Annotated in this window: 42 protein-coding genes, 2 tRNA genes and 2 pseudogenes (1 of these 46 only partly in view); 30 read left to right on the top strand and 16 right to left on the bottom strand. The window is 67.9% G+C overall.

All coding sequences use genetic code 11. The features are described from left to right. The first annotated feature begins 1,022 nt into the window (after positions 1–1,022). From DVK03_RS08540 to DVK03_RS08530, 3 genes are all read left to right on the top strand, one after another. On the top strand, positions 1,023–1,505 hold the full coding sequence (locus DVK03_RS08540) for a hypothetical protein (protein WP_004041613.1): 483 nt from the start codon (positions 1,023–1,025) through the stop codon (positions 1,503–1,505). Positions 1,506–1,734: 229 nt separating this feature from the next. Beyond that, on the top strand, positions 1,735–3,822 hold the full coding sequence (locus tag DVK03_RS08535; RefSeq protein ID WP_115802703.1) for a DEAD/DEAH box helicase: 2,088 nt from the start codon (positions 1,735–1,737) through the stop codon (positions 3,820–3,822). Positions 3,823–3,895: 73 nt separating this feature from the next. Beyond that, positions 3,896–3,969 (top strand) — tRNA-Tyr (locus tag DVK03_RS08530). Positions 3,970–4,119: 150 nt separating this feature from the next. Here DVK03_RS08530 and DVK03_RS08525 read toward each other — a convergent pair. Beyond that, the gene (locus DVK03_RS08525) at positions 4,120–4,491 is read right to left on the bottom strand and encodes a 2Fe-2S iron-sulfur cluster-binding protein (RefSeq protein WP_115802702.1); all 372 of its coding nucleotides are present in this window, start codon (positions 4,489–4,491) and stop codon (positions 4,120–4,122) included. A 172-nt stretch (positions 4,492–4,663) separates the two neighbouring features. On the opposite strand from DVK03_RS08525, the gene DVK03_RS08520 reads away from it, so the two are divergent. From DVK03_RS08520 to DVK03_RS08485, 8 genes and pseudogenes are all read left to right on the top strand, one after another. Next, positions 4,664–4,942: a hypothetical protein gene (locus DVK03_RS08520; protein ID WP_008605666.1), complete on the top strand. Its 279-nt coding sequence runs from the start codon at positions 4,664–4,666 to the stop codon at positions 4,940–4,942. 117 nt (positions 4,943–5,059) lie between these two features. After that, positions 5,060–5,443 (top strand): thioesterase family protein, encoded by a 384-nt coding sequence (locus tag DVK03_RS08515; protein WP_004063118.1) that lies wholly within the window; start codon positions 5,060–5,062, stop codon positions 5,441–5,443. 115 nt (positions 5,444–5,558) lie between these two features. After that, positions 5,559–6,035, top strand: coding sequence for a 6-pyruvoyl tetrahydropterin synthase family protein (locus DVK03_RS08510; RefSeq protein ID WP_004041608.1), 477 nt, complete (start codon positions 5,559–5,561; stop codon positions 6,033–6,035). Then, positions 6,035–6,808 carry a 7-carboxy-7-deazaguanine synthase QueE gene (locus tag DVK03_RS08505; RefSeq protein ID WP_115802701.1) on the top strand — a complete coding sequence of 258 codons (774 nt, stop codon included), beginning with the start codon at positions 6,035–6,037 and terminating at the stop codon, positions 6,806–6,808. The genes DVK03_RS08510 and DVK03_RS08505 overlap by 1 nt, the downstream gene beginning before the upstream one ends. Positions 6,809–6,899: 91 nt before the next feature. Then, positions 6,900–7,634 carry a 7-cyano-7-deazaguanine synthase QueC gene (queC, locus tag DVK03_RS08500; RefSeq protein WP_004063120.1) on the top strand — a complete coding sequence of 245 codons (735 nt, stop codon included), beginning with the start codon at positions 6,900–6,902 and terminating at the stop codon, positions 7,632–7,634. A 61-nt stretch (positions 7,635–7,695) separates the two neighbouring features. Next, positions 7,696–8,082 (top strand): annotated as a pseudogene (locus DVK03_RS08495) (SAM-dependent methyltransferase); the annotation flags it as partial. 78 nt (positions 8,083–8,160) lie between these two features. Further along, the gene (locus tag DVK03_RS08490) at positions 8,161–9,042 is read left to right on the top strand and encodes a DMT family transporter (protein WP_115802700.1); all 882 of its coding nucleotides are present in this window, start codon (positions 8,161–8,163) and stop codon (positions 9,040–9,042) included. A gap of 138 nt (positions 9,043–9,180) precedes the next feature. Continuing rightward, a complete protein-coding gene (locus tag DVK03_RS08485) occupies positions 9,181–11,259 on the top strand; it encodes a response regulator (RefSeq protein ID WP_115802699.1) in 2,079 nt (692 codons plus the stop codon). Between the two features lie 46 nt (positions 11,260–11,305). Here the strand turns inward: DVK03_RS08485 and DVK03_RS08480 are convergent, their stop codons facing one another. Both DVK03_RS08480 and DVK03_RS08475 read right to left on the bottom strand, forming a co-directional pair. Then, complete coding sequence (locus DVK03_RS08480) at positions 11,306–11,791, bottom strand: SRPBCC family protein (protein WP_004041602.1); 486 nt, start codon at positions 11,789–11,791, stop codon at positions 11,306–11,308. A gap of 129 nt (positions 11,792–11,920) precedes the next feature. After that, complete coding sequence (locus tag DVK03_RS08475) at positions 11,921–16,456, bottom strand: glycoside hydrolase family 15 protein (protein WP_115802698.1); 4,536 nt, start codon at positions 16,454–16,456, stop codon at positions 11,921–11,923. A 174-nt stretch (positions 16,457–16,630) separates the two neighbouring features. On the opposite strand from DVK03_RS08475, the gene malA reads away from it, so the two are divergent. Continuing rightward, entirely contained in the window at positions 16,631–18,664 is a 2,034-nt protein-coding gene (malA, locus tag DVK03_RS08470) for an alpha-amylase MalA (RefSeq protein ID WP_275879505.1), read from the top strand. Between the two features lie 306 nt (positions 18,665–18,970). Beyond that, positions 18,971–20,269 (top strand): MFS transporter, encoded by a 1,299-nt coding sequence (locus tag DVK03_RS08465; RefSeq protein ID WP_188148667.1) that lies wholly within the window; start codon positions 18,971–18,973, stop codon positions 20,267–20,269. Positions 20,270–20,347: 78 nt separating this feature from the next. Here DVK03_RS08465 and DVK03_RS08460 read toward each other — a convergent pair whose 3' ends face one another. The 6 genes from DVK03_RS08460 to DVK03_RS08435 all read right to left on the bottom strand — a co-directional run bounded on the left by DVK03_RS08460 (position 20,348) and on the right by DVK03_RS08435 (position 30,392). Further along, positions 20,348–22,693: a glycosyltransferase family 39 protein gene (locus DVK03_RS08460; protein WP_115802695.1), complete on the bottom strand. Its 2,346-nt coding sequence runs from the start codon at positions 22,691–22,693 to the stop codon at positions 20,348–20,350. 2 nt (positions 22,694–22,695) lie between these two features. Beyond that, on the bottom strand, positions 22,696–23,868 hold the full coding sequence (locus tag DVK03_RS08455; protein ID WP_006600211.1) for an ABC transporter ATP-binding protein: 1,173 nt from the start codon (positions 23,866–23,868) through the stop codon (positions 22,696–22,698). Next, positions 23,858–25,453, bottom strand: coding sequence for an iron ABC transporter permease (locus tag DVK03_RS08450; RefSeq protein ID WP_004063129.1), 1,596 nt, complete (start codon positions 25,451–25,453; stop codon positions 23,858–23,860). The genes DVK03_RS08455 and DVK03_RS08450 overlap by 11 nt, the downstream gene beginning before the upstream one ends. Positions 25,454–25,465: 12 nt before the next feature. Next, complete coding sequence (locus tag DVK03_RS08445) at positions 25,466–26,632, bottom strand: iron ABC transporter substrate-binding protein (protein WP_004063130.1); 1,167 nt, start codon at positions 26,630–26,632, stop codon at positions 25,466–25,468. Between the two features lie 123 nt (positions 26,633–26,755). Next, positions 26,756–27,913, bottom strand: coding sequence for a hypothetical protein (locus DVK03_RS08440; protein ID WP_004063131.1), 1,158 nt, complete (start codon positions 27,911–27,913; stop codon positions 26,756–26,758). Between the two features lie 127 nt (positions 27,914–28,040). Next, complete coding sequence (locus DVK03_RS08435; RefSeq protein WP_115802694.1) at positions 28,041–30,392, bottom strand: DEAD/DEAH box helicase; 2,352 nt, start codon at positions 30,390–30,392, stop codon at positions 28,041–28,043. Positions 30,393–30,497: 105 nt separating this feature from the next. On the opposite strand from DVK03_RS08435, the gene DVK03_RS08430 reads away from it, so the two are divergent. From DVK03_RS08430 to DVK03_RS08415, 4 genes are all read left to right on the top strand, one after another. After that, complete coding sequence (locus tag DVK03_RS08430; protein WP_115802693.1) at positions 30,498–30,929, top strand: DCC1-like thiol-disulfide oxidoreductase family protein; 432 nt, start codon at positions 30,498–30,500, stop codon at positions 30,927–30,929. A gap of 22 nt (positions 30,930–30,951) precedes the next feature. After that, on the top strand, positions 30,952–31,473 hold the full coding sequence (locus DVK03_RS08425; RefSeq protein WP_006600216.1) for a DUF123 domain-containing protein: 522 nt from the start codon (positions 30,952–30,954) through the stop codon (positions 31,471–31,473). Positions 31,474–31,695: 222 nt separating this feature from the next. Next, entirely contained in the window at positions 31,696–32,499 is an 804-nt protein-coding gene (locus DVK03_RS08420; protein WP_115802692.1) for a winged helix-turn-helix domain-containing protein, read from the top strand. 70 nt (positions 32,500–32,569) lie between these two features. Next, positions 32,570–33,700, top strand: a complete 1,131-nt coding sequence (locus DVK03_RS08415; protein WP_115802691.1) for a pyridoxal phosphate-dependent aminotransferase — start codon at positions 32,570–32,572, stop codon at positions 33,698–33,700. Between the two features lie 11 nt (positions 33,701–33,711). Here DVK03_RS08415 and DVK03_RS08410 read toward each other — a convergent pair whose 3' ends face one another. The 3 genes from DVK03_RS08410 to DVK03_RS08400 form a co-directional block, all read right to left on the bottom strand. Beyond that, the gene (locus tag DVK03_RS08410; protein ID WP_004041587.1) at positions 33,712–34,500 is read right to left on the bottom strand and encodes a CBS domain-containing protein; all 789 of its coding nucleotides are present in this window, start codon (positions 34,498–34,500) and stop codon (positions 33,712–33,714) included. Positions 34,501–34,659: 159 nt separating this feature from the next. Beyond that, entirely contained in the window at positions 34,660–37,740 is a 3,081-nt protein-coding gene (locus DVK03_RS08405) for an FAD-binding and (Fe-S)-binding domain-containing protein (protein WP_115802690.1), read from the bottom strand. A 219-nt stretch (positions 37,741–37,959) separates the two neighbouring features. Beyond that, a complete protein-coding gene (locus DVK03_RS08400; RefSeq protein ID WP_115802689.1) occupies positions 37,960–39,672 on the bottom strand; it encodes an L-lactate permease in 1,713 nt (570 codons plus the stop codon). A gap of 372 nt (positions 39,673–40,044) precedes the next feature. Here DVK03_RS08400 and DVK03_RS08395 point away from each other — a divergent pair, with 372 nt between their 5' ends. From DVK03_RS08395 to DVK03_RS08375, 5 genes are all read left to right on the top strand, one after another. Further along, positions 40,045–40,692: a helix-turn-helix domain-containing protein gene (locus tag DVK03_RS08395; protein ID WP_115802688.1), complete on the top strand. Its 648-nt coding sequence runs from the start codon at positions 40,045–40,047 to the stop codon at positions 40,690–40,692. 122 nt (positions 40,693–40,814) lie between these two features. Continuing rightward, positions 40,815–42,659, top strand: a complete 1,845-nt coding sequence (locus DVK03_RS08390; RefSeq protein WP_115802687.1) for an Nramp family divalent metal transporter — start codon at positions 40,815–40,817, stop codon at positions 42,657–42,659. Between the two features lie 78 nt (positions 42,660–42,737). Next, positions 42,738–43,241 (top strand): LUD domain-containing protein, encoded by a 504-nt coding sequence (locus DVK03_RS08385; RefSeq protein WP_115802686.1) that lies wholly within the window; start codon positions 42,738–42,740, stop codon positions 43,239–43,241. Beyond that, positions 43,234–45,435, top strand: a complete 2,202-nt coding sequence (locus DVK03_RS08380; protein WP_115802685.1) for an LUD domain-containing protein — start codon at positions 43,234–43,236, stop codon at positions 45,433–45,435. The genes DVK03_RS08385 and DVK03_RS08380 overlap by 8 nt, the downstream gene beginning before the upstream one ends. Before the next feature lie 183 nt (positions 45,436–45,618). Next, entirely contained in the window at positions 45,619–45,912 is a 294-nt protein-coding gene (locus DVK03_RS08375) for a PRC-barrel domain-containing protein (protein ID WP_004041580.1), read from the top strand. Positions 45,913–45,916: 4 nt separating this feature from the next. On the opposite strand, the gene DVK03_RS08370 is transcribed toward DVK03_RS08375, so the two are convergent. After that, the gene (locus DVK03_RS08370) at positions 45,917–47,374 is read right to left on the bottom strand and encodes a DHH family phosphoesterase (protein WP_004041579.1); all 1,458 of its coding nucleotides are present in this window, start codon (positions 47,372–47,374) and stop codon (positions 45,917–45,919) included. A gap of 132 nt (positions 47,375–47,506) precedes the next feature. Here DVK03_RS08370 and DVK03_RS08365 point away from each other — a divergent pair. Both DVK03_RS08365 and DVK03_RS08360 read left to right on the top strand, forming a co-directional pair. Beyond that, positions 47,507–47,580, top strand: a tRNA-Lys gene (locus DVK03_RS08365). A gap of 116 nt (positions 47,581–47,696) precedes the next feature. Beyond that, complete coding sequence (locus DVK03_RS08360) at positions 47,697–47,927, top strand: hypothetical protein (protein WP_115802684.1); 231 nt, start codon at positions 47,697–47,699, stop codon at positions 47,925–47,927. Here the strand turns inward: DVK03_RS08360 and DVK03_RS08355 are convergent, their stop codons facing one another. Continuing rightward, positions 47,928–48,179, bottom strand: a complete 252-nt coding sequence (locus tag DVK03_RS08355; protein WP_004041577.1) for a hypothetical protein — start codon at positions 48,177–48,179, stop codon at positions 47,928–47,930. Between the two features lie 120 nt (positions 48,180–48,299). On the opposite strand from DVK03_RS08355, the pseudogene DVK03_RS08350 reads away from it, so the two are divergent. Together DVK03_RS08350 and DVK03_RS08345 are read left to right on the top strand one after the other, a co-directional pair. Further along, a pseudogene (locus DVK03_RS08350) lies at positions 48,300–49,593 on the top strand (MFS transporter). Positions 49,594–49,716: 123 nt separating this feature from the next. Beyond that, the gene (locus DVK03_RS08345; protein WP_115802683.1) at positions 49,717–51,174 is read left to right on the top strand and encodes an alpha/beta hydrolase family protein; all 1,458 of its coding nucleotides are present in this window, start codon (positions 49,717–49,719) and stop codon (positions 51,172–51,174) included. A 15-nt stretch (positions 51,175–51,189) separates the two neighbouring features. Here the strand turns inward: DVK03_RS08345 and thrS are convergent, their stop codons facing one another. Continuing rightward, the gene (gene thrS, locus DVK03_RS08340) at positions 51,190–53,121 is read right to left on the bottom strand and encodes a threonine--tRNA ligase (protein ID WP_115802682.1); all 1,932 of its coding nucleotides are present in this window, start codon (positions 53,119–53,121) and stop codon (positions 51,190–51,192) included. A 207-nt stretch (positions 53,122–53,328) separates the two neighbouring features. Between thrS and malQ the strand changes: the two genes are divergently transcribed. The 4 genes from malQ (at position 53,329) to DVK03_RS08320 (ending at position 57,373) form a co-directional block, all read left to right on the top strand. Next, positions 53,329–54,819, top strand: coding sequence for a 4-alpha-glucanotransferase (gene malQ / locus DVK03_RS08335; protein WP_115802681.1), 1,491 nt, complete (start codon positions 53,329–53,331; stop codon positions 54,817–54,819). A gap of 66 nt (positions 54,820–54,885) precedes the next feature. Beyond that, positions 54,886–55,830, top strand: a complete 945-nt coding sequence (locus DVK03_RS08330) for a mechanosensitive ion channel family protein (RefSeq protein WP_115802680.1) — start codon at positions 54,886–54,888, stop codon at positions 55,828–55,830. A gap of 126 nt (positions 55,831–55,956) precedes the next feature. Continuing rightward, on the top strand, positions 55,957–56,871 hold the full coding sequence (locus DVK03_RS08325; protein ID WP_004041571.1) for a DNA-3-methyladenine glycosylase: 915 nt from the start codon (positions 55,957–55,959) through the stop codon (positions 56,869–56,871). Positions 56,872–56,932: 61 nt separating this feature from the next. Continuing rightward, complete coding sequence (locus tag DVK03_RS08320) at positions 56,933–57,373, top strand: DUF555 domain-containing protein (protein ID WP_006600225.1); 441 nt, start codon at positions 56,933–56,935, stop codon at positions 57,371–57,373. Positions 57,374–57,554: 181 nt separating this feature from the next. On the opposite strand, the gene DVK03_RS08315 is transcribed toward DVK03_RS08320, so the two are convergent. Then, positions 57,555–57,671: the 3' portion of a UPF0058 family protein gene (locus DVK03_RS08315; protein WP_004041569.1), read on the bottom strand. Its footprint extends 120 nt past the window's final position; the window shows 117 of its 237 coding nt (coding positions 121–237); its start codon lies off the right edge, out of view; it ends in the stop codon at positions 57,555–57,557.

Below are 57,671 nucleotides of genomic sequence, written 5' to 3'. Positions count from 1 at the left end.
GGACTGTCCTGACTCGCAAACTCCGAAAAACACACGTCTAAGACGAGCGGTTCGATTCGAACAGTACTCGAGTCACGAGTACTTCTTTACTTCACGAGTGTATCAATGGTCGTTAACACGAATATACTATTTAATCATTGCTACTCGAACTACACAGGACCCCCGACGCGAGTCGAGTGAGTGCTGGACCGCACCTGATGGACTCGCCTGGCTGACTCACCGGAAACGTGGTGTCTCATCTCAGTCTCCCGTAGTGTCCCTATACCCCAGATAGAACTCTCATTGCAGGTGTTTTCACCGGAAACACGGTGTGTTCAATATAAGTGGTTCGATTCGGGTGCCCCCGAAAATGAGGGGGAAGATACGAACGCGCACACCCGTGTTTCCATGCGTTTGCCGCTGCCAGGCGCGTGGTTCGGTTCACCGGAAACGTGGTGTGCGCGTGACCTCGCTCTGGTGACTCATCGGCTGTTCGACCGCTTTCCGACCCCCGCGGGACTCGCCTGCCCTGTATCGTATTTCACCGGAAACACGGTGTCTGTCAGCGTTGCTACGTTCTCCGCCGAACCGGACGAAGCTGACGACGGAGAGCTGGCGACGGAGAGCTGACCGGTGAGCGACCGACTGTCGTTTTCCGTCCTGACGGCTCGTGGTATCCCGGCTCTGTGACCGGGTTTTCCGGTTCTCTTTCCCCTCATTCACCGGAAACGTGGTGTCTCTGCCCGTCTCACCCGGTCTCGGGATTCACCGGAAGCGAGGTGTGGGGTGTCGCGAACACGATGTGGTGAGTCGTCGACGACGACCGACCGGACCCGGCCGAGCCGTCACCTGCCGACACCGACGTCTACACCGGTCTCGGACCGAACTTAGCTCTCACTCGTTCACCGGAAACGTGGTGTGCATGCGACTCTCGTGCATCCGTGCGTAGCTTCCCGGAACGGGTCTCGAAACGTTCTCCCCCGACGGACTGTGTCGTTCCCGTGGCGTCAATGCAATTACCCAGGGGGACGAATCGGTAACGTATGCGTGCGCTCAGTCGCTTGTGGGTGCGCCTCGGCGAGGTCGTGTTTAATCGCGACGACGACGGAGCGTGGTCTCTCGAACGCTCCCGTTCGACGGAGACGCGGTGGTCGCGCCCGGGGGAGCGAGTCGATTGCTTCCGGTTCGACGACGGCTACGTGACCACCGTCCACTACGAAGACCGAGAGGTCACGTGGCAGTTGACTCCCGGTCAGGTCCCGCTCGCGAGCGCGCTCGTGATGGCGAAGCTCTACCTCGAACACGAACTGACGCCGCAGACCGACCCGGAGGGACGGCCGTTCGTCGGTCTCGCTGAACGGGGACCGGTTCAGGTCTTCGAGGAGATTCCACCCGAGCCGGTCGAGTACGTCTATCTCGACGGCGTCCGGACGCTCGAAGAGTTCCCCGAGTTCCTCACCGTCGACGACGACTTTCGGGCCGTGTTCGACCGGATGGCTCCCGCGCGGTCGAGCACGTCCCGATAGTATCGCCTCCGTCCCGATAACGTCGTTTCAACGGGGGTCCGCTTCGACGAAGCCGAGTCGCTTCTGTCTTCTCGCACTCAGCTCGTTCGCTCCTCGCTTTCTCCTCGCTCTCCCTTCGTTCCTTCCGCCTCCGCTCCCCCTGAACCCTCGCGTGCAGCGAGTTCCCTCGCTCGCGTCACGGGCCCCGGTGTCGCAAGCCGTTTCCCCGTCGCGACCGTATTCGGCTTCGATGACTGCCGAGGACGAGGACCAAAGTCCTCCCGACGGAGACGGCGACATCGACGGGGCCGGCGCGTCCCGAGACGTGCTCGACCGATTGGCCGACGTAACCGAGGTATCCGACGTGCCCGACGCGTCCACCGTCGACGCGGACCAACCGAGCGAAATTGCCGACGGCGTCTCGCTCGCAGCGTTCTACGAAGCGCTCGAATCCGAGGGCCGGCCCGTGGTGACCGCCCAGCAGGTCGCTCGCCGCCTCGGCCTCTCGCAGGCGGACGCGATGGACGGACTCGACGCGCTCGCCGGTGCGGGGCGAGTCCAGCGGGTGAACGTCGAGACCGACCCGGTCGTCTGGTATCCGACCGAGTGGGGCGACCTCGCCTCGCGCGAGCGGGTTGTCCTCTTTCCGAAACGCCGCGAAATCGTCGTCGACAACCCGACCCAGTACACCCGGGCGCGACTCTCGCAGTTTGCGCACCTCGCGGACACCACCGGCGACCGCGAGGGACGCGGCCGCGGTTACCTCTACCGCATCCGGCAGGAAGACGTGTGGCAGGCACCCTTCGACGACGTCGACTCGCTCCTCTCGATGCTTCGGTCGGTCCTCCCTGAGCGGTCGTCGCACCTCGAAGCGTGGGTCGAAGACCAGTGGAAGCGCGCCCACCAGTTCCGCCTCTACTCTCACGAGGAGGGGTACACCGTCCTCGAAGCCGCCACCGAGAGCCTCATGGGCAACGTCGCGCTCCAGAAATTCGACGACGACCACGTCTACGCTCCCATCTCGGACACCGAGGCGTGGGTCAGAGACGAGGAAATCGCGGCCATAAAGCGCATCCTCTACGACGCGGGCTACCCCGTCGAGGACGACCGAGACCTCGAAGAGGGCGAGGAACTCGACGTTACGCTCGGCGTCGACCTCCGCGACTACCAGCGAGACTGGGTCGACCGATTCGTCGACCAGCGCGCCGGCGTCCTCGTCGGGCCGCCCGGCGCGGGGAAGACCATCGCCGGCATCGGCGCGCTCGCCGCGGTCGGTGGCGAGACGCTGATTCTCGTGCCGAGTCGCGAACTCGCCCGCCAGTGGCGCGAGGAACTCCGCTCGACGACGGACCTCGACGCCGACCAAATCGGCGAGTATCACGGCGGCGCGAAAGAGATTCGCCCGGTCACAATCGCCACCTACCAGACCGCCGGGATGGACCGCCATCGCTCGCTTTTCGACTCGCGGCGTTGGGGGCTCATCATCTACGACGAGGCCCACCACATCCCGAGTCGCGTCTTCCAGCGGAGCGCCGACCTCCAGTCCAAACACCGCCTCGGGCTGTCGGCGACGCCCATCCGCGAGGACGACAAGGAAGCAGAGATCTTCACGCTCATCGGCCCGCCTATCGGCACCGACTGGGGGAAGCTCTTCGACGCCGGCTACGTTCAGGAGCCCGAAGTCGAGATTCGCTACGTGGGTTGGGGCGACGACATAGCCAGAAACGAATGGGCCTCCAGCGACGGCCGCGAGCGGCACATGCTCGCCGCGATGAACCCCGGGAAGATATTCGAGATTCGTCGGCTCCGCGCCCGTCACGCCGACTCGAAGACGCTCGTTTTCGTCGACTACCTCGACCAGGGAGAGGCGATTGCCGAGGCGCTCGACGTGCCGTTCGTCAGCGGCGAGACCCGCCATCACCGCCGCGAGGCGTACTTCGAGGCGTTCCGCGACGGCGACCTCGACACGCTCGTCATCTCCCGCATCGGCGACGAGGGCATCGACCTCCCGAACGCCGGACTCGCAATCGTCGCCTCCGGCCTCGGCGGCTCTCGCCGGCAGGGCTCCCAGCGCGCCGGCCGAACCATGCGCCCGACGGGGAGCGCGCTCGTCTACGTGCTCGCCACCCGCGGCACGAGCGAAGAGGACTTCGCCCAGCGCCAGATGCAACACCTCGCCGGGAAGGGTATCCGCGTCCGGGAGACGAGCGCCGACGACCTCGACCCCGACTCGGACGGCGGTGACACCGACGCCGACACTGACACCGAAGACGACGAGTCGGACGGCGCTGAGTCGGCGTCTGCGGACGGCGCTGAGTCAGCGACGACCGACGAGTAATCACCCGTCGTCGGGCGCTTCGCCGCCCGGAATGAGAATTCTTAAGTCTACCCGTGGATTGAGATTCTCTTGACCGCTCTTAGCTCAGCCTGGCAGAGCAGCCGACTGTAGATCGGCTTGTCCCCCGTTCAAATCGGGGAGAGCGGACTGAACTTCAACACCCGCGAGCGTAGCGAGCGGTGTTGAATGTGAAGGACTCCTCGACCCGATTTGAGCAGCGAGCAACGCGGAGCGTTGCGAGTGAGTTCAAATCGGGGAGCGCGGACCGTCTTCTCTCGTACCGGCCGGTTCACACGGTCACTCCCGACCGCCCCACACCACCTTTTCGACCAGTTCGACCGTTAGCGGCCCGTCGACGCGAAGCTGACACGAGAGCCGCGGGTAGCCGAACCGTGCCGCGAGGTCGTCGTGCCAGTGGTCGGGCGTCGGCTCGCCCGAGCGAACCCGGACGCCGCACGTCGCACAGAGGCCGCGCCCGCCGCAGTTCACTCGCTTCGTGAGCCGCGCGTACGGTGAAATACCCGCGTCGAGCAACGCGTCGCGGAGGACAGTCCCGCGTTCGACTTCGAGGTCGGTGACGCGGTCGCCGTCGGTGTCGCGGACACGAACCGTGACAGTCGAGTCAGCCGGGTCGCACTCGGTTTGAACCCGGGGCTCGCGGTCGCTCATCGGTCGGTCGTTCGGGCCGACGCGACATGGGCGTACCCCTCGGACCGGCCCCTCGTCCAGTCGCCTCGCCCACCCCTCCCGCTCGCGGCTCTCCCGTCATCTATGTAGAATCCATACCCGAAGATATCAGTATTATAACGGCTTATGACGGGCGGATTCGTAGATGAGCGTGATGGTGTCCCTCGCGTCCGCGCCGGTGTTGGTGAACGTCCGCGTCGAGATGAACGACCACGAGACGATGACGGTCGAACTGCACGAGACGAACGAAACGCGCCACCTCGTGGCCTACGAGTCCGAGCGCATCCGCGACGCGCTCGCGTCGCTCTCCGAGGGCGCTCGCGTGCCCGTTGAGATGGTCCGCGCCGGCTCGCGCTCGAACGTCTGGAAGGCCGTCGCACTGCACGGCCGACAGACGCTCCCCGCCGACCAGTCGGCGCGCACGGCGAACTGAGTCGTCCGCGACCCCGTCTTTCGCCCGCCGCTCGTTCCCGCGTCGTCGGCTTATCGCACCGGCTTCACCGGAGGCAAACCGTCGGTGCTATACCCCTCGCCCGTGTCGCGCACCGCAATGAGCTTCGTCGCCGAGGTGGAAGTCCGGTTCCGCGACCACGACTCGTTCGGCCATGTGAACAACGCGGTCTACGCGACCTACTGCGAACAGGCCCGCGTGCGCTTCTTCGAGGAGGTGTTGGACACCCCGCTTTCCGACCCGCACATCGTCGTCGCGCACCTCGAACTCGACTACCGCGCGCCAATCGAGGGCGTCGGCACCGTCGAGGTGGAAGTCGAGGCCGGCGAGCCCGGCGGAAAGAGTTTCCCCATCTACTACACGCTCTCCTACGAGGGCGAGGTCGTCGCCACCGGCGAGACGGTTCAGGTCGCGATGGACGACGAGGGCCGCCCGACCCGCGTTCCCGACCAGTGGCGCGAGGCAATCGCCGACCAACCGTAGCGTCCGGCCGCCGCTCGCACCGCGTTGTCTCTTGGAGCGGCCTAGAACGACACCGGTTATTCGACCGACAGAGCCGAGACAGGAGAATTAAATACTCTCGTGATAATCCTCGGATATGCCTCGGGGAACACTAGAACGCGCACAGTCGGCGGACGCCGACGACGAGACCCCGCTGTCCCGAGCAGGCGAACGCGTCCTCCACATCGGACGCGACCGGCCGATTCGCATCAGCGCCGGCCATCGTCTCCTCCACCACGACGGCAAGTGTAGCCGCCCGCACGGGCACAACTACGAGATTTCGGTCCGCGTCGTCGGTGACCTGACCGACGAGGGCTGGGTCGTCGACAAGGGCGTCGTGACCGACGTCATCGACGAGTGGGACCACCGCTTTCTCGTCGAATCGGGCGACCCGCTGGTCGAGGCGTTCGAGCGCTCCGGCGACGCCGACGGAACGGTCGTCCTCGACGCGCCGCCGACGGCCGAGGTGATGGCCGTCGTGCTCGAAGAGAAACTGCTGGCGGCGCTCCCCGACACCGTCTCCGAGGTCTCGGTCTCGGTCAGCGAAACGTCGGAGCTCTGCGCCGGCTTCTGATGCCCGTCTCCGACACCGTCGCCCGCGACGACACCGACGCCGAGGGCGACCGCCTCCCGATAAACGAGCTGTTCGCGTCGCTTCAGGGCGAGGGCAAACTCGCCGGCGTCCCGAGCACGTTCGTCCGCACCAGCGGCTGTAACCTCCGCTGTTGGTTCTGCGACTCCTTTCACACCTCGTGGGAACCGACTCACGCGTGGCTGAGCCTCGACGAAATCGTCGCCGAGGTCGAGTCGCTGTCCCCCGAGCACGTCGTCGTCACCGGCGGCGAACCGCTCGTCCACGACGAGACCGACGCGCTCCTGTCGGCGCTCGACGACGACTACCACCTGACCGTCGAGACGAACGGGACGCTCGAAACCGACGCGCCGGTCGACCTCGCCAGTATCAGCCCCAAACTCGCGTCGTCGACGCCGACGCCCGACAACGTCCCGGACGACGTCGACCCCGGCGTCTGGACCGAGCGACACGAGAACGCCCGCGTCGACCTCGGCGCGCTCGCCTCGCTGGTCGAAGACGCGGCGGAGTTCCAACTGAAGTTCGTCGTCACCGGCCGCGACGACCTCGACGAAATCGAGTCGCTCGTCGACGACGTGCGCGGCGTCGCAGACCGCGAAATCCGCGACAGCGACGTGTTGCTCATGCCTGAGGGACAGACCCGCGAGCAGCTCGCCCGCACCCGGACCGAGGTCGCAGACCTCGCGGCGTCGTTCGGCTACCGCTACACGCCGCGACTCCACGTCGACCTCTGGAACGACGCGCCCGAGACCTGAACGCCCGCCGAACGAACCTCGAATCCCGCCGAACCCCGCCGAACGCCCGCTAAACGAACCCCAAACACACCCCGAACGTTCCACGATAACGATGACTACCGAACCCACGTCCGACGACAAACGCGCCGTCGTCCTCCTCTCCGGCGGCATGGACAGCGCGACGACCGCTTACGAGGCAACGCAACGCGGCTACGAACTCTACGCGCTCCACACCTCCTACGGCCAGAAGACGGAGTCGAAAGAGTACGACTGCGCCCGCGAACTCGCCGACGAACTCGACGCGCGGGACTTCCTCCACATCGAGACGAGCCACCTGAAGCAGATCGGCGCGTCGTCGCTCACCGACGACTCGATGGCCGTCGCCGACGCCGACGTGGACGCCGACGACATCCCGACCTCGTACGTCCCCTTCCGCAACGCCAACCTCCTGTCGATGGCCGTCTCGTACGCCGAGGCGAACGACTGCGACGCCGTCTTCGTCGGCGCACACTCCGAGGACTACTCGGGCTACCCCGACTGCCGGCCCGAGTTCTTCGACGCCTTCGAGGCCATGGTCGACGTCGGCACGAAACCCGACACGACCATCTCGCTCGAAGTCCCGTTCGTCCACGACTCGAAGACCGACATCGCCCGCCGGGGCCTCGAACTCGGCGTCCCCTTCGAGCACACGTGGTCCTGCTACCGCGCCGAGGAACCGGCCTGCGGCACCTGCGACTCCTGTGCGTTCCGCTTGCAGGCGTTCCAGAACCTCGGCGAGCGCGACCCGATTCCGTACGCCGAGCGCCCTGACTACGCGGACGGCGACGCCGACCCCGACGCGGCGTAGGCGGCGTAGCGTCGCCCCGCACGCTGACCACTCCGCGCTCCGTGCGCCGACGTGACGGAGAGAGTTCGCCCGCGTCCTCGAACCGGGCGGCGTCTTCGCCTTCGAGGACAACGTCGCGCCCGAAGACGCCGCCCTCGCCGCGTTCCTCGACGGCGTCGAAGTGCTCCGCGACCCGACTCACGTCGAACTCCACCCGGTTTCGCGGTGGCGCGAGTGGTTCGCGGCCGCGGGCCTGTCGGTCGAGACGGTCGAAACCGCGGCGATACGTCTCCAGTTCGACCCGTGGACCGAGCGGACGAACGTCTCGCCCGCCGACCGAGACGAACTCGAACGTCGGTTCCGCGAAGCGCCCGAGGAGGCGAAAGAACTGTTCGACGTGGAGTTCGACGGCGACTCCGTCGTCTCCTTTGCCAACCCGAAGGCGCTGGTTCGAGCGCGAACGGAGTAGGTGAGCAGAGTCGCCGCCTCGAATCCGCGACCCGCCGAGACCCACAAACGGTAAGCGGACCCCCCGCGACGTGGAGGTGTGTCAACGCCCGACTCCGACGCCCCCATCTCGCCGCTCGCGGGGCTCGGCATCGCGGTCCTCGCGGTCAGCACGAGCGCGATTCTCGTCCGCTGGAGCGCCGCGCCCAGCCTCGTGAAGGCGTTTTATCGGGTCCTGTTCACTGTTGCCCTTCTCGCGCCGGTCGCGCTCGTCCGCCACCGCGACGCGTTGGCGACCATTTCCGGGCGGGACCTGCTGGCGGCCGGGGGTGCGGGCGTCGCGCTCGCGGCCCACTTCGCGTCGTGGTTCGAGAGCCTCAACCACACGACGGTCGCCGCGAGCGTCACGCTCGTGCAGTCCCAACCGCTTTTCGTCGCCGTCGGCGCGTGGGCCGTCCTCGACGAGCGCGTGAGCCGCCGCACCGCAATCGGCATCGGCGTCGCGCTCGCGGGCATGGCGCTCATGTCCGTCTCCGACTTCCTCACCGCCGGCGGCGCACCGCGGCCGCTTCTCGGAAACGGACTGGCGGTCGTCGGGGCCGTGACGGCGGCCGCCTACGTCCTCACCGGCCGGAGCGTCCGCAGCAGGGTCGCCCTCGTCCCCTACGTGGTCGTCGTCTACTCGGTCTGCGCCGCCGCGCTCCTCGTCGTCGCGGTCGGCCGCGGCGACCCGCTGACGGGCTATCCGCCCCGCGAGTGGCTCCTGTTTCTCGGGATGGCCGTCGGCCCGGGCGTCTTCGGCCACACCGTCATCAACTGGGCGCTCGCCCACCTCGAATCGAGCGTCGTCTCCGTCTCCCTCCTCGGCGAACCCGTCGGCAGCACGATTCTCGCGCTCTTTCTCCTCGGTGAGATTCCCACGCTCCCGACCGTCCTCGGCGGGGCGGTCGTCCTCGGCGGCATCTACGTCAGCGCGTCCTGACCTGTCCCGGCCGATACGGGCGGTTCCGAACCCGGACACTCGTCCGAAGACGCGTCGGTTCGTCTCCCGCTCCGAACCCGTTATCGGCCCTGATAACCGCGTCACAACGCTCATTACGGTGAGCGGTCGCTACATCGTATGGACGACGGGCCGGGGGCGGACGTACGCGTTCTCCACGTCGATGACGAGCCCAGTCTGACGGACCTCGTGTCGATTTACCTCGAACGCGAGGCCGGCGACGTCGACCTGTCGGTCTCGACGTCGAACTCGGGGGCGGACGCCCTCGAACGACTCCGACAGGAACGGGTCGACTGCGTCGTGTCGGACTACGACATGCCCGACATCGACGGGCTGGAGTTCCTCCGCGCGGTCCGTTCGGAACACCCCGACCTCCCTTTCATCCTCTTTACCGGCAAAGGCTCCGAGGAGGTCGCCCGCGACGCCTTCCGCGTCGGCGCGACCGACTACATGCAGAAAGACACCGGCACGGACCAGTACACGGTCCTCGCCAACCGCGTCGTCAACGCCGTCTCGCAGTACCGCGCGAAGGCGGCCTCCGAGCGGTACGGCACCGCCATCGAGGTGCTCGACAGCGGCGTCTACTCGCTCGACTCGGCGGGGCGCTTTACCTCCGCCGACGGCGTCTTCTGCGAACTCACCGGCTACGACCGCGAGGCGATTATCGGCCGCGAGTTCGCTGACCTCGCCGCGGAGGCCGCCGACGAGATTCTGTCCGCCTTCGAGCGGGTCGTCTCCCCGAACGCTCCCGACACGGAGCGCTTCGAGACGGTGCTGTCGCCCGGCCCCGCGTACCCGCACGACGACGACCTCCTCTGTGAGGGCCACCTCGCGCTCCGTCCCACCGAAGACGACGAACCCGCCGTCATCGGGACGTTGCAGGACGTGACCGAGCGCCGACGCCGGCGGAACCGACTGCGCTACGAGACGCGGCTGAAAGACGCCGTGTTGGACACGTCAACGTCGCTGATGAGCGCCGAGACCGACGAAATCGGCACGAAAATCGAGTGGACGCTCCAGTCCGTCGGCGAGGTGGCCGACCTCGACCGCTGTTCGGTCTATCTCTACGACGACGAGACGACCGTCGCCGCCCGGATGCACGACTGGCGCGGCGGCGGCCGACGCGAGCACCCCGAGCGCGTTGCCCTCGAAGACGCCCGCTGGCTGCTCGAACGACTCCACCGATTCGAGAACGTCCGTCTCCATCGCGTCTCGGACCTCCCGCCCGAGGCGTCGGACACGAAGCGCGTGCTCACCGACGCCGAGACCGGCGGCTTCGTCGCCGTGCCGATGGTGTCGAAATGGGCGCTCGTCGGCTTCGTCGTCTTCGACGTGGTCGAGACGAGTCGCTCGTGGACTGACACCGAAGTCGACCTCCTTCGCTCTGTCGGCAACAACGTCACGCACACGCTGGCCCGCCAGCGACGCGAGCGCGAACTTCAGCGGCAGAACGACCGCCTCGAAGAGTTCGCGTCGGTCGTCTCACACGACCTGCGGAACCCCCTCAACGTCGCCAAGGGGTTCGTCGAACTCGCCCGCGAGGAAGACGACGTGACCTACCTCGACCGCGCGCTCGACGGCGTCACCCGAATGGACACGCTCCTCAACGACGTGCTCACGCTGGCCAGACAGGGCCGCAAAGTCGGTGAGACGCGCTCTGTCGCCATCGAGAACGTCGCCGAGCGGGCGTGGAAGGCGGTCGACACCGGCGACGACGCGGTGCTCGTCGTCGAGGACGGACTCGGGACCACGCAGGCCGACCAAGGCCGGTTCCAACAGGCGTTCGAGAACCTGTTTCGGAACGCGGTCGAGCACGGCGGCTCCTGCTGTGACTCCGGTGACGACGCGGCCGCGGACGACGCGCCCGCCGACGAGACGGCGTCCGCCGAGTCGCCGCCGACGGACGCGACCGACGAGCTGACCGTCCGCGTCGGTCCCACCGAGACCGGCTTCTACGTCGCCGACAACGGTCCCGGAATCCCGGCCGACGAGCGCGACACCGTCTTCGAACACGGTCACACCACGTCCGACTCCGGCACGGGCTTCGGGCTCTCAATCGTCGAGAGCATCATCGAGGCCCACGGCTGGGATATCGAGGCGACCGCCCCGGAGGCCGACCTCGGCGGCGCGCGCTTCGAGTTCGATATCGGCGGCGTCCGCTCCGAGGTCGAACCGCGGTTCTCGCTCAGCGACGACTGAGCCGTCGACGCTCCGACTCGACTCGATTCGACTCCCGCGCTACCGGTTACTGTTCTTCGAGCAGTCGCTTCGTCTCGGCGTGTCGCGCGCGGAACATCCCCTCGAAGCCGACGCCGCCGAAGACGCCCGCGAGGTCACCGAGGGGACCGAACGGCAGTTCGTACTCCACGCGGTCTTCGACTATCGTCTCGTCGCCGTCGGCGACGAACCGGTGGGTGTGGACCCACCGCGAGAAGGGGCCGCCGACCATGTCGTCGCGGAACCACGCCGTCGTCTCCCCGGCCTCGCGGTCGAGGATGCGCGAGGTCCATCGCTGGCGGGGACCGACCCCGAACGGTCGCATCGACATCTCGATTTCCGTCCCGGCGACGAGTTCGTCGGGGTCGTCGTCGCCGTCGGGGCCGCGGACCGACTCGATGTCGAGGCGCATCCACGCCGGGGTGAGCGCCTCCAGTCCGGACACGTCGGAGTGGAACTCCCAGACGCGTTCGAGCGGGGCGGCGATACGGGTTCGACGCTGGTAGACCGGCATACCCGACCGTTAGGCCGGAGACGGAAAAGCGGTGCTGGCGGAACGGGTCGAAAGAAGTCGTCGAAGCGCCGCCCGCGAGGTCGGGGTCGGGGACGGTGACGGGAACGGCAGTCGGCCGGTCGCGCCGCCTCAGAGCGTGAAGCGCGAGACGGTCGTGCCGGCTTTCGTCAGGTCCTCGTGGGTCGCGGCGGCGACGGTCACCTGGTTTTCGCCGTACTCGATGGCGACTTCGACCTCGAACGCCCCGTCTTCGGGCTCGACGAGTCGGGTCTCGCCGGGCGTCTTCACCGCGGCGACGGGAGCGTCGGTCTGCCCCGAGACGACGAGCTTGTCGCCCTTGAAGCGCGTGCTCACGCGGAGCGAGGGTCCGGTCGGGCGGTCGGACTCGACGTACCGCTCGCGGAGGAACGCGGGCGTCTCGACGGGTTCGCCCGCGTCGACGCCGTGGGCGAGGCGGACGTACTGGGCCATCGACCACGCCAGCGGCGTCGCGCTGCCGGTGCCCTCACCGAACTCCCAGTTGAAGTCGGTCGCGTGTTCGCGGTCCCAGACCTGCTCTGCGAGCATCCGGCCGGAGTTGGCGAAGGCGGCCATCGTCCGCAGTAGGTTGTCCGGTGCGAGGTCGCCGTCTTCGGTTCCCGCGAGCAGTTCGTACTCGCCGCGTTCGCCGGTGAAGATGGGCCACAGCCGGCCTTTCCCCTTGGCGTCGACGGACCACGGCGCGCCCTCTTCGTCGCGTTCGCGCTCGCCGTAGCCGTCGCCGTTGTACCGGTAGAACGCCGGGCCGTGCGGCGTGTCGACGCGGATGGTCTCGTCGACCTCTTTCAGCGAGTTGCGGATTATCTCGTCGTCGGCGGGCTTGATGCCGAGGCGGGTGAGTTCGAGGAAGCCGGCGTCGATGATTTCGCGCTCGTCGAGCGTCGGCCCGTTGTTCGCCAGCGTCCGCAGGTGTCCGGCGTCGGGTTCGCCGTCGCGGGTGATGCGGACGTAGTACGGCGTGTGCGTGTTGCGGTCGGTGCCGGTCCGCGTGGCGGTCCAGTCGTCGACGCGCTCGGCCCAGTCGTCGGCCAGCGCCAGCCAGACGAGCGCGTCCTCGGTGTGGCCCTCGTCGAGCGCGATGGCCGCCGCGCAGCCGAGACCAGCGATTTCGGCCGCGATGGACGACGGCGAGTAGCCGGCCTCCTCCTCCCAGCGCTCCTGTGCGGTCGGCGGCCCGTTCCGCGCGACGTAGTCCGCGGAGTACTTGACGTTCTCGTAGCCGTAGGCCACGTCGTCGAAGGTGACGCCGCGCTCGTGGAGCATGTACGCCATCACCTGCGGGAACGAGATGTTGTCCATCTGCTCGCCGCCCCAGCGGGTCCGCCCGTTGAGGTAGGTGTTCTGCGGGATGAAGCCGCGGTCGTCCTGCTGGTAGGTGTAGATGTACTCCAGCGCGTCGATGGCCGTCTCCACGTCGCCGACGGCCTCGAAGACGGTGAAGACCTGATAGAGGTCGCGCGACCAGACGAAGTTGTAGCCGTACCCCTTCGCCTCCTCGGCGGGGACGGCCTCGCCCCACGGCACCGACGGCGAGGCGAGCCCCGCGCCGAGGTAGGTTTTGTCCTCGACCGCCCGCAGGCTCATGAGCGCGGTCTTGTACTGCGCGGCGAGGTCGTCGTCGCCGGCGACGGAGCCGGGGAGTTCCTTGTCGGCGAGGAAGTCGGCCCACGAGTCGACGTACGCCGCCCGCGCCGTCTCGTAGCCGCGGGTGAGCGCGCCGGCCGCCTCGCCCAGCGCGGCGGCGGTGTCGGCGTGTTCCGCGAAGCCGAGCGCCAGCGTCTCACCGAGTTCGTCGCCCGTGCCGATGCGCCCGACGAGGACGACGTTCTCGTCGTCGATGCGCTCTTGGGCGCTCGGGAGTTCGCCCTTCGAGAAGAAGTCCGCGAGATACCGCGAGCCGGCGACGCCGACGGTCGCCCACTCGAATCGCCCGGCGGCGGTGAGCGCGATTGCGACGCTGTACTCCCTGCCGTCCTGGTCGATGAGGAGCGGTTCGTGGCCGTCGCCGGCGTCGAACGCGCCCGCGTCGCGGGCGACGAGGTGGTAGCTCCCGAGCTGGCCGAGGCGGATGCCGCGGTCTTTCGTCCCGGTGTTCGCCAGCGCCGTGTCGGCGATGGTGTACAGTTCGTACTCGTCGCCGTCGATGGACTCGAACTGCACGTCCGCGAGCATCGCGTCGTGTTCGGGGTCGAGGACGTACTCGACGGTGAGTTCCCACTCGTGGCCGCGGCCGTCGCCCGTCTCGGTGACGACGTGGCGGAAGACGAGCGCGTCGTCGTCGACGATTTCGGCCCGGCGCTCGACCGTGTCCGCGTGGTCGTCGCGGCGGGTCTCGTTGTGGGTCCGCGCCGTGTACTCGTCGTCCGGGTCGGCGTCGACGACGAGGAAGTCGAGCGTCCGGAGGTTCATCAGGTCGACCCGCGGGAAGCGGACCTCGGTCAGCGCGCCCTCGGTCAGGGTGAACCAGACGCGCGAGGGGTCCTCGGCGTAGTGGTCCGCGACGGTGCCGATGCCGTATTTCTCGCCGGTCGTCCACCGCGGCCGGTTCTCCGGGCCGGTCGGCGCGGGCTTCGGGGCCGGCAGCGCGTCGATATCTGCGAGGATGGCGGTCGTCTCCATGCGGATTGCGTGGGGCCACCCCAGCGGCGTCGCGCTGTCGAAGCGCCCGTCGTCGAACACCTGTTCCGCGAGGTAGCCCGCGTCGGTCGTGAAGGGGCCGTCGGGCTGGAGCAGTTCGTAGAGGTTCGTCGCACGCTCGACGAAGCGGCGGCCGTCCTTGCCGAGGCGGTCACAGAGGACGCCGAACTTCGCGGCGGCGTTCGCGCCCCACGCGGTCGAGACGGACCACACTTTCTCGCCGTCCTGCCCCTCGGCGCGCCAGTAGTCGTCTTCGAACCGGACCAACCCGGCCACGCCGCCGCGGGGATTTCGGTAGAGCCCCTTCAGCGTCGCGGCCATGTGCTTGACGAGCCGATTGGCGGTCTGCGAGTCGACGTCTTCGATGTCGGCGTAGGCGTCGACGGCGTCGACGAGGGCGAACGTGGCCGAATCGAGGCGGTCGTCGAGGCCGCCGTTTCCGTCGATGCGGAGGGCGTAGACCTCGCGTTCCTCGGACCAGAGTTCGTCGAGCCCCTCGTACACCGCGGTCGCCTGCTCGGCGGCGTGCTCGCGGAGGTCGTCGTTCACGGGCGCGGCGGCGACCGTGGCGTACGCCTGAAGGAACGTCGCGGCCGTGTGCGTGAACCGGCCGCTCATGTTCTCCCACGCGTTCTGACAGGGTTTCGGGAGTCCGTCGGATTCGAGGCTGCTGTCGAGTCCCGAGACCCCCGCCGCGACGGTCGAGCGGAGCCGCCCGACGAGTTCGTCGTCGAGTTCGTCGCGGCGCTCGGCGAGGAGCGACGCGAGCGCGGCGACGACGCTCGCGGTCTGGTCGGCCTGGTACTCCTCGTCGCCGGTGCCCTCGACGCGGCCGTGTGCCCAGCCGGGGGCGACGCTCCCGTCGACGGCCCAGACCCGGTGGGGCCACGTGCCGTCTTCGAGTTGGGTTTGACAGTAGAACTCGGCGCTCGTCGCGAGGCGGTCTCCGAGGTCGAGACCGAAGGCGTCGTCGGCGTGCGCGAGCGCCTGTGTGACCTCGGCGTCGTCGCGGAACCACGTGTAGCCGTAGCCGCCGGAGTGGGCGTAGAACGGGTCGAACTCGGGGCCGGCGATGCGCGCGCCGCTGGGGGCGGTCAGGAGCGACAGCGCCCGGAGGTCGGCGCGGACGATTCGCTCGCGGGGCGTCCCGTCGGGGACGAACACCTCGGCCTGCTCGCGGGCGGCATCGCGGAGCGCGTCGGCGGTGGCGTGCTGGACGGAACAGTGTCGGAGGTCGGCGAGGGCGTCGGTCCGCGCCATCTCGTTGTGGTCCGAAAGCTGGGTGACGAGGGTGGTCCGCGCGGCGCGGCCCTCCTGTTCGAGCGGGGCGCTGACGACCACGTCGCCCGAGAGATGGGTGTCCTCGTAGCGGTCGAGGACGGCCTCCCGCGGGAAGTCGAAGGTGTCGTCGGAGAGAATCTCGTCGAATCGCTCGGGAATCTGGCCGCGAACGTCGGTGAGGCCGGTCGACGCGGTGACGTAGTCGTGTTCGTTTCGATGGAACACCTCGACCGCTTGGGTGTCGTTCGGGCCGCCGGCCTCGTGGATGAGCCGGCCGACTCGCGTCTCTCGCCCCTCGGGTGCGAAGGTGAGGAAGGCGGTCAGGTGGGCGTCGGTGGGAATCGCACCGCGGAGTTCGACGTGCGTCACGTGGGCGCGACCGAGCGTCAGGTCGTACTGGTGGACGGTGTACTCCCCGGCGTCGTACTCGGTCTCGACGAGGCTCGTCTCCCGGTAGTAGTGCTGCCGCACGGACTCCAACTCGTCGAACCAGTGCGTCTCGCCGTCCGTCTCGATGCCGAACCGAGAGCGGTCGATACCGTAGAGACCCGAAAGCGGAGCGGAATAATCCCGGAGAGAGCCGTCGAGTCCGACGTAGACGAGTCGGTCCCCGTGACCCGAAAACGCGCCGTCCGAGGTCCGACACTCCTCTGGGAAGCGCCCGCCCCGGTCGCGTTTGTATTCGTTTAACGCGGTCCGAAGTCGCATAGAGGTAGACGAGGGTCCCGAACCATAAGTATTGGCCGCCCGTTTGCCATCGGTTATGCCTGTGAACCGACGAATTCGGGAGACGCCGAGGCGACTCGGTAGAACCCGTCTCTCACCGGAACGCCGGTCCCACCAGGGGTAAACTCAAAGTCACCCGGCACGTTGATTGTGAGTATGCAACACCCAGGACCGCCGCAGTTCATGGCTGTCGGCGAGTCAGTACAACTCGCGCCTCGCGACCCGGACCCCGACGCCGACTACTCGTGGCGGGTTCGGAGCGCGCCGGTCGCCAGTAGCCTCGAACTCGACGAAGACACGGCAGTCGTGCAGTTCACGCCCGACGCGGCCGGCCAGTACGTGGTCGAACTCGACGCGCCCGACGTGACGTACACGCTCACCGTCCGCGTCTTCCCCGGTTCCTACCTGCCCGCCGGCTCCGCCAGAAGCGGCGCGAGCGGAATGAGCGGAATGAGCGGGTACAGCGGACAGAGCGGCTCAGCGCGCCCGACGGGATTCAGCGGCGGCGCGTCCGGCTCCGGGAGCGCCATCGGGGACGCCGACCGGGGACGGGGGGGTCGCCCGCGCATCAGGCTCGACGCGACCGTCGAAGACGGCGTGGTCGTCGTCCGCGCCGACCCGCAACCGAACCCCGACAGCGACACCGACCGCGACGACCTCGTCGTCGAGTTCGTCGTCGACGACCGCGACGAGGTCGACGACGCGGCCGTCGAGACCGACGGCTGGGAACTCCGCGTCCCGCTTTCGGCGGTCGGCGACCGACTCCGCGTCCACGCGGTCGCCCTCGACGAGACGTACAGCGTCCCCGACGCGGTGACCGTCGAGCGCGAGGCCGTTGCCGACGGCGGATTCGCCGAGGCGGAGACAGAAGCGGTCCAGACCGACGTGACGAGCCACGCCGACGGCTCCGGCGCGGGGAGCGCGTCAGTCTCCCGCCCCAACGACCCGCCGCAGTGGTCTCGGGAGGTGACGCTCTACGAGATTTACGTCCGCGGCTACGCCTCGGACGACGAGGACGCCGACAACACCTTCGAGGCGCTCGAAAAACGCCTCGACTACCTCGAATCGCTCGGCATCGACTGCCTGTGGCTCACGCCCGTCCTCCAGAACGACCACGCGCCCCACGGCTACAACATCGTGGACTTCTACTCCATCGCGGAGGACCTCGGCACCCGCGAGGACTACGAGCGGTTCGTCGAGGCCGCCCACGACCGCGGCATGAAGGTGCTTTTCGACCTCGTGCTCAACCACTCCGCGCGGGACCACCCCTTCTTCGAGGACGCCTACAAGAACCCCGACTCCGAGTACTACGACTGGTACGAGTGGCGCGAAGACGGCGAGCCGGGAACGTACTTCGACTGGGAGTACATCGCCAACTTCGACCACCGGAACCTCGACGTCCGGCGCTACCTGCTCGACGCGGTGGACATGTGGGCCGAGGTGGTCGACGGCTTTCGCTGCGACATGGCGTGGGCCGTCCCCGACACGTTCTGGCAGGAGATTCGGGACCGCGTGAAGGCGAAGGACCCCGAGTTCCTGCTTTTGGACGAGACCATCCCCTACATCGCCGACTTCCACGAGGGCATGTTCGACATGCACTTCGACACGACGCTGTACTTCACGCTCCGGCAGGTCGGCCGCGGCGACGAGCCCGCAGAACGCATCCTCGACGCCATCGAACAGCGAACGCAGGTCGGCTTCCCCGACCACGCGGCGTTCATGCTCTACCTCGAAAACCACGACGAGACGCGCTACATCGTCGAGTGCGGCGAGGACGAGGCGCTGGCCGCCGCGGGCGCGCTGTTTACGCTCCCCGGCGTGCCGATGGTCTACGGCGGCCAGGAAATCGGCCAGCGCGGCCGCCGCGACGCCCTCGCGTGGGACCACGCCCGCGACGACATCCGCGAGCACTACGAGCGACTCATCGAGGTCCGCGACGAGACGCCCGCGCTCCGGTACGACGGGACGTTCCGCCGCATCGACTACGAGACCGACACCGACCGCGCCATCGCCTTCGTCCGCGACCACGACGACGGCTCGTACCTCTGTGCGCTCAACTTCGCGCCCGGCGCGACCACGGTCGATGTCGGTGACCTCGCGGTCGACGCGACCGATGTCGTCTCCGGCGACTCGGTCGCCGCCGAGGGCGGTATCCGCGTCGACGACGTGGTCGTCTGCCCGCTCGCCTGACGCCCGCTCGCTGACGGACCGCCCCAGTCGGAGCGGCCCTCACCACCAGATTCATACGCTCCGAACACTTTTGGACGCATGTCCACCTCGTAACGGGGTGTATTATCGGGTAATATCGATAATATTCTCCTTATCTAGTTCATTTCTCTAAACATTCGGTAGGTGTTTATGGCTCATTGTGGGCAGCACTTTTCTATGATTGCTCTGTGCGTTTCGCTACATGATGTCCAAACCATTGCAAGGAAATGGTGGAAATGTACACGATTGTGTAGGTTCTTCGGGGGGTAGCGTATGGGACTCGTAAAGATGACCAAGTGGCGGACGCTGCTTCTCGCCACCATCGGGTTCAACTTCTCGTTTCTCATCTGGTTCTCGTTCGCGCCCTTCACGGGGCCGATGGCGGAGGAGTTCGGCCTCTCGCTGGCCGAAATCGGAATCCTCGCGAGCGCGGCAATCTGGCTCGCGCCCTTCGGCCGCATCCTCACCGGCTGGCTCTCGGATAAATTCGGTGCGCCGGTGGTGTTCGCCATCGTCCTCGGCTACGTCGGGGTGTTCTCGATGGCGAGCGCCTTCGCGGAGAGCTATACCGTGTTCTTCGTCGAGCGCCTCATCGTCGCCACGGCGGGCATCACGTTCGTCATCGGCATCCAGCACGTCTCTGAGTGGTTCGAAGAGGAGAACCTCGGCATGGCCGAGGGCATCTACGCCGGCATCGGGAACGCCGGGGCCGCCGGCGGCGCGCTCATCCTGCCCCGCGTGTTCGGGGCCGACTGGAGCGGCCCCCTGTTCCAGAGCAACTGGCGCGCGGCGTTCTTCTACACCGGCGTCGTCTCGATTCTGCTCGCAATCGCCTACTACGTCCTCGGCGAGGCGGCGTCGAGCAAGGAGCGCCGGCAGGCGACCGCCGACAACGCGACGCTCAAGCAGTGGGTCCACACCGCGACCCGGTACGGGACCGTCGCGCTCGCGCTCGCCTACGTCATGAGCTTCGGCCTCGAACTCTCGATGAACGGCTGGCTCGCCACCTACTACCGCGAGGCGTTCAACACGGACAACCTCGTTCTCGCGAGCACATTCGCGGCCACGTTCTCCATCGCGGCCGGCCTGCTCCGGCCCATCGGCGGCTACGTCAGCGACGTGCTGGCGCGCAAGGAGATGGACATTCTGCCCGTGTTCGAGGGTCGCTACCGCGAACAGTGGACGTTCGTGGCGCTCTCGTTCATCGTCGTCTCCATGCTCGTGATGACGCTCGCCGGCCTCTCGGGGACCGTCCTCGTCGCGGTGGCCGCCGGCTTCATGGTCGGCATGGCCTGCGCGTTCGCTGAGGGCGCTATCTTCGCGCAGGTTCCCGCGATGTTCCCCAACAGTTCCGGGGCCGTCGCGGGCGTCGTCGGCGGCGTCGGCACCATCGGCGGCATCACCTACCCGCTCGTCTACTCGTCGGTGCTCCTGCCGAACCTGCACGTCGGCTACGCGCTCGTCGCGGCGACGATGGTTCCCATCGTCCTCCTGAACGCGTGGGTGTACCGCCCGCACATCGCGAAGCGCGCGACCGTCGACGGCTTCCTCGGCTCGTCGGGCTCGACCGGCCCGGCCGACGACTGAGCCGCCGACCGCGACTGCGACGTTTCATTTTTTTCGCCCGCCCGACTGCCCGCGAGCCGCCGGCTTTCGACGCTCGCCTCAGGCGACGCGCGCGTCGGTCTCGACCGAGACGCCGTCGAGGTAGTCGCCGTCGGGGCCGACCCACTCGCGCTCGCTCCCGCAGTCGGTGGTCAGCCGGCAGACGCGGGTCTCCGGCGGCCAGACGACGCGCACCTCGTCGCCGGAGCGCTCGACCGTCGCGGTCTGTCGGTACGTAACCGTCTCACCGAAGTCGCCGATATAGGTCACCACGAGGTCGACCTCGCTCGCGCCCGCCGGAACCGACAGCCGTTCTGGACCGGCGGCCAGCGGGCGGTTCGTCACGGCCACGCCCGCCGACGAGACCGACCACTCGACGGTCAGGTTCTCGGCCGTCGTCGCGTCGTAGCGGGCGTAGCCCTCGTCGGTCTCGACGCGGACCGACGCCGTGTTCGTCCCCTCGGGCGCGCCGAGCGTCGTCGTCGCGTCGACCCGCTCGGCGGCGAGCACGTCGAGTCGGGTCAGTTCGGGTTCGACGGGGTCAACAGCTCCGGTCCACGTCCCCCGATAGGTGAAGCGATACGGCGTCCGGTTCGTCGCGTCGAGGACCGCGAAGTCCCGTTCGGCCCCGCCGTCGATGGCGTACATCACCGGGCCGTCGAAGCCGGGGTCGTTGCGGAGCGCTTGGAAGGGATGGGCCGACCAGTCGCCGTACGGGTCGGGGTGGAAGACGAGCGCCTTCGTCTCGTTGCCCGGCGCGGCCGAGCCACCGCCGAGTCCGATTCCGCTGTCACCACCGCTGAGACCGCCGGCATCGACGCCCGGCACGGACGGGGTCAGCGGCGGCTGTTCGAAGCCGGCGTCGAGGAGCGGTTCGTAGGTCGCCGCGAGGTTCTCAGTTCGGAGCCGGTTTTCGTCGTAGGGGTCTTCGACCGCGCCGACCGTCACGCCGCCAGCGAACAGCGCCGACACGAGAAGCACCGAGAAGACGACGCCGCGGGCCTCCGACGCCGAAAAGCGACGGTGTGCCAGCCGACGGAGGAGGCGAGCGCCGGCAACGACGCCGGCCGCGCCGAACACCGCGAGCGGGACGAGCGCGTCGAAGTGGTAGAACGGGCCGAGAAGGTCGATGAGGCCGTTTCGGAGGCCGTTGTGTGTCCCCCAGAAGGCGGCGTTGCCGACGAACACCGAGACGAACACGCCCGCGACGACGCAGGCGAGGGCGTCGTCGGAGAGTTCGGTGAACGCGCGGTCGCGGCCGCCGAGGCCGTGGTGGCGGCGTCTCGCGCTCCCGCGGAGGTTCCGGCCGGTCTCGTGGCCCCACCAGCGGCGGGCGGTGACGCCGAGGCCGACCACCGCGGCGACGGTGCCGAGCCAGCCCATCGGCCCCCACTGCATCACGAGCAGGTCGAGCGCCTCGGCGGCGGTCTCGACGCCCATCGCGGGCGTGTAGACGACTTCGTAGCCGAGGATTGCCCGCTCTCCAAAGCCGATGCCGTCCCGCGGGGCGAAGGCGATGTAGGGGAACGTGAGCGGGTCGCCCGTCACGACGGCGTTGTACGCGAGCGTCAGGCCGACGAACGCGAGGCCGGGGAGCGCGATGGCGGCGTACCGACGGAAGACGACCCAGCCGGTCCCCGCGCGCCGGGCGGTCGCCAGCGCCCACAGCGAGTGGGCGATGAAGGGCAGCGCGAACAGCACGGCGGTGTAGGGGCGGGCGAAAAACGCCGCGCCGACGAGCGCGCCGGCGACGACCGCGTAGCCCGAGGAGTCGCGGCGGGCGGCCCGGACGTAACAGACGGCGAACCCGAGGTTGAGCATCGTCGTCGGCGCGTACGCGAGGAACGTCGACGACGTGAGGAGAAACAACGGCGAGAGGCCGAGCAGGCCCGCCGCGACGACGCCGGTCGTCCGGTCGAACGCGTCGGCCGCGAGCGCGTAGACCAGCGCGGCGGATATCGCGGCGATAGCGCCCAACACGAGGTTCGGAAGCCCGACCGCGAGGCCGACCGCGAACAGCGCCGGCACCGCCGGCGAGTACTTCGAGTAGAGCTGGACGCCGCCGGGGGCGCTCGGCGTCTCCTGTACCACGAAGAACCACGGCCTGACGGCCTCGGTCAGCCGGCCGGGATAGAGAAACAGCTTGCCTTCGAGGAGCATCGCGGCCTGCGTGAGGTAGACGCCCTCGTCGTCGTTGACGGTGTGGTACGGAAAGAGGTCGACCGCGAGCCACGTCACGACGAGCCCGACCAGAAGCGAGACACAGAGCGCTGCGAGTCGCCGCTGCGTCCGGGTTCGGTCGATGTCGATGGTACCGTCAAAATCGAATGCGAGTCCGCGGACTGCGGCTCGCACGCGTTCGCCAAGCGGGAGGGAGCCGCCCGTGTTCGAGTCTCGCCGGCCCATCCTCAGTCCGAGTAGAGGCCGCTCTCGGGGCGCTGTTCGCGCGGGAACCACGCGAGTTCGTGGCCGGCGTCGAGCGTCACCTCGACGCAGCCGTCGGTCGGGACGGTCTCGTCGTGGTTGTGCATACACAGCAGATTGTCGCCGCCGTGAAGTTCGACCTCGTAGAGGATTGTCGGCCCGAGGTAGCGCTTGCCGACGACTTTGCCGTGGCCGTCGCCGCCGCCGTCGCAGGGATGGGCCGACACGTCGTCGGGGCGGACGAGGATGTCGATGTCCGTGTCGTCGTACTCGGGCGCGAGGCCGTGAATCTGGTCGCGGTCGACCGTCCCCAGTTCGGTCTCGACCGCGTCGCCCGCGATGCGTCCCGGCAGGAACCCGGCGTAGCCGAGGAAGCCGGCGACGAACCGCGACTCGGGGTGTTGGAACACCTGTTCCGGTTCGCCCACCTGTTCGAGGTCGCCGTCGTTCATCACGGCCACGCGGTCGGAGATGGACATCGCCTCCTCCTGGTCGTGGGTGACGGAGACGGCCGTCACGCCGGCCTCCTTGAGGATGCGGCGGACCTCCTCGCGCATCTGGACGCGGAGGTCCACGTCGAGATTCGAGAACGGCTCGTCGAGGAGCAGAATAGCCGGCTCCGGCGCGAGCGAGCGGGCGAGGGCGACCCGCTGTTGCTGGCCGCCGGAGAGCTCGTCGGGGTAGCTGTCGCCTTGGGTCTCCAGCCCCACGAGGTCGAGGAGGTCGGCCACGCGCTCGTCGCGCTCGGACTCACTGAGGTCCTTCAGGCCGAACGCGATGTTCTCGGCCGCGGTGAGGTGCGGGAACAGCGCGAACTCCTGGAAGACGACGCCGACGCCGCGCTCTTCTGGCGCGCGGAAGGTGTCGCCGCCGGAGACGACGTTTCCGTTCAGCCGGACCTCGCCCCCGTCGGGGCGGTCGAGGCCGGCGATGAGCCGGAGCGTCGTCGTCTTCCCGCAGCCCGACGGCCCGAGCAGCGTGAGAATCTCGCCCTCCTCGACGCTGAGCGAGAGGTCGTCGATGACCGACTCGGTGCCGTAGGACTTCGAGACGCCGTCGAGTTCGAGGACGCCGCCGGCGTCCGCGTCGTCGGTCTCGGAGTCGGTGGCTTCCGCGCGGTTCGAGCGGTCGGTGGTCGAGAGTGTGCTATTTGACATCGTATCCCTCTTGGGTGATGATGACGAGCATCGAGAGCCCGGAGACGAAAAGCAGGATGAACGCGGGCACGACGGCCTGACCGAAGTAGCCCTGCTCGTAGGCCGTCCAGATGTGGGTCACGAGCGTGCTGAACCCCGAGGGGCGAAGCAGGAGCGTCGCGGGCAGTTCCTTCATCGTGGTCAGGAAGACGAGCGCCGCGCCGCCGAACAGGCCGGGCGCGACGAGCGGGAGCGTGACGTGACGGAACGCCCCCGACGGGGTCTCGCCGAGCGTCCGCGCCGCCTCCGGGAGCGCGGGGTCGACCCGGAGGAACGACGCCCGGAGCGACCCGATGGCCTGCGGGAGAAAGCGGATGACGTACGCGAACACGAGGAGGTAGAGCGTCTGGTAGATGGGCGTCGCGTACGAACTGCCGAAGAAGACGAGCGCCAGCCCGAGGACGACGCCCGGCACCGCGTAGCCGACGTAGGTCGCGCGCTCGAAGACGGAACTCAGCCGCGAGGGGTGCCGGGCGGCGAGGTACGCGACGGGGAGGCCGGCGAGCGTCGCCGCGCCGGCCGTCGCGGCCGCCACGAGGACCGAGTTGAGCGCGTACTCCGGCTGGAACGCGAGCGACCCGCTCGTCGCGGCGACGCCCTGCGCGAGCCACGTAAAGAGGATGCCGAGCGGGACGAGGAGCGCGACGGTGGCGACGAGCGCCGCGAAGCCGAGCGCCGGGTACTTCCAGCGGCCGAGCGGCATCGGGGCTCCCGAGCGCCCGCCGGTCGTCGTGCGCTCGTCGCCCCGAATCTTCGATTCGAGGGTCAGGATGAGGAGCGTCACGGCGACCAGTTGGAGCGACAGGAGCGTCGCGGTGTCGCGGCCGAACGTCCCGAACTCGACGTAGATGACGCGGGTGAAGGCGTCGAACCGCATGATGGCCGGCGTGCCGAAGTCCGAGAGGACGTACAGCGCCGCCAGGAGCGAGCCGGCGGCGACCGCCGGGCGAATCTGGGGGACGGTCACCCGTTTGAACGCCTCCCAGCGGCTGTGGTTCAGCGTCCGCGCGGCGTCGATGAGCGTGGTGTCCATCGACTTCAGCGCGGCCCGGGTGGTGATGAACACGTACGGGTACGTGTAGAGCGTCAGCACTAAAACGGCACCGGGTAGCCCGTAAATCTCCGGGAGCGACTCGATACCGAGGGGAGCTAACAGCCGCTGAAACGCGCCCTGCGGGCCGAACGCCGAGACGAACGCGAACGCGCCGATGTAGCTCGGAATGACGAGCGGGAGCGAGACGACGACGGTCCAAAAGCGTCTGAACGGCAGGTCGGTCCGGACGGTGAGATACGCCAGCGGGACGCCCAGACCGATACACGCGGCGGTGACGAGCGTGACGAGGACGGCGCTGTTCAGAAACACCTCGACGGTCGCCGGCCGGGTGACGAGCGCCACCGCCTCGGCGAACCCCACGTCGAGCGCGGTCCTGACGAGCCACAACAGCGGGACGACGACCGCGGCGGCGACGGCCCCGCTGGCGACGGTCAGGCCGAGCGGTTGCTCGTCGTCTCCCCCACCGGTCCCCGTCTGCTGTTCGGTCGCCATGAGTGAGCTACCTCAGAGAACGCCCACCTCACGCAAGAGTTCCACGGTTCCTTCGAGGTCCGAAAGCTGCGTCAGGTCGAGCCCCTCGGGCGGGCTGAGTTCGTCGATGCTCGGCAGTTCGCCGATGGGGTCGACGCCCGAGACCAGCGGGTACTCGAAGGTGGTCCGCGCGAAGTAGTCCTGCGCTTCGGCCGAAAGCAGGTGGCGGACGAAGTTGCTCGCCAACTCGGTGTCGTCGGCGGTGTCGAGGACGAGCGCGCCCGCGACGTTGAAAATCGAGCCGGCGTCGCCCGCGGTGAACGCGGTCGAAAGCGGCGCGTTCGGCCGCCCCGCGAGGATGCGCTGGATGTAGTAGTGGTTGGCGAAGCCCGCGTTGATTTCGCCGTCCGCGACGGCCTGCGAGACGAGGAACTCGTTGTTGTACTCCGTGACGCCGAGGTCCTGCATCCCTTGGAGCCACTCTCTCGTGGCGTCTTCGCCTTCGAGGACGCGCATCGCCGTGATGAACGCCTGGAACGAGGAGTACGTCGGTGCCCAGCCGATGTTGTCGCGGAACGCCTCCGTGTCCGGGAAGGCCATGATGTCGTCGGGGATGCCCGACTCGTCGAACTGGTCGGTGTTGAACGGGACGGTCCGGGCGCGACCGGAGGTCCCGGTCCACTGGCCGTCGGGGTCGTGGAACTCGTCGCGGACGAGGTCGAGCACCTCGCTCGGGAGGTCCTGCGTGCGACCGGCGTCCTTCAGCGCGCCGAGCGAGCCGGCGTTGACCGAGAAGAACACGTCCGCGGGGCTGTTCTGCCCCTCGGTCTGAATCTGGTTGACCAGTTCGGCCGCCGAGTTGTACCGCGGGCGGATGGTGAAGTCGTCGTAGTACTCCTCGAAGAAGGTGATAAGCTCACCGACGAGCGCCTGCCCGCGCCCGGAGTAGAGCGTGAGTTCGCCCGAGAGGTCCGGCATCTCCGTGACGGACACGCCGCCGGTGATGTCGCGGTCACCGAACGGCGAGCGCCCGGACCCAATCTGCCCGACCGACTCGTTCGTACTTGATTCGGTCGTCGTTTCCGTCTCCTCGTCGCTTCCGCCGGTACACCCGGCGAGTGCGCCGACCCCGAGGGCCGCCGTCGTCGCGATGAACCGCCGACGACTGTGGCCGCGAGGCTCTCGGTCGCGTTCGTGCATATGTGAATTTAGGTCTCCCTAAACCATTTATACCTACCGATTCGTCGGGCGAAGCGGCCGAATCGCGGGCCACGGGTCAGCTTTCTCCCGCGGCGGCGCGGGGTGGCGTTCGCCGTCGCTCACTCAGTCGTCGGCCGGCGCGGCGGCCCGCGGTGCGGCGAGCGCGTCGAGGCAGTCCAGCCAGTCGCGCATGTGCTCGCCGACGTAGTTGAAGAAGTCGCCGTTGCGGTAGTCGGACCAGTCGCCGTCGGCGAGGGCGTCGGCCATCGCCTCGAAGACGCCGGCGTAGCTGTCGGCGTCCCCGCCGACCGCGTCGACGACTTCCCAGAGGTGCTCGTTGAGTTCGAGACCCGGTACCTCGTTGTTGAGGTCGTCGAACGTCGGCCGCGCGGCCTTGTTGTGCTCGCACAGGGGGTAGCCCGTCACGATGTCTTTCCCGAGCACGTCGGCGGCGCGCTTGAGGAACACGCCCGACCAGATGTCGTCGAAGCGGCCGACCTCCCACTCGTTGTCGTCCATCGGGAGCTGGTAGAACGCCGGGATGACCTCGCGCTCGAACGCGAGGTTCATCGAGCAGACGGTGAGGTACTGCCCCGGTTCGGCGACGAAGTCGCCGTCGAAGTCGTCGAAGTCCGTCCGAGTCTGGGCCTGCCCTTCGAGGTCGCCGTCCATCAGGATGCGGACCGCGTCGAGGTCGGGGACGTTCGTCCACAGCCCCTGCGAGGCCACCACGTCGCGGAGTTCGCGCGTCCCGGTCTCGACCGTCTCGTCCATCGCGGAGTAGGGATACCCGCGGGGGTACAGCCCGTGTTCGTCGGCGTTCTGGTAGAGCACGTTCACCCAGCGCTCGTCGCTCGACACCGACTCCACCTCGTCGGTGCGGTCGAGGTTCGCCATGTGGCGACCGAAGAAGTCCCACTCGTCGTGCGGGAGCGTGTCGTCGTCGATGAAGACGCCGTAGTCGAACTCGGAGTGCGCCCACATGTACAGCAGGCCGAAGCTCGTCTGGGCGTGGCTCGCCGCCGGAACGAGATGCGAGTACTCCGAGATGTCGTGGTCGTCGTACCACTCCTCGCGGGCCGTCCCGTCGAAGACCGCGCCCGAAACCCCCTCGTCGTCCAGCATCGACGCCATCCCCTCGGTGTCGCAGAAGTCCTCGGTCACGAGGAGGACGAACAGCCGGTCGAGGTCGAAACCGTGTGCCCGCGCGTTGTCGAAGTACGCCCGCATGCACTCGTACTCCCGGATAGTCGGGACGATAACACAGATATCCGCGTTCATTGCTCCTATGGATTTAGGCAACCCAAAAATAGCTGTTGGTTCGAAATAGCGGCCCTGAAATGCCGATGTAGTGATAATTACTCCGTCGGGCCGACGAGGGCGGGCGATTCACGCCCGACCGCCCGCTTTAGGCTCGCGTCCCCGTCAGCGACTCCAACAGCAGGACCGCCTCGGCTTTCGCCAGCGGGTCGTTCGCGTTCCCGCACTGCGGCGACTGCACGCAGGAGGGACAGCCGTCCTCGCAGTCGCAGTCCGAAATCAACTCGGCCGTCTGGCGCATCAGCCCCTCGACGATGTCGTAGCCGGCGCGCGTGATGCCGACCCCGCCGGGGTGGCCGTCGTAGATGAAGATGGTCGACTGGTCGGTGTGGGCGTGGTACGGCGTCGAGAGCCCGCCGATGTCGCCGCGGTCACAGAGCAGTCGGAGCGGAAACAGCGAAATCATCCCGTGTTCGGCGGCGTGGATGCCGCCGTTGAAGCCGTAGTCGCGGCCCTCCGCGCGGTCGCTCGATAGCTCGCGCATCTCCGATTCCACGTCGCCGGGCACGGTGAAATACAGCGCCTTCGTCCGCAGGCTCGTCTCCGGGAGGTCGAGTAGCTGCTGGCCGATGGTCGTCCCCCGCTTCGGGTCGCGGCGCTCGAACCCCGTTATCTGCTTTCGCATCGTCACCTCCGCGAACCGGACCTCCACGTCGGACCGCGCCGACAGCGGTTTCGACAGGATGTCCCGCTCGACCGTGATGTGTTTGTCGTGGAGGACGCGGGTGTAGTAGTCCGCCCACGTCGGCCGGAGCCGGGCCACGTCGCGGTCCAAATCCAACTCCGCGACCTCGTACGTCTGGCCCTGATGGTGGTAGACTGCGCCGGGGTGGGCGTCCCGGAGCGCGTCGTCGAACGCCAGCGTAGCGATGGTCTCGTCGTTCCGCGAGTCCATCAGTTGCACCTCGCGGTCGGTGATGGTCCGGAGGCTCATCGCGTGCTGCGGGCTCTCGCCCCCGTCGTGGGTCCACCGGAGGCCGTCGTCCGTCTCCCGGCGCGCCAGCGTCCCGTCGGCTTCGAGGTCGGAGACGATACCGGGGAACGGCGCGCCGAACTTCGATTCGTCTTCCGTCGAGAGCCAGTTTTCCGCGGCCGCGCAGGCGACGTGCGAGGGGAGGAGATGGTCGTTTTCCGGGTCGGAGACGGCGCGTTCGGGGTCGCCGTCGAAGAACTCGGCGGGGTGGTTCATGAGGTACTGGTCGAGTTGGTCCTCGCCGCCGACGAGGACGACCAGTGCGGGCCTGTCGCCGCGACCCGCCCGGCCGGCCTGTTGCCACGCGGACATCCGCGTGCCGGGGTAGCCGTCGATGAGCACCACGTCGAGGCCGCCCACGTCGACGCCGAGTTCGAGCGCGTTGGTGCTCCAGACGCCCGCGATGTCGCCGTCGTGGAGGCCGGCCTCTATCTCCCGTCGTCGGTCGTGGGTCAGCGAGGCCTGATACGCCGCCACCTCGCCCGCGAGGTCGTGTTCGCCGCGACTCCGGAGGTCGCTCGCGCTCTCGGAGGCGTACCGCTCGGCGGCCTGTCGGGCGCGGGTGAACGCCAGCGTCTGGTGGCCGCGCGCGACGAGGTCGACGAAGAGGTTCTTCGTCTCGACGTGGCCCGAGCGCCGCCGCCCCGACCCGCCGGCGTCGGGGTTCTCGTACTCCGGGGGGTTCCAGAGGAGCCAGTTGGTCTCGCCGGTCCCGCTCGTGTCCTCGTCCACGAGCGTAAAGGAGTCCTCCCGCTCGCCCGTGATGCGCGCGGCGTGTTCGACGGGGTTGCCGATGGTGGCCGAACAGCAGACGAACTGCGGGTCGGCCCCGAACCGCTCGCAGACGCGCTTGAGTCGGCGGATGAGCAGGGCGACGTGGCTCCCGAACACCCCGCGATAGCCGTGGACTTCGTCGATGACGACCGTCTCCAGCGAGGAGAAGAACCACTCCCACAGCCGGTGGGCGTGCGGGAGCAGCGCGTAGTGAACCATGTCGGGGTTCGAAAGCAGCACCGTCGGCATCCGCTTTCTCACCTCGCGTTTCTCCGATTTCGACAGCCGGCCGGTGTACTGGTCGACCGAGACGCGACTGCCGAAGCCGAGGCCGCGCGCGAGGTCCGACAGCGTGTCGAGTTGGTCGGCGACGAGCGCGTTCTGCGGGCCGAGATAGAGCGTCCGCCCGCCGTGGTCCATCGCCCGCTCGAACGCCGGCACGGTGTACGCGAGGCTCTTGCCGCTCGCGGTCCGCGTCGCCAACACGACGTTGTCCCCGTCGCGGACCGCCTCGACCGCCTCGGCCTGATGCCGGTAGAGCCGGTCGATGCCGCGGTCTTCGAGCGCCGACGCCAACCGCGGTTCGAGGTCCACGCCGGCGAACGCCGGCGCGCGCGCCTCGAACCGGCGGCGGGACCGAATCTGCCCCTCGTAGTACGGTCTGGTCCGAAGCCACTCGATGAGGTCGTCCACACGTCTACTGCGGACGTGGTCGCCCTAACGCTGTCGCAGGCCGTAACTGATAGCACACGGCACGCCCGCCGCGCCGTTTTTGTTCTTCGCGTCCCGACGGAAGATATGAACGAGTCCGCGGCCGCCGTGCTCATCTACGACGGCGAGTGCGCCTACTGTTCCGTCGCCGCGTCGGCGCTGAAGCGCCTCGACGACGTGGAAGCTATCTCGTGGTACGACGACGCGGCGCAGGCGTTTCTCGACGCCCAGTTCGCGGACGTGCCGTTCGCCATGGTCCTCGTCGACCGCCGGGAGGACCGCGTGTACGCCGGCCGCGCCGCCGCCAAAGAACTCACCGACCGGGCCGGGATGCCCGGCCTTCTCGGCAGTCTCGTCCGCGACAACTACGACAGAATCGCCAAGGTCGTCGGCGTCGCCAGCGGCCGCGGCCGCGACCCCGACGACGTCCACAGCGTCTACGACCTCGAACCCGACGCAGCCGCCCTGTTTGCGCCCCTCCTCGACAACGCCGAGCCACGACCCGCCGAACTTTCGTAGCCGGGGCGACGCACTCCGACCGATGACTGAACCGAACCACTCCACCGACGACGCGCCGACGATACACTCCCTCGACCCCGCTGCCCTCGGCACCGACGACGACCCGCTGGCGCTCGGCTCTCGGTCGCCCGTCGGAACCTACGCGCTCGTTTTCGACGCGCCCGAGGCGACCGTCGAGGTCGGCGCGCTGGGCGAACACCGCTTTCCGGCCGGTGCGTACGTCTACGTCGGGAGCGCGTTCGGAACCGGCGGCTTACGCCGCGTCCGCCGCCACCGGCGCGTCGCGGCCGGCGACCACGACGCCCGCCACTGGCACGTCGACTACCTCGGCGGCCATCCGGCCGTCGACCTCGCGCGCGTCGTCTGCCTCACCGACCGCGACGTGGAGTGTGCGGTCGCGACCGAACTCGCGTCGTCGCTCGGTTCGGCCCCAATCGACGGCTTCGGCTCGTCGGACTGTTCGTGCGACGCGCACCTCGCGCGCGGCGACTCGGTCGAGACGGTGACGCCGCTCGTCGAAGCAGCGTTTCGAAGCAAAATGTGAAGGGGAATGTCTTCCCCTTCTGACGTCCGAACCGGACCGGGCACCCCGGTTCGAACGATAAGCCGGTTGTCAGAGGCACCCCGGCGTACCTCCATACTCCGGCTACACGCTTTACTTCACCCATCGCATCACTCACTCAGTCAGTGATTCCGAGTATAAAAACGATTCGTTTGTTTATATGCTGATGGCGGGTTCTCCTGTGACTTAAGTAGTGACACGTTCATGCAGTTCGACATGGTTCGGTCCGAGGTCGCCGGGGTGTTCGACGTGCTCGCGTCGCGGGCCGACGTGCTCGAGGCCGTCGTTCGGCAGTCTCGAACGACCGCGGAACTCGCGAGCGACCTCCCGGTGTCGCGGTCGACCGTCGACCGCGGCCTCCGCGAGCTAGAGCGCGCGGGCTTCGTCGAGACGCGCGACGCCGTCCACTACTCGACGCTCGCCGGCCGCATGGCGCTCGAAACGTACTCGCAGTTCGTCGAGTGCTTGGACGACATCGACGCCGCCGCCGCGGTGCTCGACGCGCTCGATTCGGACGCGCCGCTCGCGCCGGTGTTCCTCGACGGCTGTGAGGTCGTCCCCGTCACCGACGGCGGCCCCGGGCCCGCGCTCTCGAAGCTCACGTCCTTCGTCGAGGAGGCGGAGTCGGTCCGCGGGTGCGTCCGGGGAGCGTTCCCCTCGCAGGTCGACGCCTACTATCGGGCCGTCGTCGACGACGGCACGCCGGTCGACATCGTCGCCACCGACGACGTGGTCCAACGCCTCGTCACCGCCTACCGACCGCAACTCGCCGAGGCGTGGTCGGTTGACTCTTTTTCGCTTCGGTCGACCGCGGCGCTTCCGTACGGCCTCGTCGTTTCGGACCTCCCGGATGGCCCCGTCGCGTTCCTGGTCGCGTACTCCGAGCGAGGTCTCGCGGGCGTCATCTACAACGACTCGCGGCCGGCGGTGTCGTGGGCCAGCCGGCGCATCGAAGACTGGCGGTCGGACGCCTCGCCGCTCCCCCGGCCGCCGGGCGACGAACCCTGACGACCCGCCGCCGGCAGCCGATGTTCCCGAGACCCCAACGACTTACGGGGGCGGCCGCGAAGGGGTCCCAATGACGGCAACGTTTCCTGGAATCCCCTATCTGGAGTGGATTGTCGACCGGGTGGACGAGGCCACCCACGACCTCGCGACGAGCGACCTCGGCTCCTCCCGGCGCGGTGACGACCTCGTCCCGCCGGTTCTCGCCGGTCGCTCAGACCCCGAAGACGCGACGCTCAGCGGTCAGCTCGCTGCGCGCTACGGCGTCTCCGAGTCGTCGGTCCTCGTCACCGCGGGCGCGACGAACGCGAACTTCCTCGCCGCCTGCGCGCTTCTCGAACTTGCGTCCGGCGACGACGAAGACGGCGACGACGACTCCGACGCCTCGCGCCCGCAGGTGCTCGTGGAAAAGCCCGGCTACCAGCCGCTCGTGGCCACGTCGGAGGCGCTCGGCGCGCGCGTCGACCGTTTCGTCCGGCCGCCGGAGTACGACTACGAACTCGAACCGCACCGCCTCGACGGGGCGTCGACCGACGACTTCGCCTACGCCATCGTCACTAACCGCCACAACCCGTCGGGGAAACTCACGCCGCGCGCCGAACTCGCCGAAGTCGCGTCGGCCGCGGCCGACGCCGGCGGTTACCTCCTCGTCGACGAGGTGTACGCGCCCTTCGTCGACCCCGCCGCCGACGGTCCCTTCGGCGGCACCACGGCGTCCGGCCTCGACAACACCGTCGTCACCGGGTCGCTGACGAAGTTCTACGGTCTCGGCGGCCTCCGCGTCGGCTGGATTATCGGCCCCGAGGAGGTCGTCGAGCGCGCCCGCTCGGCGTCGATGTACCTGCCCGCGGTCGCCGAGCCGAGCACCAAACTCGCCCGGCGCGCGCTCCACCACGGCGACGAGATAGAGGCCGCCGCCCGCGAACACCTCTCGGCCAACCACGACCTGCTGGCGACGTTCGTCGCTGACCGCGACGAACTCGACGGGCGCATCCACGCCGGCGGGACGTTCGCCTTCCTCGACCACGCCACTGCCGACGGCGACGCGGTCGTCGACGCCGCGTGGGACCGCGGCGTCCTCGTCGTTCCCGGCCGATTTTTCGACGCGCCGGAGTCGTTCCGCATCTCGCTGGGCGGCGACCCCGAGGCGATGGAAACCGGCCTCGAAGCCTTCGGTGACGCGCTCGACGACCTCGACGAGTAACGCGGCGTTTCTTACTGTTCGGTCTTCTCGATGAGCGGGTGTTGGAGGTAGTCGTTGACCTCCACGTCAGCGAGCGACCGGAGGCCCCCGACGCGAGCCATCCGGCGCAGGCCCAACTCGTCGACGTCCTCCGGCGAGACCGTGAGCACGTGCGCGAGCATCCGGTCGATATCGAGTCGCCTCGCGGCCATCGCCCGGTGGTGACCGTCGACGAGCAGCGTCTCGGAGCCGTGAGAGACGACGATGAGCGGCTCCGCGAGCCCGTTTTGGAGTTCGTACTTCCGGCCTTCGAGCTCGTCGCCGTACACCTCCCGCTGGGTCGGAATCAGCGAGCCGACCTCGACTTCCCGCTCGCCGACGCCGATGGACGTGTCGTGGGTCCGTTCGAGCATCTCGCGGGTGCTCTGGACCTTCGAGGGCGTCGTCCGCTCGATTTGGCTCCGCACCGCGTCGCCGTTCGAAAACAGGCCGAGCAGCACTCGGTCGTCGTCGACGACGGGCAGGAACTGGTGGCCGGTGCGGAAGATGACGCGCGCGGCGTTCTTCACCGTCATCTCCGGGCGGACGACCACGAGGTCGCGGCTCATCACCGACTCGACACGCACGTCGCCGTGGACTTCCAAGAGGTCTATCGCGCCGACGAACCCGAGGAGGTGGTCTTCGTCGTCGACGACCGGGAGCCCGCCGTACTGCGGTCCCGCTTTGAGTCGGTCGACCACGTCCGTGACCCACGCGTCGGGCCCGACCGTCTCCACGCCGGTCGTCATGTACGCGTCGACGCGCACGTCGTCGAGTTCCATCGGTGTCATGGCTGGTTCCCTCGCATCTCGGTCGTTCCGCGGTTGGCCGCCGAGCGTCCTAAACGTATCTGCGGCGAAAAACGAGGGAAGACTGCGACCCGCGTCGCGTCCGAGTCGGGCCCGCAGTGCCGCGCCGTCGGAGCGTCGCCTACGCGTCGCCTACGCGTCGATGGCGCGCGCGAGCACCTCGACGGGGTGCGGCGGGTCGTCGGTCGCGCCGTCCATGTCTTCGAGTTGCGTCCGACACGACGCGCCGGGGGCGACGACCACGTCGCCGGGGCTCTCGGCCACTTGGCCTTCGAGGATGTCCCCGATGGCCTTCGACATGGAGTAGTGTTCGGCCTCGTAGCCGAACGACCCGGACATCCCGCAGCACGTCGAGTCCAGCGGGTCCACCTCGAAGCCGGCGCGGCGGAGGACGCCCACCGCGTGGTGGTCCTTCTTCGTGGACTTCTGGTGGCAGTGGCCGTGGTACGTCAGGGAGTCGTCCTGCGGGCGGAACGACAGCGACTCGTCCAGCCGGAACGCGTCGACGTACTCCATGACGCCGTAGGCGTTGGCCGAAACGGCCTCCACGTCGTCGCCGGAGAGCAGGTCGAGGTAGTCCGACTGGAACATCACCGCGTCGGAGGGCTCACAGAGGACGATGTCCCAGCCCTCTTCGACGGACGGTGCGAGCGCCTCGACGTTCTGCTCGGCGTCGGCGCGGGCCTTGTCGAGAAAGCCCTTCGAGTGCGGCGGCCGGCCGGAGCCGGCGACGCCGTCCGGAATCCGGACGTGGACGTTCGCGGCCTCCAGCGCCTTCACGGCGGCCTTGCCGACCTCGGGGTGGTTGTAGTTCGTGTAGGTGTCGGGGAACAACAGCGCCTTGCGGTCGGCCTCGGCCTTCGGGACGCCGGCTCCTCCGCGGCTCTCGAACCAGTCGACGAAGCTCGTCGAGTGGAACGTCGGGAGCGAGCGCTCCTTGGCGATACCGACGGTCTTCTCCATGACCGTCCGCGCGCCCGGAACTTTCGTCGCCGCGTTGGCGAGCGGGGCGAACGCCGACCCGAGTTTGGAAAGCGAGTCGATGTTGGCGAACAGTTTGTCGCGGAGGCTGGAGCCGTTGCGCTGGTGGTACTCGTGGACGACCTCGGCTTTCATCTTCGCCATGTCGACCTCGCTCGGGCAGTCCTTCGAACAGCCCTTACAGCCGACACAGAGGTCGAGCACCTCGTCGACGAACTCGTCGGTGAACATCTCGTCTTCCGGGAGCCCGCCGCTCATGGCCTGCCGGAGCATGTTGGCGCGGCCGCGAGTCGCCTGAATCTCCTCTTCGGCGGCGCGGAACGTCGGGCACATGACCCCGCCGACCGTGGACTGCTGGCCGCGACAGCCGGCACAGCCGTGGCAGAGTTCGACCATGCCCTCGAACCCGTTGTCGTTGTCCCAGTTCAGCGCCGGTTCGAAGCCGGCGTCGAACTCGTAGTCGGGCGAAAACCGGAGGTTCTCGGTCATGTCGTAGTCGCCGCAGATGTTCCCCGGATTCAGGAGCCAGTCGGGGTCGAACGCGGTCTTGAGGTCGCGGAAGACGTTCCAGAGGTGGTCGCCGTACAGCTTGCGGTTCCACTGGGTCCGCGCGCGGCCGTCGCCGTGTTCGCCCGAGACGGAGCCGCCGTACTTGACGACCAAGTCCGTCACCTCGTCGGCGATGGCCTCGAACGTCTCGACGCCCTCGGCGGTCTTCGTGTTGACCAGCGGGCGGATGTGCAGGACGCCCGGCCCCGCGTGGGCGTAGTACGACGCGAAGGTGTCGTGTTCGTCGAGGATGTCTTGGAAGTCAGAGACGTACGCCGGAAGGTTCTCGGCGGGGATGGCGGTGTCCTCGATGTACGCGATGTGCTTCTCGTCGGTCGTCCGCGAGAGGAGAATCGGCAGCCCCGACTTGCGCATCTTCCAGAACTTCGCGCGGGTGTCGGCGTCGTGGGCCTCCATGAAGTCGGTCGCGCGGCGTTCCGTTTCGGTCACCGAGGCCGAGCCCTCGTCGGGGTCGAACTCGGTTCCCTTGGGGTCGATGACGCGGTCTTCGATGAGGTTCGCCACCTTCTGTTTGCCGTCCTCGTCGGAGTCGGCGTAGAACTCCACGAGGAGCGTCGAGTCCGTCCCCTCGGGGAGCATCCCGACCACGTCCGCGAACTCGGCGGTGTCCCGAGCGAGGTCGAGCAGCACGTCGTCCATCACCTCGACGGCCGCGGGTTCGTGTTCGAGGATGGGCGCGACGTCGTGCATCGCGTCGATGACGTCGTCGTAGGTGAGAAGCGCCACCGACGCGGTGTTCGGAATCTCCTCCAGCGAGACGGTCGCCTTCGTCACGATGCCGAGGGTGCCCTCGCTCCCGGCGATGAGCCGACCGAGGTTGACGCGGCCGGCCTCCCAGTCCTCGTCGATGCCGGTATCGTCCGGCGTGCGGCGCTCGCCGCGCATCTCGTCGACGAGCATGTCGAGGTTGTAGCCCGAGACGTTGCGCTTCAGGTCGGGGAAGCGCTCGGAAATCTCGTCGGCCTCCTCGTCGAGTATCCGCGCGACTTCGGCGTAAACGCGCGCTTCGAGGTCGCCGTCGGGGTCGCCGGACTCGCGGAGTTCGTCGACGCTCACTTCTCCGAACGTCGTCACCGTGCCGTCCGCGAGGACGAGTTCCAACTCCTCGATGTAGTAGTCGGTCTTGCCGTACTTCAGCGAGTGCGAGCCGGTGGAGTTGTTGCCGATTGCGCCGCCGAGCGCGGAGCGGTCGCCCCACGCCGGGTCTGGCGCGAACTTCAGGCCGTGGGGGGCGAGTTCCTCGTTGAGTTCGCCGAGGCGGACGCCCGCTTCGGCCGTGGCCGTCCGCGCTTCGGGGTCGATTTCCTCGACGCCGCCCATGTGGCGAACGAGGTCGAGGACGACGGCCTCGTTGACGGTCTGGCCGGCGAGGCTCGTGCCGCCGCCGCGGGGGAGGACGGGAATCTCGCGGTCGGCGCAGTACTCCATCACCGCCGCCACGTCGGCCGTCGAGGTCGGCATGACGACGCCGATGGGGACTTGCTCGTAGGCCGACGCGTCGGTCGCGTACAGCGTTCTCGTGTAGGTGTCGAAGCGCACGTCGCCCTCGACGAGGGATTCGAGGTCTTCGACCAGCCCCGGCCGCTCGACGTCGTCGCTGACGTAGTCATAATCGCCAGCGAGCGCGGGGTCGGTGGCCGGTTCGTGCGTGTTGGATGCCATTGATTAGCTCTGTCGTATGTCGGTTTGCGTGAACGGATAAAGACACCCGGTGACGGGCGTCGCTCCGGGTCGCGCGCGGGTGGTTTGCGAGTCGATTCGCGGCCCGAATCGAGTCGAGTCGGGCCGAGGCAAGTCGGCCCGAGTCACGTCTGGTCGGTTCGGACCGAGGTAGCTCAGCCGAACCGAGTCAGGTCGGGCCGGGTCGAAAGCGCCGACCGGTCAGAACACGCCCGGGAACAGCACGTAGCTGAACAGGAGCGTGAGGACGCCGGTCGCGGTCCCGTAGTACAGAAGCGGGATGAGTTCGAGGCGGATGACGCGGCCCTCCTCGCCGACGAGGCCGACGACCGCGAGCGCGGCGACGACGTTGTGGACGGCGATGAGGTTGCCGATGGCCCCGCCGACCGCCTGCGCGCCCAGCATGACGGTCTTCGGCGTGCCGATTTGGTCGGCGACGCCGTACTGGAAGGTGCCGAACAGGATGTCGGAGACGGTGTTCGACCCCGCGAGGAACGCGCCGAACGCGCCCACGAAGGCGGCGAAGAACGGGTAGACGCCGCCCGCGATGCCGGCCATGCCCTCCGAGAGGACGATGAGCATGCTGTCGGTGCCCGTGGCGTTCCCCGACTGGAGCATGATTTGGACGGTCGCGACCGCGAACAACAGCGCGACAACCGCCGGAGTGACTTTCTCGACGGTCTCCGCCCACGTCGCTTTGACCTGTCTCGCGTCCATGTCGTGGAGGCCGATGGTGACGGCGTGGACCACGAGGAACACCGCGCCGGGCAGGTAGAGCAGTTGGAAGTCGCCGGCCAACTCCGTACCCCAGATGTCCGCGTACTCGAAGACGAGATTCGACGTGAGGAAGCTCGTCAGCGGGTCGAACACGCGGGTGACGACGAGGAGCGCCGCGACGAGGACGTACGGCGTCCACGCCTTCCACAGCGACATCTGCTGGACGGCTCCGCCGTCGGCGGCGACCGCGCCGCCGCGCTGGCTCGTCTCGCCGGGTTGGATGTCACCGACCCAGTGGTCTGGCCACTCGGTCTGCGGCGCGAAGTCCCACTCCTCGTCGGGGTGGAAGAAGCCGGCTTTGAGCGCGGAGACGGTGAGGAGCAGTCCGACCATCGCGCCGACGAGGCCGGGGAACACCGGGCCGAGGAAGTAGGCCGTCAGGAAGTACGGCACCGAGAAGGACGCCCACGCGAACAGCGTGAGGGGCAGCACTTCGAGCGCCGGCTTGATGGAGCGCTCCTCGCCGAAGAAGCGCGTCATCATGGCGACGCCGATGAAGGGGAGCACGACGCCGACGACGACGTGGTTCATCGCCGCGAAGACGGCGATTTCGGAGACCCACTGTTCGACGCCCATGCCCTGCGCGTCGAGCGCGTTCGTGATGACCGGCACGTCGTCGAAGATGTCTATCATCCCGATGATGAGCGGCGTGCCGACCGCGCCGAAGGTGATGGCCATGAGGTTCCCCGTCAGCGCGACCACGACGGCCGCGAGCGGCGGGAAGCCGAGGCCCACGAGGAGCGGGCCGACGATTGCCGCGGGCGTGCCGAAGCCGGCGGCCGCCTCGATGAACGAGCCCATGAGGAACACGAGCAGGACGACCTGTACGCGGCGGTCCTCGCTGATGGAGGCGAAGCCGTTGTTGATGGCGTCGAACGCGCCCGTCTGCTTGAGCGTGTACAGGAGCAGAATCGCGCCGAAGACGATGTACAGGATGTTCGAGGCGGTGATGAAGCCGTTGATGGTCGAGGCGATAATCCACTGCGGCGTCATGCCCCAGCCGAGGACGCCGGCTCCGATTGCGACGACCCACGCGACGGGCATCGCCCGCGTCGCGGGCCAGTACCGCCCGACCATCAGATAGGCGATGGTGATGAGCGGGAGCAGTGCGATGAGCGCGTTCGTCGCGCTAACCATGCCGCACACCTCCGCAGTTCGTTCCAGCCTGTGCCGTTCCAGATTCGTGCCTGATGCGGTGCATCGTGGCATCCGCTACACAACTTTTGTGATATATATCTATCGTTCGTCGCTATTCATGGCATATCGGTTGGGGCCGCCTTACTCGGAGTACACAACCCAGTACACTCGTGGATATTCGGACAAATACGCGGTTAAACGCCGAATCCGTGTTCTACATGGTCTATCCTGTCGGTTCGCGTTCGGAGTCGATTTTGGGAAACCGATTCTCGAAATAGCCACTACATACGCCTTTCATGGCTACAACACACGAATGAACTGGTAATTCACTCGTGTGTAAAGGCTTATGCAGCCGTGTGAAAAGGAATTCTCATGGGCGATGAGTCTCGCGCGCGCTCTCGGAACGAGCACGGACAGTACGTGGGACGCATCTCGCTGGACGCCGTCTTGGAGGTGTTCGAGGCGCGCGACGACGCCGCTCGCCCCCTGACCGCCACCGACGTGATGGAGGCGCTCGACTGCTCGCGGCGTACCGCGCACAACAAACTGAACGAACTCGAAGCACGCGGCGACCTCGCGACCCGGAAAGTCGGCGCTCGGAGCCGGGTGTTCTGGATTCCGATGCCCGCCCGCGGGGAGCCGACTGCGGGGCGGGCCGCCGACTCGACTGACTCGGCTTCGACCGCCGAAACCGCGGCCACGGACGAGGTGGAGGCCGACGGTTCTGACGACCTCGACCACCCGCCCGCCGTCTCGTCGGCCATCGAGCGCGCCGACCTGCCGGGGAGCGGCCCGATGCTCGACGCTCGCCGCGAGGCGCTGTCGGCGGCGTACCAGTACCTCACCGACCACCCGGAGGCGAAGAAGGCGGATTTCCTGCGGGACGTGTACCACGACTACCCCGCCGGCTTCGAGTCCGCCGAGGGCTGGTGGAACGCGATTCAGCCGGCGCTCAAGCAACTGCCCGGCGTCGACCCGCCGGAAGAGCGCGGCCACATCTGGCACTTCCTCGGCGGGTAGTCCGGTTTTCGAACGCGACAGCCACCCTACGAATTTATACACCATCGGGCCACAATTCCGGCAAACGCATCGATGTCAAGCGATTCGCCGTCCGATAGTGTCGTTCCGGGGGGTCTCGTCTCGTGAGCGACGGTCGCCCCGGTTCCGACGCCGACGGGTCCGCGCGGTCGGACGCGCTCGACGACTCGGACGACTCGGACGAGTCTAACACGCACCCCTCGGCGTCCGCGCCCTCGACGGAGCCGAGCGTCGCCGGCGGCGACGACGTCTACGCCTCCGAAGTCGAGGGAAAACAGTACCGCGGGACGTGGTATCTCCCGCTTCGCTACGAGGAGTTGGAGGAGTCCGACGACTCGGACGACTACCCCGAATCGGGCGAAGGCGGGTCGTTCCGCCTCGCTGACCTCCCGCGCGTCCCGCGGGTCGGCCACGTCGTCGGCCCCTCGGCCATCATGCTCGGGGCGTCGCTCGGGAGCGGCGAGACGCTCTTTTGGCCGGTGTTGACCGCGCAGTACGGTTGGGCGGTGTTCTGGGCGTTCGTCGTCGGCGTCTTCACGCAGTTCCTCATCAACACGGAGCTTCAGCGCTGGACGCTCGCCACCGGCGAGAGCATCTTCCGCGCGTTCGCACGCGTGGGGTCGTACTGGCCGTGGGCGTTCCTCGTCGGCGGGCTCATCAGCCTCGGCTGGCCCGGGTGGGCCGCCGGCGCGGCGCAGGTCGCCACGACGGCGCTCGGACTCGACGGGACGGTGGCGCTGTTCGGCGCGTCGCTCGCGACGTGGAAACTCGTCGCCGCCGCCCTCATGGGCGTCATCTGGCTCTCGTACCAGGTGTCGTCGGTCATGTACAACGCCGTCGAGGTGTTCCAAATCGGCCTCCTGTTCGTCGCCATCGGCGCGGCCCTGCTCCTCGTCGCCGTTACCGGCTCGTGGGTCGAGTTCGCTGACCTCCCCGCGGCCGCGGGGTCGGTCGGAACGCTCCCCGAGGGGCTGGACATCGCGGTCTTCCTCGGCGGCCTCGCCTTCGCCGGCGCGGGCGGCTACCTCAACCTCTCCCAGAGCCTCTGGATGCGGGAGAAGGGCTACGGCATGGGCAACTATCAGGGGCGCGTGAAGAACCCGCTCCGCGGCGACGACCCCGAACCCATCGAGCGCGACGGCTTCGCGTTCCGCCCGACGCTAACGAACCTCCGCCGCTGGCGCGGCTGGTGGCGCGTCGTTCAACTCGAACACCTGCTCACGTTCGCGTTCGGCCTGCTCCTCGTCGCCCCCGCGCTGATGAGCGTCGCCATGCGCTACGCCTCGGGGTCGACCGCCAACGCCATCCAGATGTGGCTCGGCGACGTCGTCCCGCTTTTAGGCCCGGTCGGCTCGTTTCTCGTCTTCGCCGTCCTCTTCGTCGCGCTGTTTACCACCGAGTACGCCATCGTCGAGTCGTTCGTCCGCAACAGCGCCGACGCCCTCTACGAGTCCTACGGCCGCGAGGCCGGCTGGGACCTCCCGAAACTGTTCTGGCGGCTCCTCACCGCTTTCTGCGTCTGGGGCGTCGTCATCATCCTCCTGTTTAGCTCGCCGTTCGAGGGCCAAGAGCCGTTTTTCTTCCTCGTCGTCGGGGCCGCGATGTCCGGTGTGATGATGTGGCCCTACACCGCGCTCGTCCTCGTGATGAACACGACGCGGCTCCCCGAACACGTCCAGCCCGGCTGGGCGCGCGTCGTCGGCATGTGGTGGGCGACGGGCTTCTACGGCTACTTCAGCGTCCTCCTCATCGGGACGTGGCTCAACGGCCTCGGGGTCGCGACGTTCCGAACGGTCCCGACGGTCATCGGGAGCGGGACCGGCGGCTACCTCCTCTGGGCGGGCTACTTCGCCGTGCAGGCCTACGCGGTGGCGAAGTCCGCCGCCGGAAAGCGCGAGGCGGCCGGCACGGTCGCCGACGCGGACGAGGCGGTCGGCCGGTTCTCCTGACTCCTATCCTTCATAATTAACCGACAGCGTGGTGCTCGAACCCGAAGAACGATTATGTAGAACGCGCTAGCTCAACGTATGTCAACCGGCACGGTTGCGACGTTCGAGGACTCGCTCGAACGACTCGAAGTAGGCTGGACACACGCGTCGCCCGACGGGCTGGCGGACGTACTCGAAGAACGCTGTCCGGAGCCGGCCGTCGGCGTGGAACTCCCGTACGACGGCGTCGACCTCCCCGACTGGGTGAACACCGACCCGACCCCCGCGGACCTCCGGGAGGCGAACGCGGGCGTCACGGCGGCCGGTCTGGGCATCGCGGACTACGGGAGCGTCGTCGTGCAGGGCACGCCCGACGGCATCGAACCCGTGAGCCTGTTCGGCGACCTCCACATCGCCGTTCTCCGGCGGTCGGACATCGTCCCCGGAATGCCCGAGGCGTTCGACTGGCTGGGCGAGGAGTTCCGCACGGGCCACTCCTCGGCCATCATCGCCACCGGTCCCAGCGCCACCGCCGACATGGGCGCGCTGGTGAAAGGAGCGCACGGCCCGAAGGACGTCCACGTGGTGATTCTCGATGAGTAAGGCGCGCGAGGCCAAGGCGGCGAAGATTCGACAGCTGATGGAGACCGAGGGCGACGCCGTCGGCACGAGCACCCGCGGGTTCAACGAGGGCCGCTACGAGTCGGTCCGGTCGCTCGACGACTACGAGGGGCTGAAGTCCGAAGCGCGGGCTATCAAGGAAGATGCCATCGAACGCCTCCCCGAACTCATCGACCAACTGCGCGAGACGGTCGAATCCAACGGCGGCACGCTCTACATCGCCGACGACGCGGCCGACGCGAATCGGTACGTCCGCGAGGTCTGCGAGGACAAGGAGGCCGAACGCGTCGTCAAGTCGAAGTCGATGACATCCGAGGAAATCGAGGTCAACGAGGACCTCGAAGCCGCCGACATCGACGTGGTCGAGACCGACCTCGGCGAGTGGGTCTTGCAGGTCGCAGACGAGTCGCCGTCGCACATCGTCGCGCCCGCCATCCACAAGTCGCGGGAGGCCATCGCCGACCTGTTCAACGAGACGTTCGAGCCCGACGAGCCCCTCGAAACCGCGGAGGAACTCACCATGTTCGCCCGCGAACAGCTCGGCGACCTCATCGAGGGCGCGGACGTGGGGATGACCGGCGCGAACTTCATCACCGCCGACACCGGCACGATGGCGCTCGTCACCTCCGAGGGCAACGCCCGGAAGACGGCCGTCGTCCCCGACACGCACGTCGCGGTCGCCGGCGTCGAGAAGGTCATCCCGACCGTCGAGGACCTCCGGCCCTTCGTCGAACTCATCGGCAAGTCGGGGACGGGTCAGGACATCACCTCCTACATCTCGCTTCTGACGCCGCCGGTCGAGTCGCCAACCGTCGATTTCGACGCCCCCGACACGCCGCTTTCGGAGACCGAGACGGACCGCGACTTCCACCTCGTCCTCATCGACAACGGGCGGTTCGACATGCGCGAGGACGACCAACTCCGCGAGACGCTCTACTGCATCCGGTGTTCGGCGTGTTCCAACGTCTGCGCCAACTTCCAGCACGTCGGCGGTCACGCCTTCGGCGGCGAGACCTACTCCGGCGGCATCGGCACCGGCTGGGAGGCCGGCGTCGAGGGCCTCGACAGCGCCGCCGAGTTCAACGACCTCTGTACCGGTTGTAGCCGGTGCACCACCGCCTGTCCGGTCGAAATCGATATCCCGTGGATTAACACGGTCGTCCGCGACCGGGTCAACCGCGGCGAGGTGTCCGAACTCGACTGGCTCGTCGAGGGGCTCACCCCCGACGAGGAGCCCGGCGGCGTCAGCCTCCAGAAGCGCTTCTTCGGCAACTTCGAGACGGCCGCGAAGGTCGGGAGCTTCTTCGCCCCGGTCTCCAACTGGGCCGCCGGCCTCGGCGTCTCTCGGGACCTCATGGAGCGGTTCCTCGGTATCGACGCCCGCCGCGAACTCCCCGAATTCCAGCGCGAGACGCTGAAAGACTGGTTCGAGAGCCGCACCTCGCGTGTCGACGACCCGGTCCGCACCGCCGTGCTCTACCCCGACGTGTACACGAATCACGTGCAGGTCGAACGCGGGAAGGCCGCCGTCCGCGCCCTCGAAGCCCTCGGCGTCGACGTCGTCGTCCCCGACGTTCGCTCGTCGGGCCGCGCGCCGCTCTCGCAGGGCATGATTGCGACCGCGGAGGACCACGCTCACGACGTGTACGCCGGCCTCGCGGAGCACATCGACGACGGCCGCGACATCGTCGTCATCGAGCCCTCTGACCTGGCGATGTTCCAAAGCGAGTACGAGAAGTTCCTCCCCGAGAAGTCCTTCGAGCGCATCTCCGAGGCCAGCTACGAGGTCATGGAGTACGTCTTCGGCCTGCTGGACAACGGCGCTGACGCCGACGCGCTGTCGGCGGGCGCGGGCGAGGAAATCGCCTACCACAGCCACTGCCAGCAGCGCACCCTCGGCCTCGAAGGCCACACCGAGGCCGTCCTCTCGGACCTCGGCTACGACGTCGCCACCTCCGACGTGGAGTGCTGCGGCATGGCCGGCTCGTTCGGCTACAAATCCGAGTACTACGAACTCAGCGTCGATGTCGGCTCCGAGCTACGGGGACAGTTCCAGACCGACGAGAACAGAGACCGCACCGTGGTCGCCAGCGGCACCTCCTGTCTCGAACAGCTCGATTCGCTCCTCAGCCGGCCGACGCAACACCCGATTCAACTGGTCGCGCCGCGGCGGTAACGCGCCCCGTCTCGACCCCGGTCTCGGCCGTCGGCCGCGACGCCCTTTTCCCCGTCTTCTCAACCGACCAACACGTCTTCGTCCGGTGATTTCTCGCCGGCGTCGGACGCCCGTCTGCCGCGCGTCTGCGCCCCGACTCGCGGGCTACGAACAATTAAGACCCGGCATCCCATGTTGGCGGATATGGACGGGACGCCCGAAGAGATTACGACGCTCGTAGGCCGAGAGGTCTACTCGAACAACGGTGTGTTCGTCGGCGAGGTCGAAGACGTCCGCCTCGACTTGGACCACGAGACGGTCACCGGCCTCGCGCTGACGGCGCTGAACGACGAACTGTTCCGTAACCAGATCGAACCCGGGAAGGGCGTTCTCATCCCGTATCGGTGGGTCCGCGCCGTCGGCGACGTCATCCTCATCAACGACGTCATCGAACGCCTGAAGAACCCAGAAGAAGACGAAGAGTCGCTGGTCGCTTGACGTTCTAACTCCCGTTTCCGCTCTCGCTGCCCTCGACGCCCATCGCACGGAAGAGCTTGCGCTTTACCGCCTCTTCGGTGAGCTGCAAGAGCGTGTCGCGGTTGTCGTCGTTGGACTCGATGCCCGTGAAGATGCCGAGCGGAATCTCGACCGACCCCTGCGTGGAGTGGCCGCCGGCCTCACCGATGCCGGTGAAGGCGTCGCTCAGAATCTTCCCGATGTTCATGCGGATGTCCTTCGACCGCGCCGCGAGGTAGATGGTGTCGTCGGCGATGCCGAACACCGCCGTCGTGGTGATGCCCTCCAGATTGAGGAGGTGCTGGGCCGCCTGCGTCAGCGCGTCGCGGTCGCGGATGAACCCCGCGTTCGAGACGAGATGCGAGCCCTGTACGTCGCGGTTCTGGATGGCCTCGGCGAGCACGTCCAGCGTCTCCGGCGACATCGACGGCGACTCCACTTTCTCCAGGGTATCGTGGTCAGCGAAGGGGTAGAGATACGCCGCCGCGGTCAGGTCGGCGGGCGTCGTGTCGCGCTTGAAGTCGAGCGTCTCGGCGCGAATCCCGTAGAGGAGCGCCGTGGCGACCGCCTGCGACGGGCTGAGGTCGAACTCCTGGATGTACTTCGTGAGAATCGTCGAGGTCGACGAGACGTTCGGTCGCACGTCGGTAAAGCGGGCGTCGATGCCGTCGTCGGGTTCGAAGTGGTCGATAAAGACCGTGATGTCGGCGTCGCCGAGGTCGGGCATTCCCGACTTCATGTGGTCGACGAGCGCGACCGCGCCGTACTCTTGGAGCGGCTTCGAGTCACTCCGCGGGGTGAGTTCGATGCCGAGGATGTTCACGAACGCCCGGTTCTCCTGATGGCCCATATCGCCCGAGTAGAGGATGTCGGCCTCGACGTCGTACTCGCGGGCGATGGCTTGGAGGGCGACCGCCGAGGCGAGCGAGTCGGGGTCGGGGTTGTCGTGGGTGAGGATTGCCATCCCGTGGTCGGTGTCGCGCAGGATATCGGCCAGTTGGCGGGCCTTGTATTCGAGTTCGCCGGACTCGACGCTTCGGAGCGCGGAGTCCGCGATGACCTCGGAGGGGTTGATGACCACGTCGGCACCGAGCTTCGTCAGTTCGTCCTCGGAGACGGGGTCCGAAGCGCGGACGACGATGAACTGGTCTTCGTCGCGGTCGCGGATGGTCGAGACGGCGGCCTTGTTGGCCTCGACGTCCGACGAGAGGATGAGAATCACGTCGCGTCCGACGACGGCGTCGGCGAGCTCCGGGTCGGCGATGTCCGTGGTCTGCGCGTTCAAATCCTGATCGCGCAGGGCTTCGACGCGGCTTTCGTCCTTGTCGAGGATGAGGACGTCTTTTCCCTCGTCTGTCAGTTCCTCGGCGACCGCGTGCCCGACGCTCCCGCAGCCGAGTATCGCGTACGTAGACATCGAGGAAATGCTGACCCCTGCACTCATCGTTGCCCGCTACTCCGGTCGGCCGACACTTAACACCCACCGTTTGTTCGTTGTTTCTTGCGTGTGCGTCCCTGCCGTCGTCGTGCAGAAAGGAAAGTCATTTTACCTACCGGCAGTTACGAGAGATTGCAAGGGCCGGTAGCTCAGTTAGGCAGAGCGTCTGACTCTTAATCAGACGGTCGCGTGTTCAAATCGCGTCCGGCCCATTCCTTCACCTCAGACTCACTCCGGTAGTCGGAACTCCGTCTCGACCGTTCGTGTCGGATAGCCGACTCGCTCGCACCTTCGGGTGTTTTATGCCCCGCTCCGAACGCTACCGACTATGAACCAGAGCGACAGGACCGAACTGGTCCTCGTCTTCATCACGCTTCTCGTCGCCATCGTCTTCGGCCTGGCCATGGGCATCGGGGACCGCTTCGACGCCGACCGGTTCGTCGCCGCGCTCACCCCGGACCTCGGGGTGTTGTTCGGGGCCGATGTCGTCGCGGGCGCGGTGCTCGTGGCGCTCTTCGGCGGTCTCGCGGTCGGTGCGAAACTGCTGTTCGACTCCTGACTACCGCCCGAGCGCGACCCACGAGTTCCCGCGGCCCGGCGACGGCGCGAGTCGAAGCGGGAACTCCGACTCGGTCGTCGCCGAGGCGAGTCGCTCCCGCAGGCCCGAACTCGCACACCCCACCACGGTTCGCAGTTCTCCGGTTTCGACCACGCGGACGGTCATCGCGCCGTGGTCGTTCATCTCCCGCTCGACGCGGACGAGGCGCGTCTCCGCACCTCTCGCCGCCGTCTTTCCACCCACCAGCTCCATGCTAACATATCTCTCGTCGTGAGTGATAAAGCTCACCGCCGTTATTCGCGGGGGCTTTAGGCCGTCCGCGGCGACGGCCGGTTCCGGAACTTCTTTTCGCCGGTTGGCCGCACACAGCCCATGGACCGCACCCGTCTCAGATTCTGGACGTTGTATCTCACTCGGTTCGCCGGGGGGTTCGGCTTCATCACGCTCGTCACCCTCCTCCCGAAGTACATCAACGAACTCGACCCGGGTGCGGTCGCCGTCCCCGAACTCGCGCTCGGCGGGCTCGCGCTCGGCGGGTTCTCCCTCTCTCGTGGCTTCGTCATCGGGATGTTCACCACCGGCTTCACGCTCGCCCAGACCGTCGCCGTCGTGCCCTTGTCGTGGGCCGGCGACCGCTACGACAAACGCCTCGTGCTCGCGGGGACGGTCGGCCTCGGCGCGGTCGTCTACGCCGCGTTCCCGCTCGTCGACTCCAGTCTCTCGTTTATCCTCGCGCGGGCCGCACAGGGCGTCGCCGTCACCGGCGCGGGGCTGATGTCGCTCGCGCTCGTCGGCGAACTCGCCCGCGAGGGAACGCGCGCGAACCACATCGGGAAGGCGAACGCCGCCCGCTTCGCGGCCTCCATCCTCGGCAGCGTCAGCGCCGGTATCCTCTACGACCTGTTCGGCTTCACGCCCATCTTCATCGTCATCACGATTCTCCTGACCATCGCCGTCGTCGCCATCTGGGTGTTTCTCCCGCCGGACGAGACCCGCATTCGCGGCTTTCCGTTCACGGACCTCGCGCTCAACGAGCGCATCCTGACGATGGCGACGTTCCGCGTCCAGTACGCCGTCGCCGTCACCCTCGTTCGGACGTGGGTCCCCATCTACGCCGGCGTGTCGGCGGCCTCCGGCGGTCTCGCCTACGGCGGCATCGCCGTCGCCGCGACCGTCGTCGCCGAGAAGTTCACCAACATGCTCTGTCAGCCCTACACCGGGCGCGTCTCCGACGGCTACGGCCGCGCGCGGTTCGTCTTCGTCGGCGGCGGCCTCTACGGCCTCATCGCGCTCGCCGTCCCCTTCTCGCCCGCGGTCGGCGAGGCGCTCGCGCTCCCCGCGGCGTTCCCCGTCCTCGGCCCGCTCTCGCCCGCGTTCCTCCCGCTCGTCGGCCTCGCGGGTCTGCTCGGCGTCGCCGACAGCCTCCGCGAACCGGCCAGCATGGCGCTGTTCGCCGACGAGGGCTCCGGCGGCGCGGGCGTCGCCAGTAGCTTCGGCATCCGCGAACTCCTCTGGCGACCCGGCAGCGTCGTCGCGCCCCTCCTCGGCGGCTACCTCATGGCCGAAGTCGGCATGGAGTGGGTGCGCGACGGCCATCACCGGCGTCCTCGCCTTCCTCGCGGCCCTGACGTGGTCCCACGGGACCGACGCGCTCACGGCGTGGTAGGACTTCGTGCGTTTTGTATCGTGGTATCTGATTTATTCTGCCCCGGCCGGACTTCTCCCCGCCCGTTCCCACTCCCCGACAGGCGGGCCTAGGGTCATTATCGTGTCACTCGTATCACACGGTATGGACCACCTCGAAACCCCGGCGGTACACCGGTTGCTCACTTCGCCCGCCGGCCGACTGTTGACCTCGCGCCCGTTCGAGGCGTTCAAGACCCGCTCGCTCCCCCGCGAGTTCGGCGTCGTCCGCGCTCGCGCCGCGGCCGACGTGGCGCTCTCGGAGGGCCCGGAAGCGTTCCTCCGCGAGGTCGGCGCGCCGCCCGCGCCGCACCTCCACGACCGAATCGAACGCGCCCTCGTGCGGTACGCCCGCCTCCGCGGCGCGTACGACGAGACGATGGACCGCTGGGAGCGCGTCTTCTGGGGCGACGGCGAGTCGACGCCCGACGAGCGCGTCGCCGTCGAGCGAGAGCGCCGCGAGGTGTCGGAACGGCGGGCCAAACCGACCGACATCTTCGGCTTCCTCTCGAAGGAACACCTCGTACCGCCGGTGAAGTTCGAGACACCCCCGCCCGAGGACGCGCGGACCCGCTGGCACCACGAACTCGCTGAACCCGAGCGGCTCTACGGCTTCGTCGAGTCCAGCGCGGCCGAGGAGTTCCCTCGCGTCGAGCGCTCCGCGACCGTCCGCGGGCCGGGAACCGTCGAGTACCTGCTTCGCTTCCGGTCGCCCTCGCCGCACCTCAGCGACCGGGCGACCGCGCGGGTGTACGAACCCGTCGACATCGACGCCAACACAGACGGCGACGTCGACCTGCCGACGCTCGTCTTCCACTCCGGCTGGGGGATGTTCGACGACCAACTCACCTACTGGCCCGAAGAGGAGTCTGTCGCCCGCGCGCTCGTCCCGGAGGGCTACCGGGTCATCCTCCCCGACGCGCCGTGGCACGGCCGCCGCGAGCTACTCGGTCGATACAGCGGCGAGCCCTACATCGCCCGCGCGCCGGTCGGCCTGTTCACGCTCTACTCGGCGGCCGCGCTGGAGACCGCCGTCCTCATCGACTGGGCGCGGACCGAGGGCGCGCCGGCTGTCGGCGTCGGCGGCGTCAGCCTCGGCGGGACCGTCGCGCTCCACGTCGGCGGCCGGTGCGGCGACTGGCCCGAGTCGATGCGCCCCGACCTGCTGTTCCCCGTGGGAATGCCCGGCGCAATCGACCAGACGCTCCTCGCGGGCGGCCTCACGAAACTGCTCGACATCGACGACGCGCTCGACGCGGCCGGCTGGACCGGCGCGGCGCTCCACGAGTTCGCGCCGCTGTTGAATCCACCCAAAACGCCGTGTCTCGCGCCCGAACGCGTCTTCTCGTTCGTCGGCAGCCGCGACGAGATGGCTCCCGCCTCGACGGCCCGCGCGCTCCTCGACGAGTGGGGCGTCCCGCGGCCGAACCGCCGCGAGTGGGACTGCGGACATTTCGGCGTGCTCGCACACCTCATCAGGGACGAATCGTTCCGAACGACGGTCCGGCGAGAGTTGGACGCGGCGGCGCGGGACCGCCGAAACAGAGAATCAGTTACCGCCTGAGCCGACTGCCGGACCTCACTCCTCGTCGGCGAGGAAGTCGGGTTCCGTGCGCTTTTCGTCGTATTCGCTCCGGAGGTGGTCGCGGAACGCCTCGACGCTCACGTCCTTGGCCTCGCGTTCCTTGCGGTCGCGGACGGAGATGGTTCCGTCTTCTTCCTCGTCGCCGCCGACGATGACCATGTACGGGACGCGGTCGGTCTGGGCCTCGCGAATCTTCCGGCCGAGCGTCCACGAGCGGTCCTCGATGTCGACGCGGAAGTCGTTGAGTTCGTACTGGAGCTTCTTCGCGTACCCAATCTGGTCGTCCGAGATGGGCAGGATGCGGACCTGCTCGGGCGCGAGCCAGAACGGGAACTTGCCGTTGAAGTGCTCGATGAGGACCATGAAGAAGCGCTCGTAACTGCCGTAGAGCGCGCGGTGAATCATCACCGGCTGGTGGTCCTCGTTGTCCTCGCCCGTGTAGGTGAGGTCGAAGCGGTCGGGCATGTTGAAGTCGAGTTGGACCGTCGGACCGTCCCACTTGCGACCGAGGGCGTCCTTGAACGCGAAGTCGATTTTCGGCCCGTAGAACGCGCCGTCGCCGGCCTCGATGCCGTAGTCGATGCCGCTGTCGTCGAGGACCGCGCGCAGTTGCGTCTCGGCCTGCTCCCAGATTTCGTCGCTGCCGACGGACTTCTCGGGACGCGTGGCGAGCGCGACTTCGGCGTCCAGCCCGAAGGTGTCGAACACCGTTAGGATGTTGTCGATGATGAGGTTGATTTCGTCCTCGATCTGGTCGGGGCGGACGAACAGGTGGCCGTCGTCGATGGTGAAGGACCAGACGCGCGAGAGGCCCGACAGCTCGCCGCGCTGTTCCTTCCGGTAGACCTTCCCGTCCTCGAAGTAGCGCACCGGCAGGTCGCGGTACGACCACGACTGCTGGTCGAAGATGGTCGCGTGACCGGGGCAGTTCATCGGCTTCAGGCCGTACTCCTCGTCGTTCACGTCGAGGAGGAACATGTCGTCGACGTAGTTCTCGTAGTGGCCCGACTTCTTCCACAGCTCCGTCCGGAACAGGTGGGGTGTCTCGACGGGGTCGTAGCCCGCGTCGAGGTTGAGCTGTTTCGCGTAGTCCGCGAGCTCGTCGAGGATGCGCTTGCCGTTGGGCTGGTACAGCGGCAGACCCGGCCCCGTCGTCTCGTCGATGGCGAACAGGTTCAGCTCCTGGCCGAGCTTCCGGTGGTCGCGCTCCTTGGCCTCCTCGCGCATCTCGAGGAACTCTTCGAGGTCGGACTCGGACTCGAACGCCGTGCCGTACACCCGCGTCAGCGTGTCGTTGTCCTCGTCGCCGCGCCAGTAGGCCGCGGAGATGTTGAGGAGCTTGACCGCGCCGATTTCGCCCGTCGATTCGACGTGCGGACCCTTACAGAGGTCCTCGAACTCGCCCTGCTGGTAGAACGAGAGCTCGTCGTCGCCGGCGGCCTCCTCTTCGAGGATGTCGCGCTTGTAGGGGTTGTCGGCGTACTTCTCCAGGGCCTCCTCGCGGTCGACGAGGACGCGCTCGATGTCGAGGTCCTCCTCGATGATGTCGCGCATCTCGTCTTCGATGGCTTCGAGGTCCTCCTGTTCGAGGTCGACGCTCGTCACGTCGTAGTAGAAGCCGTCGTCCGTCCACGGGCCGATGGTTAGCTTGGCCTCGGGGTGGAGCCGCTGGAGGGCCTGCGCGAAGACGTGGGCCGCCGAGTGGCGGAGCACGTCCAGATACTCGTCGGACTGGTCGGTGACGATGACGAGGTCCGCGCCGTCGTGGAGCGGCGTCTCCTTGTCCACGAGTTCGCCATCGACGACGCCGGCGACGGTGTCCTTGCCGAGGCCGGGGCCGATTGCGAACGCGGCGTCTCGCACCGTCGCACCCTCCTCGACGGAGAGTTCCGTCCCGTCGGGGAGGATGACAGCGATATCACTCATACGCGCACGGAACGGACGGGGGAGAATAAGTGTTGTTGAGACGGGCGCGTTCGACGCCCGCTCGCGGCCGGTTTCGTGCGATTTGCTAGCACAACTGTGGCGGCGTCGGCGGCCTGACTCGGTTCCCGCCCCCGCGGTCGCGCCCTCGTCGTCGGCTCGCCGTTTCGACCCAAAGTACCAATTGGGTCGCCCGCGGACCCTGTGGGTATGCGACTTTCTCGACAGAGCGGGGTGTTCATGCACGTCACCTCGGTCCCGGGGCCCCACGGCATCGGCGACCTCGGCGACGGCGCGCGCGCTTTCGTGGACTTCCTCGCCGACGCCGAACAGTCGATGTGGCAGTTCTGCCCCCTCGGGCCGACCGAACCCGCCATGGCGAACTCGCCGTACCAGTCGACCTCCTCGTTCGCCGGCAATCCGCTTCTCATCGACCTCACCGACCTCGCGGACCGCGGGTGGCTCACCGACGCCGACCTCGAACCCGTCCCCGACTTCGACCCTCACGCGGTCGACTACGAGCGCGTCGGCGAGTACAAGCGCTCGCGGCTCCGCGCCGCCTTCGACCGCTTCGAGGCCGAGGCCACCGAGGACGCCCGCGCGGCCCTCGACGCCTTCCGCGAGCGCGAGGCCGGCTGGCTCGACGACTACGCGCTGTTCGCCGCCCTGAAAGACGAGTTCCGGCGGGCGTGGATAGACTGGCCGACCGAGTTGAAGACCCGCGACCCCGACGCGCTCGCCGACGCCCGCGCCGAGTACGCCGACGAGATTCGCTACCGCGAGTTCGTCCAGTTCTGCTTCGACGAGCAGTGGCGCGCCCTCGCCGACTACGCCGACGAGAAGGGCATCACCCTCGTCGGCGACCTCCCCATCTACGTCGGGCTCGACAGCGCCGACGTGTGGGCCGCCCCCGAGGCGTTCGACCTCACCGAGTCGAACGAACCCGCCGTCGTCGCCGGCGTCCCGCCGAACCCGGACGACGCCGGCCAGCGCTGGGGCAACCCGCTGTACGACTGGGAGACGCTCCGCGAGGACGGCTACGGCTGGTGGCTCGACCGCCTCCGCCGGCTGTTCGACCTCGTCGACGTGACCCGCATCGACCACTTCAAAGGCTTCGACGAGTTCTGGGCCATCGACGCCGACTCCGACGACCCCGGCGACGGCGAGTGGCGCGACGCGCCCGGCCACGACTTCTTCGAGACGGTCGAGCGCGAACTGGGCGACCTCCCGTTCATCGTCGAGGACCTCGGCTTCCTCGACGCCTCGCTCGTCGACCTCCGCGACCGGTTCGCCTTCCCCGGCATGCGCGTCCCGCAGTACGCCGACTGGTGCCGCGAGGGCGACATGTACCAGCCGATGCACTACCCGGAGAGCTCCGTCGCCTACACCTCGACCCACGACACCGACACGTTCGTCGGCTACTACCGCGACCTCGACGACCGCACCCGCGACTGCCTTCACTACAACATCGGCGCGGACGGCTCGGAGATTCACTGGTCTATCATCGACGCCGTCTGGAACTCCGCGTCCGTCCTCGCGTTCACAACCACGCAGGACCTCCTCGGGCTCGGCTCCGACGCCCGGTTCAACACCCCCGGCACGCAGACCGGTAACTGGGAGTGGCGCGTCACCCGCGAAGGCCTCGACGACGGCGTCGCTGACCGCCTCGCGAGCCTCACGGACCTCCACATCCGCAACTGAAGCGGCCGGCGACTCTCGCCTCGGTTCGACTGCACCTTTTTCAATCGTCCACCCGACGGCAACGGTATGTCTCGCCGCCTCGGCCTCGGCGCGTTCGCCGCCGGGCTTCTCGCCGCGGTCCTCTCGGCGCTCGTCCGCGCGACGACCCCGCTTTCGGAGTTCGACGTACCCAACGCCGACCTGTTTCTCTCGACCGGGCTGTCGGCCGCCGCGGTCGCGCTCGTCGCCTACGGCGTCTACCGCTTTCTCACCGCGTTCCTCGTCGCGCGCATCGCGGACCGCCGCCGCGCCCACGACGTGCGGAACGTCCTGCGACTCGGGGTCGGCGGAATCGCGCTCGTCGGCGTCCTCGGGGCGTTCACGGACCAGTGGCTCGGCGTGTTGGTCTCCTTCGGCGTCATCGGCTTCGCCGTCACCTTCGCGCTCCAACAGCCGATTCTCTCCTTCATCGGCTGGTTTTACATCCTCGTGAGCCGCCCCTACGCGGTCGGTGACCGCGTCAACATCGGTTCGGTCTCCGGCGACGTGGCCGAAATCGACTTCCTCGTCACGACGCTCTGGGAGACCGGCGGCCCCCTCGCGTCGAACCAGCCGACCGGCCGGACCGTCACCGTCCCGAACTCGCTGGTCCTCTCCTCCGAGGTCGTCAACTACGGCGCGCTGTTCGACCGCGTCTGGACCGAGATACCCGTGCAGGTGTCCTACGAGACGGACCTCCCGTTCGTCCGCCGACTCCTCTTGGACGTGGCCGACGAGGAGCTCGGCGACGACATGGACGCCGCGATGAAACGCTACCGAGACAGGCTCCGCGAGTCGCCGCTGGACCTCGATGTGGCCGACGGCCCGACCGTCAACGTCGCACAGGAGGAGTCGTGGGTCGTCTTCCGACTCCGCGTGCTCGTCCCGCCGACCCGCGCCCAGCGCGTCAAAAACCGGCTGTACGAGCGCATCCTCGACCGACTGGGCGACCACCCGGACCGCGTCAGCTTCCCGGTGAGTCGCAACCGCTGAGCGCGACGCGGTTCGACGTGGCGCGACGCGGCGCGCCTCGCTCGTCGCCACCCCGCCTCGTCGCCACCCCGCCTCGCCCGCCGGCATCGAAACCCGCAAATCCCCCGCGCCCAACGTCGAAGCGATATGGAGACGGGTGTCATCGACCTCGGGAGCCTCGACGGAGCGTTCGACCTCCAATCGACGCTGGAAAGCGGCCAGTCGTACCTCTGGGACCGCCCCGACGGCCGGATGTACGAGCGCGACGCGGCCCACGGCGGCGACGCGTGGTACCAGACGGTCGTCCCGCCGCTCGACGGCGTCTCCGACGAGTCCGCCGTCGTCAGGGTCCGCCAGACCGACGGCGCGCTGGAGTGGGAGTCCAACGTCGACGCCGTCCCGCTTCTCACCCACTTGCTCCGCCTCGACGACGACCTCGACGCCATCGTCTCGGAGATGCCCGACGAACCGCTGGTCCGGCGGGCCTACGAGGCGTACCCGGGGATGCGACTCGTCCGCGACCCGCCGTTCGGCTGTCTCGTCTCGTTCATCTGCTCGGCGCAGATGCGCGTCTCGCGCATCTTCGGGATGCAGTCGCGGCTCAGAGAGACCTACGGCGAGCGCGTCGAGTTCGACGGCGAGACGTACTTCGCGTACCCGACCCCCGAGCGACTGGCCGAAGCCACCGAAGACGAACTGCGCGACCTCAGCCTCGGCTACCGCGCGCCGTACGTCCGGCGGACGGCCGAGATGGTCGCCACGGGCGAGGCGACGCCCGCCGAGGCCCGCGGCCGCGACTACGAGGACGCCCGCGAGTTCCTGACGACGTTCGTCGGCGTCGGTGACAAGGTCGCGGACTGCGTCCTGTTGTTCTCGCTCGACTACCTCGAAGCCGTCCCGCTCGACACGTGGATTCGGTCGGCCATCGAGGAACATTACCCCGACTGCGACCGGGGGAACTACGCCGACACCTCGCGGGCCATCCGCGAGCGCCTCGGCGGTCGCTACGCCGGCTACACCCAGACGTACGTGTTTCACTACCTTCGCTCAGGCGGGGAGTGAGCGCCACGAGACGGACTGGCAAGAAGGTTGATAGCCTTCGGCACACAACCTCCTCGTACCCATGGACTGCAGAGTCGTCGTCGAGGCCGCGGTCCCGGTGTACGACGTGGAGACCGTCGACGAGGCGATTCGTATCGCCATCTCGAAGACCGGCGAGATGCTCAATCCCGACCTGAAGTACGTCGAGATTAGCATGGGCGCGCGCACCTCGCCCGGCGGCGAGGAGCTTCCCCCCGCCTTTATCGCCGCGGACGAGGCGCTCGTCGCCCTCGAACTGGAGATGACCGTCTTCAACGTCGAACAGGAGGAACACGCCTCGCGCATCGCGCGCAAGGAAATCGGCCAACGCCTCGAAAACATCCCGCTGAAAGTGCTGTCCGTCGACCGCGTCGACGACGAGTCGGTCGAGACCGATGGCGAGGGCGGCACCCGAACCGAAACCGGCGCGTCTGACCCCGACGAAACGCTCGTCGACTTCGACGACCTCGTCGACGGCCGCTGAGGCGTCGGTTCTATCGTCGTCGCTGCGGCGACGCCGCAGCCCCGTTCACAGTTTCTGTTCGCGTGCGGAACTCGCTCACTCTCGGCACGGCGGTCGCTCGGGAGCGTCGTCGCGCGGGAGAGCACGGCGCGGTCGCTCTCGGATGTAGGGTCGTAGAGGAGAACGCGTTTCTTTTCTCGGTTCAGTCGGCTTGCGGTGCGAGCGGCTCTGGTTCGGCCTCGCGCATCGCTCCGGTGATTCCTTTCGCCAGTTTAAACACGGCTGCTTTGTGGTCCGTCTTGGACTTGTGGATGGATGT

The organism is Haloferax sp. Atlit-109R (assembly GCF_003665865.1).
Taxonomy (GTDB): Archaea; Halobacteriota; Halobacteria; order Halobacteriales; family Haloferacaceae; genus Haloferax; species Haloferax volcanii.
Note: the sequence above shows the minus strand (reverse complement) of the source record. Positions and strands in the feature narration are given on the sequence as shown.

Coding starts and splice junctions, on each gene's coding strand:
- DVK03_RS08535 (WP_115802703.1), top strand. CDS start 1,735: ATGACTGCCGAGGACGAGGACCAAAGTCCTCCCGACGGAGACGGCGAC.
- DVK03_RS08370 (WP_004041579.1), bottom strand. CDS start 47,374: ATGAGTGCAGGGGTCAGCATTTCCTCGATGTCTACGTACGCGATACTC.
- DVK03_RS08405 (WP_115802690.1), bottom strand. CDS start 37,740: ATGGCATCCAACACGCACGAACCGGCCACCGACCCCGCGCTCGCTGGC.
- DVK03_RS08375 (WP_004041580.1), top strand. CDS start 45,619: ATGGACGGGACGCCCGAAGAGATTACGACGCTCGTAGGCCGAGAGGTC.
- DVK03_RS08485 (WP_115802699.1), top strand. CDS start 9,181: ATGGACGACGGGCCGGGGGCGGACGTACGCGTTCTCCACGTCGATGAC.
- DVK03_RS08360 (WP_115802684.1), top strand. CDS start 47,697: ATGAACCAGAGCGACAGGACCGAACTGGTCCTCGTCTTCATCACGCTT.
- DVK03_RS08345 (WP_115802683.1), top strand. CDS start 49,717: ATGGACCACCTCGAAACCCCGGCGGTACACCGGTTGCTCACTTCGCCC.
- DVK03_RS08380 (WP_115802685.1), top strand. CDS start 43,234: ATGAGTAAGGCGCGCGAGGCCAAGGCGGCGAAGATTCGACAGCTGATG.
- DVK03_RS08385 (WP_115802686.1), top strand. CDS start 42,738: ATGTCAACCGGCACGGTTGCGACGTTCGAGGACTCGCTCGAACGACTC.
- DVK03_RS08325 (WP_004041571.1), top strand. CDS start 55,957: ATGGAGACGGGTGTCATCGACCTCGGGAGCCTCGACGGAGCGTTCGAC.
- DVK03_RS08330 (WP_115802680.1), top strand. CDS start 54,886: ATGTCTCGCCGCCTCGGCCTCGGCGCGTTCGCCGCCGGGCTTCTCGCC.
- DVK03_RS08460 (WP_115802695.1), bottom strand. CDS start 22,693: ATGGGCCGGCGAGACTCGAACACGGGCGGCTCCCTCCCGCTTGGCGAA.
- DVK03_RS08520 (WP_008605666.1), top strand. CDS start 4,664: ATGGTGTCCCTCGCGTCCGCGCCGGTGTTGGTGAACGTCCGCGTCGAG.
- malA (WP_275879505.1), top strand. CDS start 16,631: ATGCAACACCCAGGACCGCCGCAGTTCATGGCTGTCGGCGAGTCAGTA.
- queC (WP_004063120.1), top strand. CDS start 6,900: ATGACTACCGAACCCACGTCCGACGACAAACGCGCCGTCGTCCTCCTC.
- DVK03_RS08415 (WP_115802691.1), top strand. CDS start 32,570: ATGACGGCAACGTTTCCTGGAATCCCCTATCTGGAGTGGATTGTCGAC.
- DVK03_RS08475 (WP_115802698.1), bottom strand. CDS start 16,456: ATGCGACTTCGGACCGCGTTAAACGAATACAAACGCGACCGGGGCGGG.
- DVK03_RS08515 (WP_004063118.1), top strand. CDS start 5,060: ATGAGCTTCGTCGCCGAGGTGGAAGTCCGGTTCCGCGACCACGACTCG.
- DVK03_RS08440 (WP_004063131.1), bottom strand. CDS start 27,913: ATGAACGCGGATATCTGTGTTATCGTCCCGACTATCCGGGAGTACGAG.
- DVK03_RS08525 (WP_115802702.1), bottom strand. CDS start 4,491: ATGAGCGACCGCGAGCCCCGGGTTCAAACCGAGTGCGACCCGGCTGAC.
- malQ (WP_115802681.1), top strand. CDS start 53,329: ATGCGACTTTCTCGACAGAGCGGGGTGTTCATGCACGTCACCTCGGTC.
- DVK03_RS08430 (WP_115802693.1), top strand. CDS start 30,498: ATGAACGAGTCCGCGGCCGCCGTGCTCATCTACGACGGCGAGTGCGCC.
- DVK03_RS08400 (WP_115802689.1), bottom strand. CDS start 39,672: ATGGTTAGCGCGACGAACGCGCTCATCGCACTGCTCCCGCTCATCACC.
- DVK03_RS08445 (WP_004063130.1), bottom strand. CDS start 26,632: ATGCACGAACGCGACCGAGAGCCTCGCGGCCACAGTCGTCGGCGGTTC.
- DVK03_RS08410 (WP_004041587.1), bottom strand. CDS start 34,500: ATGGAACTCGACGACGTGCGCGTCGACGCGTACATGACGACCGGCGTG.
- DVK03_RS08480 (WP_004041602.1), bottom strand. CDS start 11,791: ATGCCGGTCTACCAGCGTCGAACCCGTATCGCCGCCCCGCTCGAACGC.
- DVK03_RS08320 (WP_006600225.1), top strand. CDS start 56,933: ATGGACTGCAGAGTCGTCGTCGAGGCCGCGGTCCCGGTGTACGACGTG.
- DVK03_RS08420 (WP_115802692.1), top strand. CDS start 31,696: ATGCAGTTCGACATGGTTCGGTCCGAGGTCGCCGGGGTGTTCGACGTG.
- DVK03_RS08425 (WP_006600216.1), top strand. CDS start 30,952: ATGACTGAACCGAACCACTCCACCGACGACGCGCCGACGATACACTCC.
- thrS (WP_115802682.1), bottom strand. CDS start 53,121: ATGAGTGATATCGCTGTCATCCTCCCCGACGGGACGGAACTCTCCGTC.
- DVK03_RS08450 (WP_004063129.1), bottom strand. CDS start 25,453: ATGGCGACCGAACAGCAGACGGGGACCGGTGGGGGAGACGACGAGCAA.
- DVK03_RS08465 (WP_188148667.1), top strand. CDS start 18,971: ATGACCAAGTGGCGGACGCTGCTTCTCGCCACCATCGGGTTCAACTTC.
- DVK03_RS08455 (WP_006600211.1), bottom strand. CDS start 23,868: ATGTCAAATAGCACACTCTCGACCACCGACCGCTCGAACCGCGCGGAA.
- DVK03_RS08540 (WP_004041613.1), top strand. CDS start 1,023: ATGCGTGCGCTCAGTCGCTTGTGGGTGCGCCTCGGCGAGGTCGTGTTT.
- DVK03_RS08395 (WP_115802688.1), top strand. CDS start 40,045: ATGGGCGATGAGTCTCGCGCGCGCTCTCGGAACGAGCACGGACAGTAC.
- DVK03_RS08505 (WP_115802701.1), top strand. CDS start 6,035: ATGCCCGTCTCCGACACCGTCGCCCGCGACGACACCGACGCCGAGGGC.
- DVK03_RS08355 (WP_004041577.1), bottom strand. CDS start 48,179: ATGGAGCTGGTGGGTGGAAAGACGGCGGCGAGAGGTGCGGAGACGCGC.
- DVK03_RS08510 (WP_004041608.1), top strand. CDS start 5,559: ATGCCTCGGGGAACACTAGAACGCGCACAGTCGGCGGACGCCGACGAC.